Genomic DNA, 57,671 nt, shown 5'->3' with positions numbered 1-57,671 from the left:
GCTGGTGCTGATGACGGACTTCGGCACGGCCGACGGTGCCGTATCGGCCATGCATGGCGTGGCCTATGGCGTCGATCCCCAGCTCACCATTTCGGACCTGACGCACCAGATTCCCGACTACGACATCTGGCTGGGCGCCTATCGTTTGTACCAGACGGCCAATTACTGGCCGCAAGGCACGGTGTTCGTGTCTGTCATCGACCCGGGCGTGGGCACGGCGCGCAAGTCGGTGGTGCTGAAAACCAAGGGTGGACGCTATTTCGTGGGGCCGGACAATGGCCTGTTCACCCTGATCGCCGAGCGCGACGGCGTGGCGGAACTGCGTGAAATCGATGAAAAGGTCAATCGCCTGGCGGGTTCCGCCGAATCGTACACCTTCCATGGCCGCGACGTGTACGCGTATGTGGGCGCGCGCCTGGCCTCGGGCGCCATCACGTATGAACAGGTGGGTCCGCAATTGCCGAGCGAATCCGTGGTGAAGATCGCGTATCAAAAACCTGTACGCGACGGCAATACCATCCGCGGCATCGTGCCCATACTGGACGTCAAATATGGCAATGTGTGGACGAATATCCCGAAATCCCTGCTCGACGAGTTGCAGGTAAAGCTGCACGATCCGCTGCAAGTGCGCATCTTGCACAAGGGCAAGCAAGTGGCCAAGGTCACGGCGCCATTCGAACACACGTTTGGCGGCGTCGCCAAGGGCAAGCCCCTCGTCTACCTGAACAGCCTGCTCGACGTGGCTGTCGCCATCAGCCAGGGTGACTTTGCTGCCAAGCACCACGTCGAGTCGGGCGTGGATTGGGAAGTGGAAGTAAGCAAGGCCCCTGCCGCCAAATAAACGCTCCTTACGCGGCCGGGGCATCCCGTCCTGGCCCACCTCGTATCCCTTGCGGATTTGCGCTGCGTCAAATGCAGCGCGCTCCCCGCCCCCGCCAGCACCGCGCCTGTGCAAGTCCGGTGAACCTGTAGCGGCCCACCTACTCTAAACCTTGCAAGCGATGCCAGCCTTGTTCCAGATACGCAATCTGGCGAGGCATGCGTTTCCACGACAGTCTTACACTGAAAAGGAACAATCATGACGGCTCCACTCCTGACCACCAGCAAGCTCGTCCTCGGCAGCGCCATCGTCTGCGCGCTGCTGGGCGGTTGCAACAAACGCAATGACGCCAGCACCACCGCCACGCCCGCCGCCACCGAGCCGGCAACGCCGCCCGCCACCAGCGGCACGTCCGGCACCACGGGCACGACCAACCCGGACGCCACCACGCCAGGCATGACACCGGGCACCACCACCAACCCCGATGGCACGACCACGCCGCCATCCACCACACCGCCCCCCAACGGCACGACACCGGGAACAGGCACGGGCACAGGCACGGGCACAGGGACCACGCCGCCGCCACGCAACAGTTAGCACTCTGGCCAGACGAGCAGGCAAAAAAAAGAGCCTTCCGCGGAAGGCTCTTGAAATACCACGGCGCAGCGCAAGCTGCGCCTTGGCCCGGTATTACTTTTGCAGGCTGACCGACGTCGCCTTCGGCGTGCGGCGTCCCATCAGGAACAGCACGGCCTTTTTCAGCATGCGGTAGATGAAGCGCACCAGCAGCAAGGTCAGCACGCATTCGAGCAAGGTCAATATCATGGCCACGGCTACGGGCATGCGCGCGGCGCGGCGGTGGAACTTGGCCACGGCGCCATCGCGGGCGATCTCGATGCTGTCATAGAAGGTCGGCACGACCAGCAGGGTCAAAATCGTCGAGGTGATGGTGCCGCCGATGATGGCGATCGCCAATGGACGGTAGAACTCGCCACCCTCGCCCAGGCCCAGCGCCACGGGGAACATGCCCGCGATCAGCGCGAACGTCGTCATCAGGATGGGACGAAGACGCATGCGGCCCGCATACATCAGCGCATCTTCGCGGCCATGGCCCTCTTCCTCGCGCTTGCGCGCCGCGTCCAGCAGCAGGATGGCGTTCTTGGCGACCAGGCCCATCAGCATGATGATGCCGATAAAGCTCATCAGGTTGAGGGTGTTGTTCGTGATCACCAGCGCCACCACCACGCCGATCAAACTCAGCGGCAAGGACATCATCACGGCCACTGGCGCCGTAAATGAACCAAACTGCATCACCAGGATCAAATACATCAGGCCGATACCCATCACCAGCGCGATCAGCATTTCCGTGAACAGCTCTTGCTGGTCCTGGCCGGCGCCACCCAGCGCCAGGCCGTAGCCGGGCGGGAAGTCGATGGAGTTGGCCAGTTTCATGGCGTCGCTCGTCACTTCGCCGTTCGAGCGGCCTTGCGCATTGGCCGACACGGTGATCGTGCGCTTGCCATTCTTGTGCTCGATGCCGGACGGGCCCTTGCCCATGGTGATGGTGGCGATCTGGTCGAGCGGCACCATTTGCGACGTGCCCGTCACGCTGATCGGCAGGCGCTCGATGTTTTCCGATGCCACGCGGTCATCGGGATGCAGGCGCACGGCCACGTCGCGCGTCTCGCCCGTCGGATCGACCCAGTCGCCCACTTCCACGCCGGCGAAGGCCACGCGCAACGATTGCGCCGCGTCATTGACGGAAATGCCCATCGAGTTGGCCAGGCCGCGATTGAGCTCGATCTGCAGCTCGTTCTTCGGGTCCTGCTCGGACAGGCCCACGTCGACGGCGCCAGGAATGGCGCGCAGCTTGTCCATATAGGCGTTCGTGATCTCCATCAGTTTGCGCGAATCCGGGCCCGTGAATTCCACCTGGATCGGCTTTTGCGAACCATTGCTCAAGTCATCCTGCACCACGTATTCGGCGCCCACCAGGCGCGACATCTTCTCGCGCAGCTCGACGGCGATTTCCTTGGCCGAACGCTTGCGGGTGTTGCGCTTGCCGATGTCGACATATACCCGTCCGCCACCGGCATTGATGGAGCTGTTGGTATCCTTGGTTTCAGGCAAGGTACGCGCCAGCACGGCCGCCGCTTCCAGCTTCAAGCGCGAATACTCGATGCTGCTCGACGATGGCGTGCGCACATTGATCATCAGATTGCCCGAATCGGATGCCGGCAAGAAACTCGTGCCGCCATGCGTGGAGTGCAGGACGATGGCGCCCACCAGGCTGCCGAAGGCGATGACAGCCATCCAGCGGCGGTGATGCAGTGCCCAGGCGATCACGCGGCCATAGCGGTCGGCCTGATGATCGAACCAGTGGTTGAATTTTTCCAGCACGCGGCCAATGCCCTTTTTCGGCGCCGAGTGTTCCTCGACCGGATCGCCCCAGTAGGCCGACAGCATCGGGTCGAGCGTAAACGAGATACCCAGGCTGACGAGCACCGAGCACGTCACCGTCAAGGCAAACGGACGGAACCATTCGCCAGAGATACCGGGCATGAAGGCCACGGGAATGAAGACGGCGATGATGGAGAAGGTCGTGGCAGCCACGGCCATGCCGATCTCAGCCGTGCCTTCCAGCGCGGCCGTGCGGCGGTCCTTGCCCATCTGCATGTGGCGCACGATGTTTTCGCGCACGACGATGGCGTCATCGATCAGCACGCCAATGGCCAGCGACAGGCCCAGCAAGGTCATGAAGTTCAGGGTAAAGCCGCACAGCCACACGGCAATGAAGGCGGCAATCACGGACGTCGGCAGGCTCAGCGCCGTGATCAGGGTCGAACGCCACGAATTCAGGAAGGCGTAGACGACGAAAATCGTCAGCACGGCGCCCAGCACCAGCGATTCGATCACGTTGTTCAAGCTATGCTGGGCGTTTTCGCCGCCGTCCCGCGTCACTTGCAGGATCGTGCCTTTCGGCAAGGTCTTGTTGATTTCCGCCACCATGTCGCGGATCTTGTTGGCCACGCTGACGGTGGACGCGTCGCGCACGCGGGTGATCGAAATGCCCACGTTCGGCTTGCCGCTGCGCATGCTCAGGCTATTGACTTCGGCAAAGCCATCTTCGATGGTGGCCACTTGCGCCAGGCGCACGATTTCCTCGCCGCGGCGCTTGATCACCACTTTCTCGAAGTCGCTTGGCGATTCGATGCGGCCCACCAGACGGATGCTTTTCTCGTCCAGGATGCCGCGCACCTTGCCCACGGGCGCATTCGTATTCTGGTTGCGCAAGGCGGTGACGACGTCGCTGACGGACACATTGTATTCACGCAATTTTTCCGCCCGCAACAGCACGGACAGCTCGCGCTTGAGCGAACCGCCCACGTTGACCAGCGCCACGCCATCGACGGTGCGGAAGCGGTCCGACAGCACGTCTTCGGCCAGGCGCGAAATTTCCGCATGGCTTTGCGTATTCGACGACAGCGCCAGTTGCATGATCGGTTCGGCAGCCGGGTCAATGCGCTGCAAGATAGGCTCGCGCATTTCCGTCGGCAACTTGTAGCGCACGGCGGCAATCGCATTGCGGATATTGTCGGACGCTTCGATCAGGTTGGTATTGAAGGAAAACTTCAGGAAGATGCTGGCCGAACCTTCATTTGAATCGCTGTTGACTTCGGTCACGCCGGAAATACTTTGCAAGGACTTTTCCAGGCGGTTCACCACTTCGCGCTCGACCGTGTCGGGCGATGCGCCAGGGTAAGGGATGCTGACGACGATGAAGGGCACTTCGACGTCCGGGTTCTGGTTGACGCGCAATTTCTTGAGCGCCAGCAAGCCAACGCACATCATGGCCAGGATCAGGACGATGGTGGCGGTGGGCCGCTTGATACTGAAATCGGAAAGGAACATGGCTTAGTTTCCTTTACCGGCAACGGCGGTGCTGCTGCTGGCCACGGCGGCGGCTGGCACGGCCTTGGCGGCCGTCAATTCCACTTTCTGACCATCCTTGAAGGTCGAACCCGGCGTGCGCAGCACGGTGTCGCCGCTGGCCAGGCCGCTTTGCACTTCCCACTGGCCCGTGCGCACGTCGCGCGCGCCGATGCGCAAGTTGACTTTATGCAAAGCCTTGTCCTTGACCTTCCACGTGTAGGTCACGTCGCCCGCCTTCACCAGGGCCGAATCGGGGATCATCAGCGCGCTGACGGTTTCCGTCTCGATGCGCCCTTCCGCGTACAGGCCGGCCACGCGCGGTTGTTCCTTGTCATTGAAATCGACCAGCACGGCCACCTGGCGCGTAACGGCATTGGCGGCAGGATCGACGCGGCGCACCTTGCCCGCGAAATCCTGGCCCGGATACCCATTGATACGGAACAGCACGGGCTGGCCCACCTTGACGACGCCGATCTTGTCGGCCGACACCAGGCCTTCGAGGCGCATGCTGGTTGGATCGATGACCTTGATCAATTCCTTGCCGATTTGCGCCGTATCGCCATTCGAGACCTTGCGCTCGCTCACGATGCCGTCGAACGGCGCGCGCACGAGGGTGCGCTGCAACTGCTGGCGGGCTTGCACGGCGCGGCTTTTCGCGGCGGACAGGTCGCTTTGCGCATTGTTGCGGCGGATTTCCGCGTCTTCCAGCGCCTGCGTCGACGTCATGCCCGAGGCGCGCAGGGTTTTCATGCGCTGGAACATGCGTTCGGACTGCTCCAGCACCTGGCTGGCGGCGCGACTGGCTTCCTCGGCCGAATTGAGGCCGTCGCGGATGGACGTTTCGTCCAGGCGCACCAGCACGTCGCCCCGTTTGACGACTTCGCCATTTTCCTTCATGACCTGGATCACCACGGCTGACACTTCGGCGCGCAAGTCCGCATTGCGCTCAGGCTGCACGGAACCGGTGATGACAGGCCCCGATGCCAGCGCATTGCTCTGGATGGTCAGCAGGTCTTCCGGAGATACCAGCAGATTGACGGCAGCGCCCGCCTGTTCCTTGCCCCCCTTGCCAGCGCCTTTGCCAGGATCTTTGGACTCTTTGCCGCAGGCGGCCAGGGCGGAAGCGATTGCCAGAACAAACAGGGTTTTGCGCAACATGGGTAATTCTCCGGATAGATAGCACCACTACCGTTGCTGCGGCCCGGATAGGGCTGCAAGCGATAGCAAGCATAATATTTTTATTAAAACCACAAGCGCCAAAGTATCCATGAGCGCGTCCGGGCATGTCAATCAGCGGCTTCCTGTAATGCTTTAATGAATGGATGAAACGTAGTTTTTACGCCCTGAAACGCAAAACCCCGCCTTCAGGCGGGGTTTTGCGTTTCAGGGAAAGCGAACTTAGCGGGCAAAAACGGTGTTGATCAGGAAACCGATCGCCACGCCCGTGCACAGGCCGCCGGCGATTTCCACCAGGGTATGCCCCATGCGCTCGCGCAACCAGGTGTGCGCCGGGCTGGCCGCTTCCTTGGCCAGGCGGTTGATGGCCGCCGCCTGCTTGCCCACGTGCTGGCGCAGGCTGTTGGCGTCGATGATGACGATGAAGGCCAAGGTCACCGCCACGCCGAAGGCGGGATGGCCGATGCCCTCGCGCAAGGCGATCAGGGTGGCCATGCTGGAAACGACGGCGCTATGGTTGCTGGGAAAGCCGCCATTGCCGACCAGGCCGAACGCCCATTGCCGCGTGCGGACACTGTTGATCAGGAATTTGATCGGTCCGACCAGGATCCAGGTGATCAGGGGCGTGACGAGGTAAGCGATATCCACGGGTATTCCTTCTTATATATATGTCTGTCAAGTGTGCGAGGGGCTGTGGAGCCCGATGGGAGCGCCGCAATTATCGCAGATCATCCGCGCCAGCAGAACTGTCTATCGTCAGCCTATAAAACGCCGCCCCCGGCGGCAACTAATATAAAATCATGGCATATACAACAATTGACGTATATCAACACTGAGTGCGGCGCGCACAGCGGCGCGGATAATCAAACGTCTTTCACACTTGCAACGGGGTCCTCATGCGGCATTTCAGAATTTCCTTTTTAGTCACTTTTATCCTGATGGCAGTGTCAGGCTGGTGGGGGTACAGCCATGGCGGCATGTCAGGCATGATCCAGGCGCTGTGGATCACGGGCGTGCTGGGCATCATGGAAGTGTCGCTGTCGTTCGACAATGCCGTGGTGAATGCCTCGGTCTTGCGTCACTGGAATGAGTTCTGGCAAAAACTGTTCTTGACGGTCGGTATCCTCGTGGCCGTCTTCGGCATGCGGCTGCTGTTTCCGTTGGTCATCGTTTCCGTCGCCACGGGCCTGGGCCTGGTCGACGTGTGGACCATGGCCACCACGACGCCGGACGTGTATGCCAAGCACCTGACGGACAACCATGCGCAAGTGGCGGCCTTCGGCGGCGCCTTCCTGTTGCTGGTGTTCCTGAACTTCCTGTTCGACGATGAGAAGGAGTTGCACTGGCTGGGCTGGGCTGAGGAAAAAGTCAATGCGCTGGGCACCGAAAGCCTGGCCGTGCTGATCACCATGGGCGCCGTGGCCGCCTGCGTGGCGATGGGCCCTGTGGATGAAAAATACAGCGTGCTCGCCTCGGGCATCGTCGGTATCGCCGTCTACATCGGCGTGAACTGGATCAGCGGCTTGCTGGAAGAAGGCGAACCGGACTTGCAGGATGACGCAGAAGAAGGCGCCGCGCCAGCCAGGAATGGCAATGGCGACCTGGTAAAAAAGGTGGCGCGCGGCAGTATCGGCGGCTTCCTGTACCTGGAAGTGCTGGACGCCTCGTTCAGCTTTGATGGCGTGATCGGCGCGTTCGCCATCACCAACGATGTCGTTATCATCATGCTGGGCCTGGCCATCGGCGCCATGTTCGTGCGCTCGATGACGGTGTACCTGGTGCACAAGGGTACCCTGGACGAATTCGTCTACCTGGAGCACGGCGCCCATTATGCGATCGGCATCCTGGCCTTGATCATGCTGGCGTCCGTCAAGTACCATATTCCGGAGTGGTTCACGGGCCTGTCGGGCGTGGCCTTCATCCTGGTCTCGCTGTGGTCATCCTTGCGCTATCGCAAACGGCACGCGGCACAAGCTTGAAATCGGGGGTTCCGCCCCCAATTGAGGAAGTAATGGCACGAGCGCTTTGCGCTCATCCCATGCAGGTATGTTTAAGTAAATTACTGAAAAGGAGCACCACATGGCAATCAGTTTGCAAAAAGGCGGCAACGTCAACCTGAGCAAGGAAGCACCGAACCTGAAGAAGATCATCGTCGGCCTCGGCTGGGATCCTCGTTCGACGGACGGCGCCACCTTCGACCTTGACGGCAGCGCTTTCCTCCTGAAAAGCGACGGCAAAGTCCGTGGCGACTCTGACTTCATCTTCTACAACAACCTGAAGTCGACCGACGGTTCCGTCGTCCACACGGGCGACAACACCACGGGCGAAGGCGAAGGCGACGATGAGCGCATCGAAATCGACCTGTCGCGCGTGCCGGCCGACATCGACCGCATCAGCATCACCGTCACCATTCACGATGCCGACGCGCGCCGCCAGAACTTCGGCATGGTGTCGAAAGCCTTCATCCGCTGCCTGAACGCGGAAGGCGAAAAAGAAATCGCCCGCTACGACCTGTCCGAAGACAGCTCGACGGAAACGGCGATGATCTTTGGCGAAATCTACCGCTACAACGGCGAATGGAAGTTCAAGGCTATCGGCCAGGGCTTTAACGGCGGCCTGGGCCCACTGGCCCGCTCGTTCGGCGTCAATGCCTAAAATTCACACGCAGAAAGCCTGCCTGGCTTTCTGCGGTGAATTGGACTAGTGTCGTATCATCACTGCCGCCTGCACAGTTCAGGCGGCTTTTTTTTGGAGATTTATCATGCCAGTATTTAGTGTCACGGGCGACGTCGATCCTTTCCTCCACGTCAGCATGAAACAGGGCGAAACCATCTATTGCGAATCCGACGCGATGGTGATGATGGAAACGGCGCTGGACTTGAAAGGCAAGATGACGGGCGGCCTGGGCAGCGCCATCATGCGCCGCTTCGCGAATGGCGAATCGTTCTTCCAGCAGCATATCGAAGCGGTGCGCGGCAGCGGCGATTGCCTGCTCTCGCCCACCCTGCCGGGCGCCATCGAAGTGGTCGACGTGGGCGCGCGCCAGTACCTGCTCAACGACGGCGCCTTTGTCGCCGCCACCTCGGGCACGGAAATGAAGGTGCGCACGCAAAGCATCGGCAACGCCCTGTTCGCGCAGTCGGGCGGCTTCTTCGTCATGGAGACGGCCGGCACGGGGCAAGTGGTGGTATCGGGCTTCGGCTCCATGTTCCAGCTCGACGTCGAGCCGGGCAAGGATGTCGTGATCGACAATTCCCACGTCGTGTGCTGGGACAACAGCCTGAAATACGAGATTTCCGTGACCACGGGCGGCGGTGCCAGCGGCGGCGGCATCGGCGGCTTCCTCGGCAATATCGTCAATAGCGTCACCAGCGGCGAAGGCATCGTGCTGCGCTTTTCCGGCTCGGGCAAGGTGTTTATCTGCTCGCGCAACCGCGACGCCTTCCTCAAATGGACAGCCAGCGGCAAGGCTGGCTAGAGGCACCTGACCAAACCTGCTGCGCGTCGGCATAGGCGGCCTGCGATGCTCACCGTACTTGAGTACGGTTGCGCTTCTCGGCCACCTCTTCCTTCCGCTCGCTACGGTTTTGTCAGGCGCTGTTAGTTTGTTGCTCAACGTTGTAGTTCAAAAAAACTCTAAGGCCAGGTTAAGTCTGGCTGGCTACACTCCCCGCGCGCGCACCTGCGCGCGGCTTTCCCTTTCTTTACCCGGTCCCCGTACATGCAAAGAGTCTGGTTCAACAAAACATTTTCCTCGGTCGGCACGGCCATGCGCCTGATCCGCGAGGCCGATATGGCCGCGACTGGCGGTGCGCCCCGCTATCACATCGTGTGCAGCAATACGAACGCGCACGCGGCCGCCTTCCTGTCGGCCCACGAATACGCGGTCGAACCGTCGGGCCTGACGGGCCTCAATTATGTCGAGTGGTGCCTGGAATTCTGCCGCGACCGGAGCATCACGATTTTCTGGCCAGGCAAGGAAGCGGGCCTGATCGGCAGCGCCAGCGCGCGCTTCGCCGCCATCGGCACGCGCGTGCTCAGCGTGGCCAGCGAAGACACCCTGAATTTAATGCACGACAAGGCGCGCTTCTGCGACGGACTCGATCTGCCCATGGCGCGCCCGGCCGACTACCGCGCCGTCACCACGATCGCAGAATACGACGCCGCCTACGCCGAACTGCGCCCGCTGCATCGCAAGCTGTGCATCAAGCCGTCCGAATCCGTGTATGCCCTGGGCTTTGCCATTCTCGATGAAGAGCGCACCAGCGCCCAGCTGCTGCTGGCCGGCGCCGCCTACCAGATCAATGCGCAAGAGCTGCGCAGCGGCCTGGCGCAGATGGCATCGTTCAAGACCCTGCTGCTGATGGAATACCTCGACGGCCACGAATACAGCGCCGACTGCGTCGCCGACCAGGGCAAGCTCGTTTGCGCCGTGCCGCGCAAGAAGCTGCACGGGGGCGGCAGCGGCCAGCTGATCGAACTGCGCGACGACTTGCTGGCAGCCTGCGACAAACTGGCGCGCGACTACCGCCTGAATGGCGTCTTCAACATCCAGTTCCGCGAAGGCGCGAATGGCCTGGCGCTGCTGGAGATCAACCCGCGCATGTCGGGCGGCATCGGCATGGCGTGCGCTGCCGGCCCGAACCTGCCCTACCTGGCGCTGGCCGGTTTCGACCAGGGCTTTGACAAGCTCACCGTGCCCGCCATCCACGAAGGCATGCGCGTGGGCGAAGCCGCCTACGCCGTGGAGCTGCCATGAACATCGTCAAGCAGCAGATGCCCACGGGCGAGCTGACCTTGAAAGTGGACGAGGCGCGCTTTCCGCTGGACTGGCTGATCGGCTTTGCCGCGCGCGCCAACGCCAAGCGGGGCTTTTTGTTCCTGTCCAAGGTGCTGGGCAAGCACTGGCCCGTCACGCCGCGCGCCATGCAAGCCATCCACGACGACCTGGCCGCGCAGATCCCCCCCAGCCTGCCCGGCCCCGTGGTCTTCATCGCCATGGCGGAAACGGCCGTCGGCCTGGGCCAGGGCGTGTTCGAGGCATGGCTGCGCGCCAACCCGTATGGAAAAGCCCTGTTTTTGCACAGCTCGCGCTACCGCGTGGGCACGGTGCCCTTCTTCGAATTCGAGGAGTCGCACAGCCACGCGCCGCGCCAGTTCCTGCATTTATCGGACGCGGCCAGCGCGCTGTTTTCCACGGCCCGCAGCCTGGTGCTGATCGACGATGAAGCGTCGACCGGCAACACCTTCGCCAACCTGGTGCAAGTGTGCCGCGCGCGCTATCCGCAGCTGGAAAAGCTGCACCTGGGTGTGATCACCAATTTCATGGGCCAGGCCGCCAACGCGGGCTTGAGTGAGCGTTTCGGCCTGCCCACCAGCATCGGCGCGGCGCTCTCCGGCCAGTACGCCTTCCAGGCGGGCGCTGCGCCTGCTCCGGTAGCGGCCAGCGCGCAGCGCTTCGAGGCGAATGCGGAACGGGGCGCCAGCCCCGCGTTTGGCCGCATCGGCGTGGGACGCGCCCTGGCGCCGCCGCAAGGCCTGGCGGTGCAGCTGGCGCAGGAAATCGGCGCCGGCGACTCTGTACTGGTGCTGGGCACGGGCGAATTCATGCACCCGTCGTTCTTGCTGGCGCGCGAGCTGGAAGCGCTGGGCAAGAACGTGGTGGTGCAATCGACCACGCGCTCGCCCATCCTGTCATGGGGCTCCGTCGGCCACATCATCAACTGCGACGACAACTACGGCGAAGGCATCGCCAATTACCTGTACAACGTGGCGCCTGGCCAGTACCAGCACGTTTTCATCTGCCATGAAACCCCGGCCAGCCCGGCCCTCATGCAACTCGCCGGCCAGTTGAATGGCCGCCTGTTCCACTTTCAGTCAGAGACCAAAATTGAAGAAATTCCTGTTTGTTGATCTGGACGACACACTGTTCCAGACCCCGAAAAAATGCCCGGGCGAGACCGACCTGCAGCCGGCCGCCTATCTGAAAAATGGCGACGCCTGCTCGTTTACGACGGCGCGCCAGCGCGCCTTCTTTGAATTCGCGCACAGCGGCATGACCCTGATTCCCGCCACGGCGAGAAATGGCGACGCCTTCCGCCGGGTCGACCTGCCATTTACCAGCTACAGCGTGCTCGATTACGGCGGCATCGTGCTGCAGCCGGGCGGCGCGCTCGACGCGGGCTGGCTGGCCCTGATGCAGGACGACATGCAGACGGCCTTGCCCGGCCTGCGGGAAGCCATGCGCATCATTGACGATTTCCAGGCCAAGACGGGCATGCCTTCGCGCGCGCGCCTGATCGAGGACTACAACACGCCGTTCTACATCGTCGTCAAGGACCATGAAGCGCGCGGCGAACGCCTGGCCGATATCGAAGAGCAGGTGCTGCAGCAGTGGATCGCCACCGAAGGCAGCGACTACTTCATCCACCGCAACGGCAACAACCTGGCCGTGCTGCCGAAAACCCTGAACAAGGCACGCGCCGTCGCTTACCTGCGCGCGGAGCTGGAAGCCGAACACGGCCCCATCGTCAGCTTCGGCATGGGCGACAGCCGTTCGGACGCCCGCTTCATGGCCGCCTGCGACTACGCCATCATCCCCAACGGCACCCAGCTGGCGGCACTCACGGTGGCGGCGCTATGACCGACGGCACGCAGCATTTCAGCGGCAGCTACCGCCAGGAAGACGTGGAGTTTCTGCTCACGCCGATGGCGCTCGAGCCCATCCTCGACCTGGCCGAAAAAGAGCGCTTGATCCAGTCGGGCCAGCGCCACTACAGCGAAATGCTGTCGCCCGAATCCCTGCCCTCGCCCGCCTACCTGGCCCTGTTCCGGAGCGCGTTTGCGGCCAACCGCCTGCAGATGGCGCGCGACTGCCTGCGCCTGGCCGCCCTGATCGCGGCGCGGCGCACGGGCCGCATCACGCTGGTCTCGCTGGCGCGCGCCGGCACGCCCGTGGGCGTCATCCTGGGCCACTTGCTGCGCCAGGTGTTCCAGCGCGAATGCAGCCACTATTCCGTCTCCATCATCCGCGACCGCGGCATCGACACCAATGCCCTGCAGCACATCCTGGCGCAGGGCCATGCGGCCGAATCCCTCGTCTTCGTCGACGGCTGGACGGGCAAGGGCGTGATTTCGCGCGAACTGCGCCAGACCGTCAACGATTTCAACGCGGCGCATGGCACGGCCATCGACGGCGGCCTGTTCGTGCTGTCCGACCTGGCCGGCACGGCCGCCTGCGCCGCATCGGCCAGCGACTACCTGATCCCGTCAAGCATTCTGAATGCCACGGTCTCGGGCCTGGTCAGCCGCTCCGTGTTGAATGAAGCCATCGGCCCGGACGACTTCCATGGCTGCGTGTACTACGCGCAGTTCGAAGCGCACGACCAGTCGCGCGATTTCGCCGACGGCCTGGTGGCCGACGCCGTGGCGATTGCCGCCAGCAGCGGCATCCCGCTGGCCGAAGCGAGCGATGCGCCAGCGATGGCGGCCCGCTCGCAAGCCTACATGGCCGCGGCGCAGCAGCAATACGGCATCAGCGACATCAACCTGATCAAGCCAGGCATCGGCGAAGCGACGCGCGTGCTGCTGCGCCGCGTGCCCGAGCGCCTGATCGTGCGCGACACGAATGCGCCGGACGTGGCACATTTGCTGCTTCTGGCGCAGGAAAAAGCCATACCCGTCACAGTAGAACCGGCGCTGCCCTACCAGGCGGTTGCCCTTATCAGGAGCGCAGTCGATGGATAACAACTCCCTACACCCGCAAAGCGAGCATAAAGCGGCGCTGGGCGCCTCCATGTATGTACCGACCACGCACAAGGACTTGCTGGCGATCGCCAATGGCGACAAATTCAGCCATTTGCGTTCGGTCATCCTTTGCACCGAAGACGCCATCGCGGAACGCGACCTCAGTTACGCGATGTTCAACCTGTCGCTGGCGCTGCAAAATATGTGCGACGAATCGGATACCTTGCGCTTCGTGCGCGTGCGCAATCTCGACGTGCTGGCGCGCGTGCTGGCCATGCCCGGCGCCGACAAATTGAGCGGCTTCGTGCTGCCGAAATCCACGCGCCACAATTTCGCCGCGTATTTCGAGCTGGTGCGCCACACGCACCATCTGCTGATGCCGACCCTGGAAACGGCGGAAGTGTTCGACGACGAGGAAATGAAGCAGTTCCGCATCATCCTGTCGGCGCCGGAAGTGCGGCGCCGCATCCTGGCCCTGCGCATCGGCGGCAACGATCTGCTGGCATTACTCGGCTTGCGCCGCCCCACCAGCGGCACCATTTATTCAACGCCGCTGGGCCAGGTCATCGGCCGCCTGGTGACGATCTTCAAGCCGCACGGCTTCCAGCTGACGGCGCCCGTCTTCGAGCACCTGTCGCAGGGCAGCTGGCTCGATGCCGAAGTGGCGCAGGACATGGCACACGGCATGATCGCCAAGACGGCCATCCACCCGGACCAGGTGCCGCAGATCGAACGCCACTACCAGGTGGCGCAGTCGGACATCGAACTGGCGCTGCGCATCATCGACCCGGACAGCCCGGCCGTGTTCCGCATGCAGGAATCGATGTGCGAAGTGGCCACGCACAGCAGCTGGGCGCTGCGCATCATCGAGCAGGCGCGCCTGTTCGGCATCCGCCATGCGGCCGACGGCGCCGCGGCGCCCGCCCCCCATTTGCACCACTCCTTGAATACTCAACTCTCCAGCGACGAAGGGACTGCACGACCATGACCAATTTCACACGCGGACAAAAAGGCAAACTGGCTGACCTGGGCTTGAATGGCCCGTTTGCCGTCACGCTCGATATCGTTTCGGGCTCGATGGAAGTGGACGTCAGCTGCTTCGGCGTCGATGCGGCCGGCAAGCTGTCGGACGACCGCTACATGGTGTTCTTCAACCAGAAAAGCGCGCCGGACAACGCCATCACGGTGGACTTGAACGGCCCCCGCTCCACCTTCCAGGTCGACCTTTCCCGCCTGCCAGCCTCGATCGACAAGCTGGTATTCACGGCGGCGACGGAACAGGGCAGCATGCGCGCGCTGGGCAATTCCAGCATGGCGCTGGGCCAGGCGGCCACGTTTGCCTTCACGGGCAATGACTTCCAGGACGAGAAGGCCGTCATCATCGGCGAACTGTATCGCCGCGACGGCAGCTGGCGCTTCGGCGCCGTGGGCCAGGGTTTCGCGGGCGGCCTGGCGGCCCTGCTGAAGCACTTTGGCGGCAGCGAAGCGGGGGCATCCTCCCCGGCGCCAGCGCCGGCTTCCGTGCCCACGCCGGCAGCCCCGCCGCCGGCGAATAAAATCTCGCTGTCGAAAATCCGCCTGGAAAAACGCGGCGACAAGATCTCGCTCGACAAGCGCGACAGCGGCGGCTATGGCCGCATCCGGGTCAACCTGAACTGGAACCAGAACGCGTCGCAAGGCCAGGCGCCCGCTTCGAAGCTGGACACGGGCTTCCTCGGCAAGCTGTTCAACAAGCCGGCCGGCCGTTCGGGCGGCATCGACCTCGACATCGGCTGCCTGTTCGAAATGAGCAATGGCAGCAAAAGCGCCGTGCAGGCGCTGGGCAACAGCTGGGGCGCCTACGACCGTCCGCCGTACATCCACCTGGAAGGCGACGACCGCACGGGCAGCATCAGCAGCGGCGAAAACATCTTCATCAACGGCACCCATTTCGACCAGATCAAGCGCGTGCTCGTGTACGCCTTCATCTACGAAGGCGTGCCGAACTGGGCCGCCACCGATGGCGTCGTGACGATCGAGATTCCCGGCCAGCCGACGGTGGAAGTGCGCCTCGACAGCGACAGCCAGCACGCCATGTGCGCCATCGCCATGCTGGAAAACCACGGCGGCAACCTGCAGGTGACAAAGTTGGTGGAATACTTCGGCGGCCAAGGTAAAATCACGGCGCACCAGGCCATGGACGAGCGCTACAATTTCGGACTGAACTGGAAAGCCGGCCGCAAGGACTGATCCTTTTACCTAAACAACCCTACCATGACCCCTACGACCAAAAAAGTCACCTTCGCCTTCGCCATCTTCCTCGTGGCCGGCTTCCTGCTGCTGGCCGCCTACACGTGGATGGCCCTCAGCTTCTCCTACTCGGAAGGCGAACGGGCGGGCTACCTGCAAAAGTTCTCCAAGCGGGGCTGGATTTGCAAGACATGGGAAGGTGAACTGCTGTTGACGGCACTGCCCGGCACCATCCCGGAAAAATTCCAGTTCAGCGTGCGCGATGAAGACGTGGCGAAGCAATTGTCGGCCGCGGCCGGCAAGCGCATTCTCGTCACCTACAGCCAGCACAAGGGCGTGCCCACGCAATGCTTCGGCGAGACGGAATATTTTGCCGATAAAGTCGTATTGAGCCAGTAATACCGCCATTCAGCAGCATCGCGCCGGCCAGCCCCTTCAGGCCGGCGCCTCCCCGCCCGCCCGCCACCGATGCATTTTCAACAAGAAAATATTGGCACGCATCACGCATTCCCGCTTTCTTATACACTTGTGACAAGTCCTGGCTAAACAGTTTACAAATGTAGTCAGTGTGCAAGATTCTTGCGCAATCGCATGGCATTTCGCCAGCCTATCGTTAGCGTGTATTCACCCATCAATGGAAACGTCATGCGCATACCATTCACCGTCCTGGCCCTGCTGGCCGCCTCGCTCCCCCTGTCCATCCACGCACAGGACTTGGCCGGCATGGCCGGTTCGCTGAAAGTTAACTCGACCAACGAGCGCACCTTTGTCGGCGCCATCAGTTACACGCAGCCGGTGGGCAATTACAACGCGGTGAGCCTGTCGTATATCAACGAGGGGCATCCTGAAGACCATCACCGCGACGGCATGGCGGGCCAGGTGTGGCTGCGCACGAAAAATGTGGAGCAGGGCCTGATGCTGGGCGCCGGCATCGGCCGCTACTTCTTCTTCGACACGGCCAAGACGGACGATGCACCGCACAATTTCGACAATGACCATGGCTGGAGCTCCATCGCCAGCCTGCAGGCGCGCTGGCAATTCGACAACCGCTGGTATGCCTTGGCCCAGGTCAACCACATCAAGCCCGACGGCAAGGACAACACCACGCACCTGCTGATCGGCGCCGGCTACCGCTATGACGGCGTGCCGGGCGCCAAGCTGCACTTGCAGAACTGGGCGCACGACGACACCTTGACCTTATCGACAGGCCACACCATCGTCAACAGCTTCCGCTCCGAGTCCTCGCGCCCGTTCACCGTGGAATACCGGCGCGCGGCGGGAAAATACGTGGACTGGAGCGCCACGCTCATCGACGAAGGCAGCACGGCGCTGGCGCGCCGGCGCGGCGCGGCCGCCCAGTTGTGGCTGATCCGCTCGCTCAACGAAAAAGTGGAATTCGGCATGGGCGCCGGCCCGTACGTGGCGTGGGACGGCCGCGACACGCAAGGCCACAGCACGCGCCTGACAGGCTTGCTGTCAGCCGTAGGCCGCTACCACGTCAACCGCCGCTGGGTGGCGCAAGCGGCGTGGAACCGGGTGGTGACGGATTACCACCGCGATGCGGATGTGTTGCTGGTGGGGGTGGGGAGAAAATTCTGATGGAAAAACGTAAAAAATCTTCTCTTCCACTAAAGTAACGATATCGAACAAAACCGTAGCGAGCGGCAGTGATTTGTGGCTGAGAAGCGCAACCGTACTTTAAGTACGGTGAGCATCGCCAGCCGCAAAGCGCGCCGCGCAGTAGGTTTGGTTCGGTATCCTGCCTAGCGTGAGCGCCAGACAGCGCCTGCGGATTCATTCGGCTGCGTTAAGCGCTCGATCACTTCGCGCGTCAAACTGGCCGAGCTGACCTGTTCTGCTTTCGCGCGGGCGGCGGTCAGGGAACTGGAAAACGCGCTTTGCGGCTGCTCCAGGCTGGCGCGCAAGGCGGCCAGTTCGCGCTCTTGCTGCTGCGCGCGCGCCATTTCCAGGTCCAGCAATTGCTGCTTGGCGATGGCCATCGCGCGTGTCGTCTCGGCCGCCTTGCGCTGCAGGGCGGCATGGGCCTGGGCACTGGCCAGCAAGGCTTGCTGGGCTGCGAGTTTTTCGCTGGCGGCTTGCTGCGCGGCCAGTTCCAGCTGCTCGCGCTGGCGCATGGCATCGAGCGCCTGCTGCTCCATGGCGGCGCGCGCTTCAGCGGCCGCCGTCGCCTGCTTTTCCGCTTCCAGGCGGCCGGCAATGGCTTGCGAGGCGCGCTCTTCGGCGCTGCTGGTCTGGCGCTGCTGCACCAGCTTCTGCGCGATCAGGGCCAGCGACTCGCGTTCGGCCGCGACGAAATCGCGCTCGGACGCCAGCAGCGCATCGGCCGCTTGCGCCTTGGATTCTTCCACGCGGGCGCGCTCGGCATGCACTTGTCCCAGTTCCACGGCCAGGCGCGCCTGCGCCTGCACGGCTTGCGCGGCAGCGGCTTTCTGTTCGCCTTCGACCAGGGCCTGATCCATCAAAATACGGATGGCGTCCGCTTCTTTTTGCGCCGCTTCCGTCAAGGCCAGTTCGGCCGCCTGCTGGCCGCGCAGCAGTTCCGCTTGCGCGCCTTCGGCGGCGATGCGTTCCTGTGCCGCGTTGAACGCCAGCGCTTCCGCTTCCAGTTTCTCTTTCAAGGCGGCGATGGCGGCTTGTTCGGCGGCCAGGCGCTCCTGCTCCGCCTGCAGCAGCTGCTCTGCCTGCTGCGCTTTTTCCTGTGCCAGTTGCGACGCCTGTTCCTGCGCGGCCAATGTCGCCCGGCCGGCATCGACCTCGGCCTGCTCGGCTTCGTTCTGGCTGGCGGCCAGTTCCGCGGCCTGGCGCGCCAGTTCGGCCCGTTCGTGCGCCAGGCTGGCGGCGCGCTGCTGCTCTTCCAGTTCGCGGGCTGCCGCCACGGCGGCGGCCTGCTCGGCCGCTTCGCGTGCCTTGGTTTCTTCGAGGGCCGCCGTTTCCGCTTCCAGCTTGGCGTGGCCGGCGATTTCCGCATCCTGTTCGGCGGCGACGCGGGCCAGCGCCACGGCGCGCAGCTGGCGGTCTACCTCGATGCGCGCTTCGGTGGCGGCCAGGATGCGCACGTCCGCATCGCGGCGCGCCTGCGCGCTGGCCACGGCGACCATTTCCAGGCGCTCGCGGTGGATGGCCGCGTCGCGCAATTCCTTTTCCGTCTGCAGGCGCAAACGCAGCGATTGCGCCGCATGGCGTTCCGATTCCGCCTGCGCCAGGGCGATGGCTTCGCGTTCCTGTTCCAGGTGCGCCAGCGCGCGCGCTTCTTCAAGGGCGCGCACTTCGGCGGCGGCCCGGTTGAAGGCCGATTCCAGCGCGATCTGGTCGGCGCGCTCGCGCTGCACCGTCAAGTCCAGCGCTTCGCTTTCCGCTTCGGCCAGCATCTGCGCCGTCTGGCGCGCACCGTGCGCATGGCGCTCGCGCTCACGCGCCAGCACGGCAACTCTTGCATCGGCCGAGGCGATGCCCACCATTTCTTCCTTGGCTGCCTGCACGGCGGCGACGCGCTCGACGGCCTGCAGGCGCGCCTGCTCCGTCTGCACCTGCAATTCTTCGGCGGCGCGGGCGGCCTGTTCGGCCAGTTCCGACTGCACGGCCACCTGCTCGCTGGCGCGCAAGCGGCTTTCCTGTTCCGCGCGCGAACGCTGTTCAGCGGCCAGGCGGATTTCATTGTCCGACTCCACGCGGGCGCGCAGTTCCGCCGTCTCCTGCTTGACGGCTTCCAGGCGGGCCACGCTGGCTTGCGCGGCAGCGCGCATGGTGTCGAGACGTTCGCGGTTGGCGGCAATCGCTTCTTCGGCTGCCTGTGCATTTTGCTGTGCGGCGGCGGCGGCGGCGGCGTCGATGGCGGCGCGGTCCTCGGCCAGCGAGCGCACGCGCGCCTCGGCCAGCGCGCGGCTTTCGGCGGCGCAGGTGGCCTTCGCTTCCGCTTCCACGCGGGCAATCGCCTCGTGGATGGCTTTCAATTCCATTTTCTGGCGTTCGGCGGCCGGTGCCTTGCCATCAACTTCGGCTGCCGGCTCGGCTTGCGGCTCGGGCATCGCGGCGACAGGAGCGGCAGGAAGCGGCGCTGGCGCATCGGCCTTGCGCTCCAGGTCCTTGAAATCATGCAGCGAGACCATGCTGTCCTGGTCGAACTCGTCGTCGGCGGAATACGCGACGGTGAGGGAGGCGGCCTGGCGCTGATTTTGCTGTGCTTGCATGATTTCTCGCTTATTCGGGTGAATTCCGTTGCTTATGGGAATTTATTAGCACCATTATCGAACAGGCATGCGCAAATCAGCGCGGCAAGAAGAGGGGCGTTTACCGCCCTTTTCCCGCGTTTAGGTCAAACAGGCCACAATGGCGCCTCATCCATCAGGGCAACCTGCTCCCTGAGTTCCAGGATGCGGTCCTGCCAGTAGCGCTGCGTGTTAAACCACGGGAAGGCGACGGGGAAGGCGGGATCATCCCAGCGGCGCGCCAGCCAGGCCGAATAATGGATCAGGCGCAGGGTGCGCAGCGCTTCGACCAGGTACAGCTGGCGCGGGTCGAAATCGCAAAAATCTTCATAGCCGGCCAGGATGTCGCTCATCTGGCGCACCATGTCGCCCCGCTCGCCCGACAGCATCATCCACAGATCCTGGATGGCCGGGCCCATGCGGCTGTCGTCGAAATCGACGAAATGGGGGCCGGCATCCGTCCACAGCACGTTGCCGCCATGGCAGTCGCCATGCGTGCGCAGCATGGCCACGTCGCCCGCGCGGTCATAGCAGCGCTTGACGCCGTCGAGCGCCTGCTGCGCCACGCTGGAATACGCGGCCAGCAGTTCGGGCGGCAGGAAATTTCCCTCCAGCAAAAATTCGCGCGGCTCGACGCCGAACGTCTGGTGGTCGAGCGCCGGACGCTGCTTGTACGTGGACAGCGCGCCGACGGCGTGGATGCGGCCGATGAAGCGCCCTATCCACTCCAGCGTCGCCGGGTCGTCCAGCTCGGGCGCGCGGCCGCCGTGGCGGGGAAAGACGGCAAAGCGGAAGCCCTGGTACTGGTGCAGGGTGCTGCCATGGATTTCCAGCGCCGGCACCACCTGGATTTCGCGCTCGACCAGCTCGGACACGAACGCGTGCTCTTCCAGGATGGCCGTATCGCTCCAGCGCTCGGGACGGTAGAACTTGGCCACCAGGGGCGCGCTGTCTTCGATACCCACCTGGTAGACGCGGTTTTCATAGCTGTTCAGGGCCAGCAGACGGCCATCGCCGCGCAGCCCCACGCTGTCGAGGGCGTCGAGCACGCAATCGGGGCTCAGGGCGGAAAAGGGATGGACGGGCCGGTCGTCCTCGTGCGGCTGGTTTTCATTGTGCATAAGCGACATTGTAAGGCGCGCGCGGGCCGCCGGTGCAAACACTTAGGTGAGGAAGCGCCGCTAGGCGTATACTGTCTGCTTACATTCAATAAAGAGCAAGCCATGCAACTCGAACAGCCATTATCAGAAAAAGAATTCGACGAATTAGACCAATTCCTGTTGTCGGAGCGCTGCTCCGAAGACGCGATGACCATGGATATGCTGCACGGCTATCTGACGGCCGTCGCCATCGGCCCGGAACCAATCATGCCGGCCGAGTGGTTGCCGCGCGTGTGGGGCGAAGATGCCGAAGATGCGCCGAAATTCAAGAACAGCAAGGAAGAAGAGCGCATCGTCAACCTGATCATGCGCTTCATGAACGAAGTGCTGGTGACGTTTGAAGTGGCGCCGAAGGAATTCGAAGCCCTGTTCGTCGAGCACGACTACGAAGGCCAGACCCTGATCGACGCCGAAGCCTGGTGCTGGGGCTTCTGGGACGGCATGGAGCTGCGTCCTGGCTCGTGGAACGAAATCTGGGATTCGGAAGTGGCCGAGCTGATGCAGCCGATCTACCTGCTGGGCGCCGACGAAATCAAGGAAGAAGAGCTGAAACTGGTGGAAGACCCGGTCAAGGCGCACAAACTGGCGCAGGAACTGGAAGCGAACCTGCCGGCCATCCACCGTTTCTGGGTCCCGCGCCGCAAGGCTCCCGTGCAGACCATGAAGCGCGAAGAGCCGAAAGTGGGCCGCAACGACGACTGCCCTTGCGGCAGCGGCAAGAAGTTCAAGAAATGCTGCGGCGCCGAACCGGCAGCCGAGTAATCCCGCAGTAGCATCACTGTCTGCGCCGGCGTCCTGCCGGCGCAGCGCTGGCGCTGGCCCCCGGGCTATAATCGCCGCATGAAACTCCCTGACCTGAACCTGCTCGTCGCCCTCGATATCCTGCTCGAGGAAGGCAGCGCCGTGGCCGCCGCGCGGCGCATGAATTTGAGCGCGCCGGCCATGAGCCGCACCCTGGCGCGCATCCGCGACGCCATCGGCGACCCCGTCTTCGTGCGCTCCGGGCGCGGCCTGGCGCCCACCCCGCGCGCGCTGGAATTGCGCGAGCAGGTCCGCGGCGTGGTGGAACAGGCGCACGCCATCTTCACGTCGGGCCGCGAAGTGGACTTGCGCACGCTGGAACGCACGTTCAGCCTGTGCGCCAACGACGTGTTTGTCGGTTCCTACGGCGGCAAGCTGCGCGACCTGCTGGCCCGCCATGCGCCGCACACGGTGCTGCGCTTCGTGCCAGAGGGCGATGGCGCCACGGAAAACGACGCCCTGCACGCGGGCCGCATCGACCTGTACATCAGCGCGCGGCGCGCCTTCGCGCCCGACATCAAGCTGCAGCAGCTGTTTACCACCGGCTTTGTCGGCATCGCCCGCAGCGACCACCCGATCTTCGACGGCCCCATCAACCTCGACAGCTTTACCGAATACGAACATATCAGCGTCTCGCGGCGCGGCCTGGCGCGCGGTCCCTTCGACACCATCCTGGCCGAGCGGGGCTACACGCGCCGGGTCTCGCTGATCAGCCCCAACTTCCAGTCCGCCATCTTCGCCGTGGCCGATTCGCGCCTGCTGCTGCCGCTGATGCCCACGCCCCTGCTGGCCATCGTCGAGCGCCTGGGCTTGAAGCTGCGCACCTTCCAGCTACCCATCCCCGTCGACAGCGTGGAAGTCTTCCAGGCCTGGCACCCGCGCCTCGACCACGACCATGCGCACCGCTGGCTGCGCCGCATGATCAAGGAGCTGTGCGACGGCACGCCACCCGACGCTTAGGGTCTGGGCCCACAATCATTGCGCCAGACGCAATTCAGAATTCATTAATTATCAATTTTCACAAGATTAACGGCTACCTATACTGCGTGGACTGATCCTCATCCACGGAGTTCCCTGTGTCTGCTGTACCCCTTCCTGGCGCCGCCCCCGCGGCCGCGCCGCCCGCGCCTCCCATCTTCGGACTGCGCCTGGCCACGGGCCTGGCTGGCGTGCTGCTGGCCGTGCTGGTATCCGGCCTGAATGAAAACATCACCAAGGTCGCGCTGGCCGACATCCGCGGCGCCATGGGCATCGCGCGCGACGACGCCAGCTGGCTCGTCGCCCTGTATGCGGCCGCCTCGGTCTCGGCCATGGCGTTCGCGCCGTGGTGCTCCGTCACCTTTTCGCTGCGCCGGCTGACGGCCACCGCCATCATCGTCTGCATGGCCGCCGGCGTGCTGTGCCCGTTCGCGCCGAACCTGTCCGTGCTGATGGTCCTGCGCGTGGTGCAGGGCGCGGCCGGCGGCGCCCTGCCGCCCATGCTGATGACGGTGGCGCTGCGCTTCCTGCCGCCGAACATCAAGCTATATGGCTTGGGCGGCTATGCGCTGAGCGCCACCTTCGGTCCCAGCCTGGGCACGCCGCTGGCCGCCTTCTGGACCGAGTACCTGGGCTGGCAATGGGCCTTCTGGCAAGTCGTCCCGGGCAGCATCGTCGCCCTGCTGATGGTGTCCTGGGGCTTGCCGCAAGACCCGCTGCGCCTGGAGCGCTTGCGCCAGTTCGACTGGCGCGGCCTGCTGCTTGGCCTGCCCGCCATCAGCATGCTGGTGGTGGGATTGCTGCAGGGTGAACGCCTGGCGTGGTTCGCCTCGCCGCTGATCTGCGTGCTGCTGGGCGGCGGTCTGTTGCTGCTGGTGCTGTTCTTCATCAACGAGTGGTCGCACCCGCTGCCGTTCTTCAAGCTGCAGCTGCTGTCGCGGCGCAACCTCAGCCATGCCCTGCTGACCCTGGGCGGCGTGCTGTTCGTGCTGCTGGCCGTGATCCTGATTCCCTCGTCCTACCTGGCGCAGGTGCACGCTTACCGCCCGCTGCAAACGGCGCCCGTGATGCTGATGGTGGCGCTGCCGCAGTTGATCGCCTTGCCGCTGGTGGCCGCCCTGTGCAACATCCGCGCCGTCGACTGCCGCTGGGTGCTGGCCATCGGCCTGGCCCTGCTGGCCCTGTCCTGCGTGCTGGGCGCGCGCATGTCGCCAGACTGGATACGCACGCATTTCTACCTGCTGCAAGCGGTGCAGATCTTCGCGCAACCGATGGCCGTGATTCCCTTGCTGCTGCTGGCCACCACGGGCCTGGCGCCGCAGGATGGCCCGTTCGCCTCGGCCTGGTTCAACACCATCAAGGGCATGTCGGCCGTCGTAGCCACCGGCGTGCTCGATGCGCTGATCACGCGCCGCAACCATTTTCATTCGACGGTGCTCAGCGAGCGCCTGGGCAACCTGCCAGCCGGCGTGGACATGGCGGGAATTGCGCAGCGCATGCATGCGCAAGTCGTCACCCTCACCTCGTCCGACCTGTACCTCACCGTGGCCGCCATCGCGCTGGCCATGATTGTGATCATTCCTATCCTGCCGACACGCGTATTCCCTCCGCGCGCCGCCTGATTTCCATTTTTACGAAAGAGCTTCACCATGCAAACACCCATACTGCGCTCGCGCGCATTTCTTCTCGGCCTGGCCCTGCTGGCCTGCGCCCTCGCCTTTTGCGCCTGGCAACTGCTGTTCGCCCGTGGCGACGAACAAGCAACCGACGACGCCTTTGTCAGCGCCGACTACACCGTGCTTTCCCCCAAGGTGGGCGGCATCGTGCGGGAAGTGCTGGTGGAAGACAACCAGACTGTCAAGGCGGGTCAGCTGCTGGCCCGCATCGACGACCGCGACTACCAGGCCGCCGCCGCCTCGGCCCGTGCCGAGGTAGCCGGCGCCGAAGCGCAACTGGCGAATGCCCGCGCCACCTTGCAGCGCCAGCAATCGGTGATCGAACAAGCCAGCACCCTGGTCGACGCCAACCAGGCGGAAGACAAACTGGCGCAGCAGGAACTGGCCCGCTCGCAGCACCTGGCTGGCCAGGGCGCGGGCAGCGTGCAGAACGCGCAGCAGGCGCAATCGCGCTTCGACGTGAGCCGCGCGCGCCTGGCGCAAAACCGCGCCGCCCTCGTCGCCACCCGCAAGCAGACGGAAATTTTGCAAGCGCAGCAAGGCGCGGCCGAAGCGGCCTTGCTGCGCGCCAGCGCCAGCCTGCAACGGGCCGAACTGGATCTGTCGCATACGCAGCTGCGCGCCCCCATCGACGGCATCGTCGGACGCCGCATCGTGCGCGTCGGCGCCCTGGTGGCTCCCGGCGCCAGCCTGATGGCCGTGGTGCCCCTGAACCGCAGCTTTGTCGTCGCCAACCTGCAGGAAACCCAGCTGACCCACGTGCGCCAGGGCCAGCGCGCCAGCATCGCCGTCGACGCCTATCCGGGCGTGCTCCTGCACGGCACGGTACACAGTATCGCGCCGGCCACGGGCGTGACCTTCGCCGCCATCGCGCCGGAAAACGCCACCGGCAACTTCACCAAGGTGGTGCAGCGCATCCCCGTCAGGATCGCGCTCGATCCGGGCCAGGATGGCGACGCCCGCCTGCGCGTGGGCATGTCGGCCGAAGTGCGCATCGATACGGCCATGCGCCGTCAACATCTGCAACAGGTGAGCGCGCGATGAAAGCATGGATACTCTTCACGGCCCTGGGCCTGGCCGGCTGCGGCAGCGTCGGCAGCGATTTCCAGCGCCCGCACCATGATCTGGGACAGCAATGGCGTCAGGCGCAGGATGCCCGTTTCGCCGCACAGCAGGATGGCGCCATCGAGCAGCGCTGGTGGGACAGCTTTGGCGATACCACCCTGTCGTCACTGCTGCAGCGTGCCGCCGGCGCCAACCTCGACGTGCTGGCGGCCGCCAGCCGGCTGGAGCAAAGCCGCGCCGCGCGCGGAGTCATCGGCGCCGCGCAAGGCCCGTCGCTGGGTGCGAATGGCGGCTACAGCCGCGCGCGCAACAGCGAACAGGGCTTGAGCGACCCGTCGCGCAACAATGGCCAGTCCGCCTACAACCTGTGGCAAAGCAACCTTGACGCAGCCTGGGAACTGGACCTGTGGGGCCGCGTGCGGCGCGAAGTGGAAGCGGCCGATGCGCGCGTCGACGTGGCAGTGGAAACGCAGCGCGGCGTGCTGCTGGCCGTGCTGGCAGAAACGGCGCGCGACTACATCGAGCTGCGCGGCGCGCAGCAGACGCTGGCCATCACGCAGCAGCTGCTCGATATCGCCCGCCATACCTTGAACCTGACCAGCATCCGCCTGCGCGAAGGTGTGGCGACGCAGCTCGACGAGGCCGAGGCGGCGGCCCATGTCGCCACCATCGAAGCGCGCCTGCCGCCGCTGCAGCAGCGCGAAGCGCGCCTGGGCAATGCTCTCGCCCTCCTGCTGGCGCTGCCGCCGCAAGGCTTGCGGGCGGAACTGGCGGCGGGCAAGGACATTCCCGCCATGACCATGCAGGTGCAGCTGGGCGTGCCGAGCAGCCTGGCCGAACGGCGACCCGACATCCGCCGCGCCGAAGCGCAGCTGCACGCGGCCACGGCCGCCATCGGCGTGGCGCAGGGCGATTTTTATCCACGCATTACGCTCTCGGGCAGCGTCGGCCTGCAAGCGATGCAGCTGTCCGACATCGGCTGGGACGCCAGGCGCTTCGCCTTCGGCCCCGGCTTCAGCGTGCCCCTGTTCGATGGCGGCCGCCTGCGCGGCAACCTGCAACTGCGCGAGGCGCAGCAACAGGAAGCGGCCATCGCCTACCGCCAGACGGTGCTGGCCGCCTGGCACGAGGTGGAGGATGCGCTATCTGGCTACCAGGCCAACGCCCGCCGCCAGGCCAGCCTCGATGAAGCCGTCAAGCAGGGACGGCGGGCGCTGGGCAGCGCGGAACTGCAGTACCGCCAGGGCGGCACGGACCTGATCAACGTGCTGCATGTGCAAAACACCTTATTGAACAACGAAGCGGCGCTGGTCGACAGCCGTGCCACCGCGTCGCTGTCGCTGGTCCAGGTCTACAAGGCGCTGGGCGGCGGCTGGCAAGCATTTTCAACCACCTCGCAAGGAAGCACGCCATGAAACCGAATCCCGCACATTTCTCCATCCACGACGTCAGCGACTTTCCCGTCGTGCGCTTTCGCCCTGAAACGGCCGTTACCGGCTATGCCCCGCTGTGGGAAAACGACATGGACGCCCTGCTGCGCCATGGCGAACCGTTCGTCATGCTGTTCGAAGAGGAACGCAGCGATGAAGCGCACATCGACCGCAAGCGGCGCGGCCTTTGGCTCAAGCACAACAAGGTAGCGCTGGCCGCCATTTGCCGGGGCCTCGTATCGGTCGAGGCGGACGCGGAACAGCGCGCGCGCCTGCAGGCGATGGCGGCCGGCGCCATGAAAGCCTTCGGTATCCTGCAAGAGGTGGCGGCCACGCGCGAACAGGCCGAGGCCCTGATGGTATGGCTGCTGGGCAGCGGCCAGATGGCGCGGCCGCGCGCGGCGGACGTGTGGTGAGTGAATGGGTCAGGCGGCCCTGCGGACGGCGCTTCTGGCAGGGATGACGCACACGTCGCCATCGCTGCTGGTCGCCGTCGTCAGGGCGATGCCGTACAGCGCGGCCAGGGCCGGCACGGCGCCGGCATCGCTGGCGATATCGGCCACCAGCTGGCCCGAACGCACCAGCAGCAATCGCTCGAAGCCCAGCAAGGCGTGATTGATGTCGTGCAGGATGGCGATGACGGCGTGGCCGCGCGCGGCGCAAAACTGCTGCAGGCTATCGAGCAAATCGAACTGCAGGCCGGGATCGAGCGCCGCCAGCGGTTCGTCGACGAGTATCAAGCCATCCTGTACGTCCCACATCTGCGCGAAGATGCGCGCCAGCTGCACCCTGGCCTGCTCGCCGCCGGACAGGGTATCCAGGCGGCGGCCCAGCAAATGCCCGGCGTGCGCCAGGGTAGCCGCGTCCTGCACGATCCGCCCCAGCTGCGGGTCGACCAGGCGCGCCACCCGTCCCAGGCCGATCACCAGCTCGCACTGCAGTCCGAAGGCCACGTTCGAGCCCTGTGGCAAGACGGCGCGGCGCCGCGCCAGGTCAGCCAGCGGCCACTGCGCCAGCGGCCTGCCCGCGAACGCCACATGGCCCGCCTGCGGGTGCAGTTCGCGCGCCATCAATTTGAGCAGGGTCGACTTGCCCGCGCCGCTGGGGCCCAGGATGGCGACGCGCTCGCCGGCCGCGATCCGCAGATTGAACGGGCCGAAATACTGCTGGCCCAGTTGTGTGGTGGCGAAGGAGAGTTCCAGCAGGGGCGTCATGTTCACCTCTAGGCTGTGCCGTGGCGGAAGCGCCGCAACAGCATCAGGAAAAATGGCCCGCCCAGCAAGGCCGTGAAAATGCCGACGGGGACTTCCGCCGGGATGGCCACCGTGCGCGCCAGGGTGTCGGCCAACAGCAGCAGCAAGCCGCCGGCCAGCATCGCCAGGGGCAGTACCTTGCGCTGGTCGGCGCCCAGCCAGGTGCGCACCAGGTGCGGCGCGATCAGGCCGATGAAGCCGATGCCGCCGCACCAGGCGACGGCAAAGCCCGTCAGCACGGCCACCAGCACGATGACCTGCGTGCGCAGCCGGCCCACATCGATACCCACGTGCAGCGCCTGCGCCTCGCCCAGCGCCAGCGCATTCAATGAGCGCATCAGGAAGCGCGTGGCCCACAGCGCGCCGGCCAGCATCAGCAGCAAAGCCGCCACCTGGCGCCAGCTGCCGGCCGACAGCGAACCGAGGGTCCAGAAAGTCAGGGTGCGCAACTGGTCGTCGCTGGCCAGGTAGATGCACAAGCCCATGACGGCCACCGTGATGGCGTTCAGCGCCACGCCCGTCAGCAGCAAGCCGACGATGGAGCCGGGGGTGGCCCAGCGCGCGACCCTGTCAAGCAGCACGCAGATCAGCATGGCGCCGGCGAACGCGGCGGCCGGCAGCAGCCACACGCGCAGCTCCGGCGCCACGTGCAGGCTGGCCGCGAAGACGATGGTGGCCGCGCCCGCGCAGGCGGCGCCGCTGCTCACGCCCAGCAGTCCCGGATCGGCCAGCGGATTGCGGAACAGGCCTTGCGTCAGGCCGCCGGCCAGCGCCAGCGCGGCGCCGATCAGGATGGCAAACAGGGCGCGCGGCAAACGGATATGCCACAGCACATACGCGCCGCCGGACAGCTTCTCCTCGCCAGATTGAAACGGCGCCAGCCAATCGGCCAGGGTCACCGGCACGGCGCCCGCCTGCACGGCGATGATCAAGCCGACAAACAGCGCCACGGCCAGCAGCCCGCCAGCGCCCCAGCGTGGCCAGCGCCACGGGGCGACAGACGCCAGGGAAGCCACGTTCATGCTGTCATGGCTTTGGCGAAGGCGGCGTCGAGTTCGCCCAGCGCCTGCGGCATGCGCGGGCCAAAGCCCAGCAGCAGCATGGCTTCCAGCGACACGATGCGGTGCTTGCGCCCGGCCGGCGTCTGCGCCAGGCCTGGCAGTTTCAAGATGCCGTCCACGCCGCCCGATGCCTTCAGCCCCTGGTCCGTGACGAGCACGATGTCGGGCCGAGCGGCGATCACGGCTTCGGGCGTGAGCGGCTTGTAGCCGGCAAAACCGGCCGGTCCCCCCATCACGTTGACGGCGCCCGCATACGCGAGCATGGCGTCGGCGCCCGTCTCGCGCCCGCCCACCATCACCTGGTTGGGCGCATGGGCGAGGATGAACAGCACGCGCACAGGCGCGTGGCTGCGCAGGCGCACCTTGCCCAGGGCGCCGTCCCACTGCTGCTGCAAGGCTTGCGCCAGGCGCGCGGCGGGGTCGGCGCGTCCCGTGATCTGGCCCACCTGTTTCACCCGTTCGAGCAAGCCTTCGAATTTGTTATTCGCGTTCAGCACCGCCACCGGCACGCCCGCGTCGCGCACCTGGCGCAGCACCGTTTGCGGCCCCGCTTCCTCGGTGGCGATCAGCTGCGTGGGCGCCAGCGACAGCACGCCCTCGGCCGACAAGGTGCGCGCATAACCCACCTGCGGCAGCTGTTGCGCCACCGGTGGATACAGCGAGGTGGTATCGACGCCCACCAGTTCCCCCTGCGCTTCGAGCGCATAGACGATTTCCGTCAACGCGCCGCCCACGCTGACGATGCGCCGCGCCTTGACCATCGGCTTGGCCGCGTCGCTGACGGCGGCCAGCACCTGCATCGGCGCGGCCAGCGCCAGCGCTCCCGCCCCCATTTTTTTCAGCGCGATGCGGCGCGCCACGCTGGCGGCGATCATGCGGCGCATAGTTCGCCCTCCTGCAGCACCCGCTCGACGACGTTGCGCCATTCGCACAATTCGTGCACGCCCGGCTTGCGTTCGCCGAAGAACATGACGATGGTGTCGCCCTTGGCGTCGAACAGTTCCACCGATGTCACCAGGCCATCGACGGTCGGCTTTTTCACCACCCAGGCGCTGGCGATATGGTCTTCGCGCAAATGCAGGTTGAAGCGCGTGTCGAGGACATTGATCCACGGCCCCATCACGGCGATCTTGTGCACGGGTCCCGAATGGATCTGGATCATGCCGGCATTGCCGACGAAGGCCATGATGGCCACCTTTTCGAGGGCGGCATTATTGAGCAGGTCGAGCACGCAGGATTTGTCGAGCTGCTGCACGAAACGCGCCTCGGCCAGGCGCAGGCCTTGCAGGCGCGAGACCGAATATTTTTTCAGCACGGTGAAAAATTCATGCGTATCGCGCAAGTCGGCCCAGGCGGCGCGAAAGCCGGCCACGTCGATCTGCGCGTCGGGCAGTTCCGCCGGCGGCGGCGCCGGCGCCGTCACGGCAATGCCGGCCGCCTGATCCGCATCGGCGAAGCGCGCCACCAGCGCGTCATAGGCGGCCAGGTCGCTTTGCGGCTTGAGGAAAATCTTGTGCACGGCATGGCCGGCCGCATCGAAAAATTGCAGGCTGCGCTGCACTTCCTTTTCGCCCATCTCGCGAACGGCAAAACCATGCGCCCACTGGCGGTAAAACACGCGCAGGTCGATATCGCCACCGAGCACCAGGCCCACGTGATTGTTGTGGCTGGCTTTTCGATACACACCCGTCTTTTCATGCACGCACGAGGCGTTGCGCGTCAGCGCCATGACTTCGCCCAGCGGTTCCAGGGCGGCGATGATGGCGGGCCAGTCGGCCTGCAGGCGCTCGGCGCCCAGCAAGGCGCCATCGGCCAGCGACAGGCCGGCGTGCGCGGCGATCAGCTCGCCTTCGGAAATGGCCAGTTCCTCGGCGATATCGCGGTGGCGGGCTTTCTTTTCGCGACGCAGGCGGGCAAATTCGCCGGCGACCAGCTCGGTATTGCAAATAGGGGGCATGCTCGTCACGGTGTCTCCTTTCAAGGCGAACACTGGCTGGCATGGGCTGGCTGGTGGTGGGGGAATCTTGAAATCAATTATAAATGAGAATCATTCGCAATCAAGTGTTATTTGTGCGCGGCCAAAAAAAAGCGCCGCGGCAGGAAACCCGTCGCGGCGCAAAGGAGACCGATCGGTATTGCCGATCAGTTCAGGAAAAAAGTTCAGGCGCTGGCTTGCACGCCAGGCATGGAGACCGGCTTGGCACTGGGCCGCTGTGCCAGCAAGACCACGGCGGCCAGCACCATGGCACCGCCCAGCAATTGCGTGCCGCTGACGGATTCCTTCAGCAAGGTCACGCCGAACGCCATCGTGATGACGGGTTCAAACGTGGAAATGATGGATGCCTTGGCCGCGCCGATCTGCGCCACGCCGGCAAAGAAGGCGGCAATCGCGATGGCCGTCGAGAACAGCGCGATGGCGCCGACGGCCAGCCAACCCGTCGCCGTGCCCGGCAAGGACACGCCTTGCCACAAAGCAATCGCACTATTCGACAGGCCGGCTGTGCCCAGGATCACCACACAGGCGGCCAATGGGTGAATATTCTCGCGGCTTTTCGACAGGCTGTTGCCAAACAGGATGTACACGGCATACACGCCGGCGGCCATCAATGCCAGCGCGATGCCGATGGGCTGGCCCTGCAGCTTGCCGCCCAGGGTGATGGCCATGCCGGCAATGGCCAGCGCCATCAGCACCAGCATGCGCCGGTCCAGCTTTTCCCAGCCCAGCGCCAGCGCGAGGATGGTGACCAGCACGGGATACACGTACAGCAGCATGCCGCACAGGCCGCTGCTGGCATACATGAGGGCATTGAAATAGCCTTGCGACTGGGCCGTGTACATCAGGCCCATCAGCATGTAGCCGGCCAGCAGGCGGCCGCGCGGCAAGCGCCAGCCACCGAGCCACACGAGCGGCAGCAACAGCATGGCGGCGATGACGAAACGCAAGGCCAGCATGGTCGACGGGTTGACCCCGGACGCATATGCCGCCTTGGCAAACACTGCGGAACTGCCGAATCCGGCGGCCGACAGCAACACCAGCGCAACAGCGCGGCGATCAGACATGACTAACCTCTTTGAGTACACCCGGGCAAACCTGCTGCGCATCGCGACGGTTTTCCCAGGCGTTGTAAATATAAATGCCAAGCAAGGCTGGTAGATGATTCATGCGTGAATCATATTGCGGGTCACTTCACGCATAGCCGGCATCATATTCGCTTGCGCAAAATGAAACAAACCAATATTCTTCACGGATAGGCCAAATAATACTGAGGCTCAATTCTCTTGAGAATACCATGTCACGTCCCCTGCCCCCACTTGCCGCCCTGCACGCCTTCGAGGCGGCCGCCCGCCACGAAGGCTTCCAGCGCGCGGGCGAAGAATTGCACGTCTCGGCCGGCGCCATCGGCCATCATGTGAAACAGCTGGAAGCGTGGCTCGGCATCGTGCTGTTCCAGCGCCTGCCGCGCGGCGTGGTGCTCACCAGCGCCGGCCAGCGCTATGCGGCCTCGCTGGGGCCGATACTCAACCAGCTGGCCGATGTATCCGAGCAGGCGCGGCGCCAGGGCGATGACAAGGTGGTGACGGTGACGGCCACCAGCTCGCTCGTCTCGCGCTGGCTGATGCCGCGCCTGGGACGCTTGCGCGACCGCTATCCGCAGATCGAACTGCGCGTGCTGGCCTCGATGCACCCGGTCGACCTGGCGCGCGATGGCGTGGACGTGGCCATCCGCCTGGGACCGGGCCGCTATCCGGGCCTGAAGGTGGATTTATTGATGGAAGAATGGTTTTCCGCCGTCTGCAGCCCCGATTTCCGCGCCAACGCGGCCAGCCTGCGCCAGCCCGCCGACCTGCTGCGCTACCCGCTGCTGCACGACGAGCCGGAAGTGCACCTGCCCGGCGAAATCGACTGGACGCGCTGGTTGCACAGCTGCGGTGTGCATTACAGCGGCAATAGCGGCAACAGCGGCGCGCGCTTTTCGCACACGTATCTGTGCCTGGACGCGGCCGCCAGCGGCCAGGGCGTGGCCATCGCCGCCAGCCCCCTGATCGGCGACGACCTGCGCTCGGGCCGCCTGGTGCGCGTGTTCGAACATGCCGTGCGCGGCCCCCACTGCTATTATCTGCTGCGTTCGCCCCAGGCGGAAACGCGCCCCCTTGTGCACGCCTTCTGCGAATGGCTGATCGCCGAGGCGCGCGCCGACCAGGAAACCGTCTGGCCCACCGTGGAGACAGCATGACGAGCAGGGAACTGGCGCGCAGCGCCCAATATATTGTCCAGCATGAATATGAACACGCCAAGGTGACGGCGGCCGATGGCCGGCAAGCCAGCCTGGGCGAGTTCTATGGCGACCCGGCCGTGGGCTTGATCGATGTCCACGAGCAATGGTGCGCCGTGGCGGGCGAGGGATTGGTGCTGTGCCGGCTGGAGCAACCGTTCGGGCAGTGCGTGGCGTATTTTCGCGAACCTGGCGAGACAGTGTGGATCACGGGCTTGCGGCAAACGGGACCGTTTGCGCTGGAGTGGCAGGATGAAGAAGGCGTTTGGCACACCCTCGATTTTGACTTTGATACGATGTAACAGAACCTTCGCGACGCCTCACAAAACCGTAGCGAGCGGAAGGGAGAGGTGGCTAAGAAGCGCAACCGTACTCAGTACGGGGGCGCCGAGCCGGTGAGCATCGCAGGCCGCCTATACCGACGCGCAGTAGGTTTTGTGAGGCGTTTTCAACTTACAATTTGATGAAGTGCTCGCGGTAGTACTTCAGCTCTTCGATCGACTCGAGGATATCGGCCAGCGCAGTGTGCTTCTGGTGCTTCTTGAAACCGGTGGCGATTTCCGGCTTCCAGCGCTTGCACAGCTCTTTCAGTGTCGACACGTCAACATTGCGGTAGTGGAAGAATGCTTCCAGCTTCGGCATGCCGCGCACCATGAAGCGGCGGTCCTGGCCGATGGTGTTGCCGCACATGGGCGACTTGCCTGCCGGTACGTATTTCTTCAGGAAGGCGATCAGCTCCGCTTCCGCCTGGGCTTCCGTCACGGTCGACGCCTTGACCTTGTCGATCAGGCCCGAGCGGCCGTGCGTGCCCTTGTTCCAGGCATCCATCTTGTTCAGGGTTTCATCCGACTGGTGAATCACGAACACGGGGCCTTCGGCCAGCAGGTTCAAGTGCATGTCCGTCACCACTACCGCCACCTCGATGATGCGGTCGGTATCGGGCTCCAGACCCGTCATTTCCATGTCGACCCAGACCAGGTTCATCTCATTTGGACGTGCGGGCACCGCGGGTGCGGGGGTGGATGCAGTTAAGTCGGTCGCTTGTGACATAATTCTCTCTTGGCCTAATCAAACTAAATAATCAGCCATTTTCTCACAGGCACAGAATGTATTCACTCGCGTTTTCGATTTTGTTTGTATCCGTCCTCGTTTTGACCCTCGCCGTGCGCTTCTGGCTCGCTTCGCGGCAGATTCGCCACGTGCTGGCGCACCGCGCCGTTGTCCCGCCCGAATTCGCGGAAAAAATCCCGCTGGCCGCGCACCAGAAGGCGGCCGACTACACAGTGGCCAAGACCAAGTTCGGCTTGCTGACCTTGCTGATCAACTATGCCGTGCTGATCGGTTTTACCTTGCTGGGCGGCCTGCAATGGCTGGCGCTGCACCTGAATGAATGGATGGGTCCCGGCTCGCCCATGTTGTACCAGATCGGCCTGATCGCCGCCTTTGCCGCCATTTCCGGCCTGATCGACCTGCCCTTCGACTATTACCGCCAGTTCGTGCTGGAGCAGCGCTTCGGCTTCAACACCATGGCGCGCAAGCTGTTTTTCACGGACATGCTCAAGGGCGTGGGCCTGGGCGCCGTCATCGGCTTGCCGCTGATCTGGGTCGTGCTGACCCTGATGGCCAAGTCGGGCGACCTGTGGTGGCTGTACGCCTGGTTCGTCTGGAGCGGCTTCCAGCTGCTGATGATGGTGCTGTTTCCAACCGTCATTGCCCCCCTGTTCAACAAATTCACGCCGCTGGCCGACGAAGCGCTGAAAAGCCGCATCGAAGGCTTGATGCAGCGCGTCGGCTTCGCTTCGAAAGGCTTGTTCGTCATGGATGGCTCGAAGCGCAGCGCCCACGGCAATGCGTATTTCTCGGGCTTTGGCGCCAACAAGCGCATCGTCTTCTTCGACACCCTGCTGTCGCGCCTGGCGCCGCAGGAAATCGAAGCCGTGCTGGCGCATGAACTGGGCCACTTCAAGCTCAAGCACATCGTCAAGCGCATCGCCATGATGTTCGTCATCTCGCTGGGTTTCCTCGCGCTGCTGGGCTTCCTGAAGACGCAGCCGTGGTTTTACGCGGGCCTGGGCGTCGACCCGGTCGCGCTGGCGCTGACGGGCCAGCCGACGGACGCGCTGGCGCTGCTGCTGTTCATGCTGGCCTTGCCCGTCTTCACTTTCCTGCTGGGGCCGTTGACGTCGCTCAGCTCGCGCAAGCACGAATTCGAAGCCGACGCCTTTGCCGCCACGCACACGCAGGCGGACGACCTGGTGTCGGCGCTCGTCAAAATGTATGAAGACAATGCGTCGACCCTGACGCCCGACCCGCTGCACTCGGCCTTCTATGACTCGCATCCGCCGGCCAGCGTGCGCATCCGCCACCTGAAAGGGGCTTCCGCATGAATACGCCATCCACTTCGCACGACCTGGCCCAACTGAGCTGCACGCCGCGCCAGCAGGCGCTGGGCGACACCGATATCGCCACCCTGCACGCCCTGCTGCCCCAGTGGACGGTGCAAAACGGCAAGCTGTGCCGCGACTTCGGCTTCAAGAATTACTACCAGACCCTGGCGTTCGTGAACGCCCTGGCTTATATGACCCATACGCAAGACCACCATCCGGAGCTCATCATTACTTACAAAACCTGCGCCGTGCGCTACGACACGCACTCGGTCAACCAGGGTGCCGGCGGCCTGTCCGAAAACGACTTCATCTGCGCCGCCAAGGCCGACCTTATCTACCAGAGCAGCCAGGTGGCCCCATGAGCGAAGGCAAGTTGACGGGCGTCATCATCGCCGCCCACGGCCGCCATTACCTGGCCGACGTGGACGGCGCCAAGTTGCAATGCGTAACGCGCGGCAAGAAAACCAATGTGGCCGTGGGCGACATCGTGCACCTGACGCGCACTTCCAACGACCAGGCCGTCATCGACCGCATCGAGGAACGCAAGACCTTGCTGTACCGCTCGGACCAGTACAAGTCGAAATTGCTGGCCGCCAACCTGACGCAGCTGTTCATCGTCGTGGCGACGGAACCGGGCTTTGCCGACGACCTGATCTCGCGCTCGCTGGTGGCGGCCGACGCGGCCGGCATCGAAGCGCGCATCATTCTCAACAAGACGGATGTGACCGCTTCGCTGGAGCGCGCCCGGGAACGCCTGCTGCCGTATTCATCGATGGGCTATCCCGTCGATGAGGTGTCGGCGCGCGCCGAACCCGAACACGCCGTGGCCACCCTGGCGCCCCTGCTGGCGGGCCAGTCGTCGATCCTCATCGGCCAGTCGGGCATGGGCAAGTCGTCCCTGATCAACCTGCTGGTGCCGGACGCGGACATCGCCGTGCGCGAAATCTCGGCCGCGCTCGACACGGGCAAGCACACGACCACCTTTACGCGCCTGTACAAGCTCGACGAACTGGGCGCGAACAGTTCCATCATCGATTCGCCCGGCTTCCAGGAGTTCGGCCTGTACCACTTGTCCGAGGGCATGCTGGAACGGGCCTTCCGCGAATTCCAGCCCTACCTGGGCGGCTGCAAGTTCTATAACTGCCGCCACCTGATCGAGCCGCAGTGCGCCATCCTGCAAGCCTTGTCCGAAGGAAAAATCGCCAAGATGCGCCATACCCTGTACGGCCAGCTGCTGCACGAATCGGCGCAAACGCTGTATTAACGCGCCTGGCGCCCGCCATCGGAGCGGGCGCCAAACCGACAAAAACATTATCAACACGAATTAAACAGAATTAAATTCTGCCGCTCAGCCCGCTTTCCTGCATTCATTCCAAAACCATCCATCGTCCGATTTCGCGTTTCAGCGCCGAATTCCTGCGTTTCATCGCTTTGCGCTGGCATCGCGCAGGTCCGATTGCTACCTTGGCATTGTCCCCGCCAGCGAACCTGCTGGAGACAACATTGGTCTAACTCCAACCAGCATTTTGATCACAAGGTGAAATCATGAAAGCATCGTTCTCGCGTACCCTCGCCCTCGGTAGCGCCGCCCTCGTCCTCGGCCTTTCTTGCCTCAGCGCCAGCGCGCTGGAAATCGGCGACCAGGACAAGGTCCAGATCTCCGGCAAGGTCTATAAACTGGCCCCGCAGGAATTCAGCCAGTACGGCAATCGCTACCAGCTCGACACGGGCGATACCTTGCTGCTGCGCCAGCAAGTCAACCGCTACTTCACGCAAATCAAGGGACAGCCCGAAATAGAGCTGTTCGGCCGCGCGCCCGGCGTCTTTGAAACGGCCAGCGGCACCCGCATGGAATTTCGCAACGATGGCGACGTCATCGCCATTACCGGACTGAACAATATTCCGGGCGCCATCGCCAAGGCTGGCGAAACAGCCAGCACCGTGCACTTCGCCGGCCGCTAGCACAAGCAGTACGGCACAGGCGGCACGGCCATCGCCAGGCTGTCCACGGGGCGTGCATCAGCCGGCAGGGGCTGATGCACGCCCCGCCTGCTTTGCGCCGCCTGAAATGGCGCGCGCAAAAAAATACTGTCGAGTCGGCCAAACAACTGCATCCGAATGCAGCTTACAATGCGATCCAATAAGGTGTCACTGGCCGCGGGCCAACACCATCGCCTTGCGGGAGATTTCGGATGGAAATGTTCGCCCTCGAACATGACATTGCACAGTGGGAAGACACACTGCGACCATTGCGCGCCCTGGAGCGCTTGCCCTTGCTGATGTTGCTGGCATGGCATTTGCGCCAGCGTAACTGCGCACAGGCGCTGCACCATGCAGCCGAAGCGGCAACCTTGTTGCCCCAAGCCCAGCTGCCGGCCCACGCCCTGGCCATCGCGCAGGCGCGCCTGCAACTGGTGCAGGCGGAAGTGGCCTGGCTGCAAGGTGCCCTCGATGCGGCCGAAAGCCTGGCCATGGCGGCGCACGCCATCCTGTGCGCGCATGGCGACGGCGCCGCTTGCGCCGACGCGCACTGGCTGCTGTCCTCGATTGCCGTCGACCGGGGCGACCATGCCCGCTGCGATGCCGAACTGCTGGCCGCTGCCGAACAGGCGCGCAGCGCCGGCGATGCGATGCGCGCCAGCCTGGCCGACGCGGCCACGGCGCGCTGGGCCGTGCTGCGCGATGCGCCGGCCGCCCAAGCGCGCTGGGGCAGCCACTTCCAGGCCGACGGCGCCAGCGGCAAGCTGCCCGCGCCGCTGGCTGCCTGGGTGCATGATTTCCGCGGCTTGCTGGCGCACACTTCGCGCGACCTGGGCACGGCCGCCGGCCACTACATGCAAAGCTACGAAGCGGCGCTGGAAAGCGGCCAGCTGCGCGGCGCCATCACGGCCGCCATCAATATCGGCGACTGCTTCGCCAGTCTCAACGACAACGAATCGGCCCTCGAATGGATGCAGTGCGCGCTGGACCTGGCGCGCCCCACCGGCTGGCCCCGCAGCATCGGTGCCTGCCAGACGCATACGGCCGAAACCATGCGCAAGCTGGGACGCCTGGCCGCGGCCGAAGACTTGCTGCGCCAGGCGCTGCACATCCTGGCCCCCGTGGCGGGCGCGCGCACCTATGCCAACGCCCTATTCCACCTGGGTGAACTGAGCCTGGACAAGGGCGACTACGACACGGCGCTCGACGCCTTCAGCCGGCTGGCGCAGCGCGCCGAAGCGCTGGGCCAGGCCGATTTCCGCAGCATGGCGCAGCGCGGCAGCGCCCACGCGCTGTCCTACCTGGACCGCCCCGATGAAGCGCTGCAGGCGGCCGAACGGGCTTGCCAGCTGGCCACCGCGCAAGGCGACGCCATGCACCAGGTGGCGGCGCTGCGCGTCTTGTCCATGCTGCATGCCCGCCACGAGCTGCCGCCGCCCGCAGGCATGCTGGAACGCAATCCCGCCCTGCATTTCCTGCACCAGGCGCTGCAGGTGGCCGCCTCCATCGAAGGCTATTCCCCGCCCGGCGAACTGCTCGATGCGCTGGCGCGCGAATACGCGCATGCGGGCGACTATGCGCGCGCCTACGATATCGCCCTCGATGCGGGCATGGCGCGTGAAAAAAGCCACACCCAGCAGGCGAGCAACCGCGCCACGGCCATGCAGGTCTACCACCAGACGGAACATGCGCGTTCGGAAGGCTATCACCACCGCGAACTGGCCGCCTCCGAAGCGCGCCGCGCCGAAGTGCTGCAACAGACCAGCGACACCCTGGAACGGCTGTCGGCCATCGGCCAGGAAATCACCACCCACCTCGATGCCAGCGCCGTATTCCAGGTGCTGGACCGCCATGTGCACGCCTTGCTGCCAGTCAACACCTTCGCCGTCTACATGCTCGATCCGGCTGGCACGGCGCTGCGCCGCGCGCACGGCATGGAAGCGGGCCGTCCCCTGCCCGACAACGCCATTCCACTGAGCAATCCACGCGCCTACTCCGTGCGCTGCCTGCTGGGCCGGCGCGAAGTGTATATCGACCAGGTACCGCCGCGCCGCCATGCCTACACGGTGCCCGGCACCCTGCATAACCAGAGCGTGCTGTACGTGCCGCTGATGGTGGGCGAACGCGTGCTGGGCGTGATGACGGTGCAAGCTTGCCATGCCAACGCGTATGGCGAACGCGAGCGGCTGATCTTCCGTACCCTGTGCGCGTATGGCGCCATCGCGCTCGACAACGCCAGCGCCTACCGGCAGTTGCAAGATGCCCAGGCGCAACTGGTATCGCAGGAAAAACTGGCTGCCCTCGGTTCGCTGATGGCCGGCGTGGCGCATGAACTGAATACCCCGATCGGCAACAGTTTATTAATCGCCAGTACCATGCAGCAAAAGACGGAAGACGTGGAACGCCTGATGAACGGCCCCGGCCTGCGCCGCTCGGACCTGGCCGCCTTCATCGACGATGCGAACAAGGCGTCGGCGCTGGTGATGCGCGGCCTGCGCAGCGCGGCCGACCTGGTCAACAGTTTCAAGCAGGTGGCCGTCGACCGCACCACCGAGCAACGACGCCGATTTGACTTGCAACAAGTAAGCAATGAAATCATCGCCACCGTCATGAACCGCATCCGCAGTTCGGGCCACCGCATCGAAGTGGAGATAGCCTTCGGCATCACCATGGACAGCTATCCTGGCCCGTTCGGCCAGGTGATCACCAACCTGATCAACAATGCCCTGCTGCACGCCTTCCCCCCCGCGCCCAACGATGGCGGCGCCGGCACGGGCCGCATGCGTTTGTCCGCCACGATGGAGGCGGCGCGCGTGCAGATCGTCTTCGAGGACAATGGCGGGGGCATCGCCGAACAGCATTTGTCGCGCATCTTCGACCCCTTCTTTACCACCAAGCTGGGCCAGGGTGGCAGCGGCCTGGGTTTGTCGATCAGCTACAACATCGTCACGGCCCTGCTGGGCGGCACCATCCAGGTGACCAGCAGCCCTGCCGGCACCCGCTTCACCCTGGACTTGCCCCTGGTGGCGCCGCAGCTGGACGGCGCTGCGCCCGCCAGCATCTATTAATCCACCGCCCCGTTGCCCGGGCGCAGGCTTGCCTATACAAGTACGCGCCCGGCCAGTCTTTCCAATCTAAAAGCAAAACCCTTATAATTGAACGGCTGAAGTACTTGCCATTGCATTATTTTCAACTTGGCAAACCGCATCGTACCGCGCGACAGGCGTCGCGCTGGCACCGATCAACACAGCAGCGCGCCGGGCGAGGCAGTCATCAGACGAGATGTTTTACGCTGATGCAACCCGGCGGGAAAGGCACGCCGCCGGCGGCCTGCGCATCTTCAAGTGGTCATTATGTCGACAAAAAAACCGATCAAGCACTACCTCCAGTTCTCCGATTTCACGTTGGAAGAGTACGAATATGTGATCGAACGCGCCCATCTGATCAAGCGCAAGTTCAAGAACTACGAAATCTACCATCCCCTGATCGACCGCACCCTGGTGATGGTCTTTGAAAAGAACTCGACCCGCACGCGATTGTCATTCGAAGCCGGCATGCACCAGCTGGGCGGCGCCGCCATCTACCTGAACACGCGCGACTCCCAATTGGGCCGCGGCGAGCCGGTGGAAGACGCGGGCCAGGTCATGTCGCGCATGTGCGACATCATCATGGTGCGCACCTTCGGCCAGGAAATCATCGAGCGTTTCGCCGCCAATTCGCGCGTGCCGGTGATCAATGGCCTGACCAATGAACACCACCCGTGCCAGGTCTTTGCCGACATCTTCACCTACATCGAACACCGCGGCTCGATCGCCGGCAAGGTCGTCGCCTGGATCGGCGACGCCAACAACATGCTGTACTCGTGGCTGCAGGCAGCCGAGGTGTTCGGCTTCCACGTCAACGTGTCAACGCCGAAGGGCTACGACATCGACCTGTCGCAAGTCAAGACCGAGCGCTACACCTTCTTTGCCAACCCGTCCGACGCCTGCGAAGGCGCGCACCTGGTCAACACGGACGTGTGGACCAGCATGGGCTACGAAGCGGAAAACGCGGCTCGCATCGCCGCCTTCGACGGCTGGATCGTCGATGGCGCGAAGATGGCCCGCGCGGCGCCCGACGCGCTGTTCATGCACTGCCTGCCCGCCCACCGCGGCGAGGAAGTAGCCGCCGAAGTGATCGACGGCCCGCAATCGGTGGTGTGGGACGAAGCGGAAAACCGTTTGCACGTGCAAAAAGCGCTGATCGAATACCTGTTACTGGGTAAAATCAACTAATTGGCCTGGAACTGCAGAACTCCCGGCAGCATCGCAACACATATATCGACAACGACAACTGGAAGCAATATGAGCGACATTAAAAAAGTAGTCCTGGCCTATTCCGGCGGACTCGACACCTCCGTCATCCTGAAATGGCTGCAAGATAACTACCAGTGCGAAATCGTCACCTTCACGGCCGACCTGGGCCAGGGCGAAGAACTGGAACCGGCGCGCGCCAAGGCCATCAAGTTTGGCATCAAGCCGGAAAACATCCATATCGAAGATGTACGCGAAGAATTCGTGCGCGATTTCGTCTTCCCGATGTTCCGCGCCAATACCGTCTACGAAGGCGAATACCTGCTGGGCACCTCGATCGCCCGTCCTTTGATCGCCAAGCGCCTGATCGAAATCGCCAACGCCACGGGCGCCGATGCCATCTCGCACGGCGCGACCGGCAAGGGCAACGACCAGGTGCGTTTCGAGCTGGGCGCCTACGCGCTGAAGCCAGGCGTTAAAATCATCGCTCCATGGCGCGAGTGGGATCTGCTGTCGCGCGAAAAACTGCTGAAGTACGCGGAAGACGCCGGCATCGAAATCGACATGAAGCACAAGAACGGCGGCGCGCCGTACTCGATGGACGCCAACTTGCTGCACATCAGCTTTGAAGGCCGCCACCTGGAAAACCCGAGCGCCGAAGCGGAAGAAACGATGTGGCGCTGGACCGTCAGCCCTGAAAAGGCTCCGGACGAAGCGGAATACCTGGACATCGAATACGAAAAAGGCGACATCGTCGCCATCAACGGCGTGCGCATGTCGCCTGCCACCGTGCTGGCCGAACTGAACAAGGTTGGCGGCAAGCATGGCGTGGGTCGCCTGGACCTGGTGGAAAACCGCTACGTCGGCATGAAATCGCGCGGCTGCTATGAAACCCCGGGCGGTACTATCATGCTGAAAGCCCACCGCGCCATCGAATCGATCACCCTGGACCGCGAAGTGGCCCACCTGAAAGATGACCTGATGCCACGCTACGCATCGATGATCTACAACGGCTACTGGTGGGCGCCTGAGCGCGTTGCCCTGCAAACCCTGATCGACCACACGCAGGAAACCGTGAACGGCTGGGTACGCATCAAGCTGTACAAAGGCAATGTCATCGTCGTCTCGCGCGATTCGAAGACGGATTCGCTGTTCGACATGAACATCGCCACCTTCGACGAAGACGGCGGCGCCTACAACCAGGCCGACGCAGGCGGCTTCATCAAGCTGAATGCCTTGCGCATGCGCATCGCCGCCATCGCCCGCGAAAAGCGCGGCCAGAAGTAATTAGTTGCCGGGAGGCACTGCCTCCCGCAGCTGCCTGAGCCGCCCACGGGCGGCTTTTTTGCGTCTGGAGCGCACTCTGCCGCAAATTACGCCCCGCCACGTCCCGAGATCGCCCCCATTTTGCTGTCCGCATGGCAAAATGCTACAGTGCAATTGTGCTGACCTTCCCGCTTCCGGAGCCCTCCCATGTTCAAAGACCTGAGTATCAAGAATAAACTGTACCTGGGCTTCGGCTCCATCGTGGCCATCATCCTGATCCTGCTGGGCGTGGCCTACAACAGCTTTTCGCGCCTGTCGGAAGCCAATGCATGGGACCGCCACACGATGGAAGTGCTGGTCGAGATCGACAGGATTCACAATTCCATCCTGCAAATCCAGGTGGAAGCACGCGGTTTCATCCTCACAGGCAACGAAGCCTCGCTGAACCCTGGAACGGACGAGATGGCGGTGCTGAGCCAGCACACGCAAAAAGCCATCGCCATGACGGTCGACAACAAGGTACAGTCGGAACGCTTCCGCAAGATCGACCAGCTGACCACCACCTGGGTCAAGGAGTGGATCAATCCCCTGATCGAGAAGCGCCGCGCGCTGGGCAACGCGCCGGGCGCCACGGAAGCGGTGGCGCGCACCATGCCGCCGACCGGCTACCCGGCCGTCGCGCAAGCGAACAAGCTGCTTGACGAAGTCGCTGCCGAAGAATCCCGCTTGCTGGTCGAACGCACGGCCACCACGACAAAATTGCAGGAAACCATGATGCTGACGCTGGCGCTGGGCGGCCTGCTGTGCGTGGTGCTGGCGCTGGGCATTTCCTACCTGCTGGGCCGTTCCATCCTCGGCCCCCTGAACAGCCTGACGGACGCCGTCGGGCGCATCGCCGGCGGCGAGCAGGGCGCGCGCGCCGCCATCATCTCGCGCGACGAGCTGGGCAAGGTGACGGAAGAATTCAACCGCATGGCGCAAACCATCCAGGACAACCAGGCCAACGAACTGGCCGCCACCAACACCTTGCGGGCCAAGGTCGATTCCCTGCTGGAAGTGGTGTCGAAGGCGGCCTCGGGCGACCTGACGGGCAAGGTCGGCATCACCGGCAATGACGCCATCGGCCAGCTGGGCAACGGCCTGGCGAAGATGTTCGAAAACCTGCGCAGCCTGCTCAACAATGTGCAAAAGGCCGGCATCCAGGTGACTACCTCGGCCACGGAAATCGCCGCCTCGGCACGCCAGCAGGAAGCCACGGGCATCGAACAGGCGCAAACCAGCGTGGAAATTCTCAGCACCACCAAGGAAATCTCGGCCAACACGAGCCAGTTGCTGAAAACCATGGAAGACGCCACCGCCGTGGCCGACTACACGACGAATGCCACGGCCGAAGCACAAAACAACCTCAAGCGCATGGACTCGACCATGCAGCACATGGTCTCGGCCACCGATTCCATCAACGCCAAGCTGGCCGCCCTGTCGGAAAAAGCCAGCAATATCAATAGCGTGCTGATCACCATCACCAAGGTGGCCGACCAGACCAACATCCTGTCGCTGAACGCCGCCATCGAGGCGGAAAAAGCGGGCGAAGCGGGCCGCGGCTTTTCCGTGGTGGCGACGGAAATCCGCCGCCTGGCCGACCAGACGTCCGTCTCCACGTGGGATATCGAGCAAATGCTCAAGGAAATGCAGTCGGCCGTTTCGGCCAGCGTGATGGGCATGGATAAATTCTCGGAAGAAATTCGCCGCAGCGTGGGCGAAGTGCGGCAAGTGGCCGAGCAGCTGTCATCCGTGATGGACCAGGTGCAGAAACTCACGCCGCAATTCGATGCCGTTCTGCAAGGCATGCAATCGCAGGCGATCGGCGCTTCGCAGATTTCCGACACCATGATGCAGCTCAACGATGCCACGCAACAGACGGTGGAATCGCTGAAAGCCACCAGCGAAGCGGTGCACCAGCTGCAATATGCGGCGGGCGACCTGCAGTCGAGCGTATCGACCTTCGCCGTCACCATCTGATCCCATGAAAGTACTGCTCTTTCACATCGGACGCGACCGCTATGGCCTGCCCCTGGCCGGCATCGTGCGCGTTCTGCCGCTGCTGGAGCTGAAACAGTTGCCGCTCACGCCAGACTACGTGGCCGGCCTGATGGACTTGCACGGCACGCCCGTGCCCGTGATCGACCTGTCGCGCCTGGCCGGGCTGCCTGCCGCCGCCGCGCAGTTCGACACGCGCATCGTCATCGTCGACTACCGCGCGCCTGGCGGCGCCACGCATGCGCTGGGCTTGCTGGCCTCGCAGGTGCGCGGCATCGCCGACATCGATGCGGAAAAGCTCGACGACAGCGGCGTGACGACGGCGCCCTTCCTGGGCCAGGTGGCCAGCGACGCCGACGGCATCGTGCAACTGGTGGAACTGGAGCACCTGCTGCCGCCCGACGTGCGCGCGCTGCTGTTTCAAGACGCGGGCGCGGCATGACGGCACAAGCCCTGCTGCGCCGCGCGACCGGCCTGTCCGTCTCCAAAGCCGTGGCCGAACGGGCCGTCGGCCAGCGCATGGAGCAAACGGGCTTCAGCGATAGCGAGGCCTACCTGCAGGCGCTCACGCCGGCCGAAATGACGCAATTGATCGAGCTGGTGGTGGTGCCGGAATCGTGGCTGTTCCGCGACCCGCAGGCGTTCTACGCCACCGTCGAACTGGTGCAGGAACGCTGGGCACGGGGGCGCGCCACGCGCATCCTGTCGATCCCGTGCGCGGGCGGCGAGGAACCGTATTCGATGGCCATGGCGCTGCGCGACGGCGGCGTGCCGAAACAGGCGTTCAGCATCGACGCGTATGACCTGAGTCCCGGCTGCATCGAGCGGGCGCAGGCCGGCGTATATGGCCGCAACGCGTTCCGCGCGCAGGACGTGGCCTTCCGCGACCGCTATTTCACGCACGTGGCCGACGACGCCTACCGCATCATCGACTCCCTGCGCGAACAGGTGACCTTCAAACAGGGCAATCTGCTGCAGTTCGATACCGCCACCTACAGCCGCCATTACGACGTCATCTTCTGCCGCAACCTCTTGATTTACTTCGACAAGCCGACCACCCGCGCGGCCATCCACAACCTGTCCGCCCTGCTGGCCGACGACGGCATGCTGCTGGCCGGCTATGCGGAAGTGCCGTCGTTCTGCCAGAACGGCTTTGCGCCGCTGCAGTTCCGCCAGGCCTTCGCCCTGAAGAAGGAGACGGCGACGCCGGCCAGCCCCGTGCAAGTGGCGCCGCTGCCGGCCACGCGCCCCCTGCGCAGCGTGCCGCCCGCGCCAAGGCGCGCCGCCGCAGCCGTCCCTGCCGCCGCGACAACACCGCGCACGCGCCCCGTGTCCGTGCCATCGCCGGCGCCGGCCGCGCAAACCGCGCAGGCCGATTTGCTGGCCGAGGCGCGTCTGCTGGCCGACCGTGGCCAGCTGCGCGAGGCCGGCGAAAAATGCCATGCCCACCTGGCCAGAGTGCCCGAGGCGGCGGAAGCGTATTTCATGCTGGGCATCATCAATGAACTGGCCGGCAAGATGGATCTGGCCGACGATTACTGGCGCCGCTGCATCTACCTGCAGCCGGACCACTACGAAGCGCTGTGCCACCTGTCCCTGCTGGCCGAACGCAATGGCAACCACACGGCCGCCGCCACCCTGAAGGCGCGCGCGGCGCGCATCTACCAGCGCCGCCAGGCGTCCAACTAAGGGGCAAGCATGACCAACCTCATCGCCACCGAGTCCCCCGCCGCCATCGACGACTGCTGGAACCATATCGGCGTGGTCGGCGACCAGAGCTGCCCCAAGCTGCCGGCCAACGTGCATTGCCGCAACTGCGACGTGTATGCGGGCGCCGCCCAGCGCAACCTGCAGCGGCCCGTGGATGAACACTACCAGCGCGACTGGGCCAGCCACTTCCGCCAGATCGATGCGGGCGGCGAGGTTCGCGACAGCTCGGTGCTGGTGTTTCGCATCGGCCGCGAATGGCTGGCGCTGCCCACGCGCGTGTTCGACTCCGTGGCGCCGCAGGCCAAGCCGCACGTGCTGCCGCACCGCGGCGGGCGCGGCCTGGCGGGCATCGTCAATATCGGCGGCAAGCTGTATCCATGCATGTCGCTGGCCAGTTTGCTGGGCATCGACGAACAGGGCGCGCCGCCGGCCAAGGGCCGCCACACGTTCGCGCGCCTGCTGCTGATGCGCTGGGAAGAGCAGGCCTACGCCCTGCCCGTGGCCGACCTGCACGGCATCGTGCGCTATGCATCAAGCACCGTGCAGGCGCCGGCGGCCACCATCAACAAGGGCCTGTCGCGCTATCTGTCCGGTGTCATCACCGAGGGCGACATGCGCATCGGCTGCCTCGACACGGCGCTGATCGGCTTTCAACTTGCGAGACTATTACGATGAGCCAGGACCAGCACGGCGACCTGAGTGCCTTTTCCATGCTGGACCTGTTCCGCATGGAGGCGGACAGCCAGACCCAGATCCTCACCGACGGCTTGCTGGCGATGGAGCGCCATGCGGGCGACGCGGCCGCCGTCGAAGCGATGATGCGCGCGGCGCACTCGATCAAGGGCGCGGCCGCCATCGTCGGCCTGCAGGTGGTGGTGCAGCTGGCGCACGGGATGGAGGACAGCTTTGTCGCCGCCCAGCATGGCCGACTGAAACTCACGCCGGAGCGGGTCGACGTGCTGCTGTCGGGCGTCGACCTGATCGTGCAGCTGTCGCGCCTGGACGACGCGGGCGCCGAAGCATGGCTGGCCGCGAATGCGGCGCAGATCGACCAGACCCTGAACGCCATCGCCGGCATCGCCGAGCTGCCCGAATTGCCGGCCCTGCCCTCGGCGCCTGCGCCCATGCCGGCGCCGGCAGCGGCCACACCACAGGCTCCCGTGGCCAGCGGCCTGGCGGTAGAGGAGCCGGAAGCGGCCGCGCCTGCGCCGCGCACGGGGGCCGCACCAGCCAAGGCCCCGGCGCAAAACTTCGACAAATTGCTGTCGCTGGCCAGCGAGTCGCGCATCAACGCGCACCAGATGCACCCGTTCATCGGCGCGCTGCAGCGCTTCAAACGCAACCAGAGCAGCCTGTTTTCCGCCATCGAGCACCTGCACGAAGCCATTGCCCGCGCGGGCGACGCGGGCCTGATGGAAAAGTCGCTGCTGGCGCTGCAAAAGACGCAGCCCCTGAAGCAGTTCATGCTCGAACACATCGCCGACATCGAAACCTATGAGCGGCGCTTGCTGGCCGTCTCGCAAGGCATGGTCGACGAAGTGCTGGCGCTGCGCATGCGCCCTTTCCGCGACGGCATCCATGCATTTCCCCGCATGGTGCGCGACCTGGCGCGCAGCCTGGGCAAGGAAGTGCAGCTGGAGATCGAGGGCGAAGACACCCTGGTCGACCGCGACATCCTGGCGAAGATCGAAAGCCCGCTGAACCACATGCTGAGGAATGCCATCGACCATGGCATGGAAGGCCCGTACGAGCGCATCGACGCGGGCAAGGAAGCGCTAGGCACGATACGCATGGAGGCGCGCCACCGCGCCGGCATGCTGAGCATCGAAATCAGCGACGACGGCCGTGGCGTCGACCTGGAAAAAATCCGCCAGTCCGTCATCGAGCGCAAGATGGCCAGCCCCGTCATGGCCGCAGCGCTGTCGCCGGGCGAGCTGCTGGAATTCTTGTTCCTGCCCGCCTTCAGCCTGAAGGAAAAGGCGAATCAATTGTCCGGCCGCGGCGTGGGCCTCGATATCGTGCACGAGACGATACGCCAGCAAAACGGCACGGTGCGCCTGGAATCGGAACCGGGTCGGGGTTTCCGCGCCCTGATCACCCTGCCGCTGACGCAATCGATCGTGCGCGCGCTGGTGATCGACATCCAGGGCGAAGCGTACGCCATCCCCATCGTCAAGGTGGAAAGCGTGGTGCGCGTGCCGCAGGCGGCCATCCATACCTTGGAAAACAAGCAGTTCTTTGAACTCAAGGGCGAGCATCTGGGCCTGGTCTCGGCGGCGCAGGTGCTGGAACTGGGCGAAGCGGCCAACCAGGCAGAGGACTTGCCGGTGGTGGTGATCGGGCGCGGCAAGCAAAGCTATGCCCTGGTGGTCGACGCCATCCGCGGCGAGCAAAGCCTGGCGGTGCAAGCCATCGATCCGATTTTCGGCAAGATGCGCGATATTTCCGCCGCCGCCCTGCTGGACGACGGCGAGCCGGTGCTGATCCTCGACGTGCCCGATTTGCTGCTGTCGATCGACAAGCTGCTGCACGAGGGCGGCCTGCACCAGCTGGCGCAGGCGGGCCACGCGCAGCAGCGCCGCGCCAAGCGCATCCTCGTCGTCGACGATTCGCTGACGGTGCGCGAGATGGAGCGCAAGCTGCTGCTGGCGCGCGGCTTCGAGGTCGACGTGGCCATCGACGGCATCGACGGCTGGAACGTGGTGCGCAGCGGCGAGTACGACCTGGTGATCACCGACGTCGACATGCCGCGCATGGATGGCATCGAACTGGTTTCGCTGATCAAGAAGGACTTGCACCTGCACAAGCTGCCGGTGATGATCGTCTCGTACAAGGACCGCCCGGAAGACCGCGCGCGCGGCCTGTCCGCCGGCGCCGACTATTATCTGACCAAAGGCAGCTTCCACGACGAGACCTTGCTCGACGCGGTGGCCGACCTGATAGGAGATGCCCGCTTATGAGTTGTACTTCATGAAAATTGCCATTGCCAACGATGTCGCCATGGCCGCCGAGGCCCTGCGCCGCGTGGTGGCCAGCACGCAGGAGCACCAGGTGCTGTGGATCGCCCGCACGGGACTCGAAGCCGTGCGCATGTGCGAAGGCAACCGCCCCGACCTGATCCTGATGGACCTGAACATGCCGGAGATGGATGGCGTCGAGGCGACGCGCCTGATCATGGAGCAAAGCCCGTGCGCCATCCTGGTGGTCACGGGCCGCCCGCAAGACAATGTTAACCAGGTCTTCCGCGCGCTGGGCGCGGGCGCGCTCGACGTCACCGCCACCCCCGTGCTCCAGGGGCAAGTGGGCGGCGACAGCGAACTGCTGGCCAAGATCAAGACCATCGGCAAGCTGATACGCCACAGCGCAGAACCTCCGCCGCCGCGCCAGGCGAACGGCAATGGCGGCGAACGGGGCGATGGCCAGGTATCGACCCTGGTGGCCATCGGCGCCTCGACGGGTGGCCCTTCGGCCGTGGCCAGGGTGCTGTCCGGCTGGACGGCGCCGCCCGGCTGTGCCATCGTGGTGGTGCAGCACATCGACGAAACCTTTGCCTCGCACTTCGCCAAATGGCTCGATGACCAGCTCAGCATGCCTGTGCGCGTGATTGCCGAAGGCGACGAACTGGTGTCCGGCACGGTACTGATCGCCAAGACCAATGATCACCTGCTGCTAGATCAAAATTATCGTTTGGGTTACGATGCAGCACCACGCGAGTATGTTTACCGTCCTTCCGTCGATGTATTCTTCAACTGCGTGGCGGAGCACTGGCGCGGCGACGCCATCGGTGTATTGCTCACAGGCATGGGGCGCGACGGCGGTGATGGCTTGCTGGCCATGCGTCGCGCCGGCAAGACGACCATCGCGCAAGACCAGGCCAGCAGCGCTGTGTACGGCATGCCGCGCGCGGCGGCCGAACTCGATGCGGCGCAGCACATCCTGCCATTGGATAGAATTGGCGCCAGCCTGCGCAGCCGCCTGGGCGCCAAACTCAACAATGGGTGGGAGCCCTCCCCTAACATCTGAAAAGAATGCAATGCCAGAATTTTCCTCCAGCTTCATCCAGCAAGAACCCGCATTGACCGAATTCAAGGTCAGCGTCCTGCTGGTGGACGACCAGTTGATTATTGCTGAGGCAATCCGGCGCATGCTGAGCGATCAGCAGGATATCGAGTTTCACTATATGACCGACGCCACCCAGGCGCTGGACACGGCGCTGCGTTTGCAACCGACCGTCATCCTGCAGGATCTGGTGATGCCGGGCATCGACGGCTTCGCCTTGATCAAGCTGTACCGCGAAAACGAGGCGCTGGCGCATGTGCCGGTGATCGTGATGTCGGCCAAGGATGACCCGAAACTGAAGGCGCACAGCTTTGCCGTCGGCGCCAACGATTACGTGGTGAAACTGCCAGACCGACTGGAGTTGCTGGCGCGCATACGCTATCACTCGGCGGCCCACATCAGCCGCTTGCAGCGCGACCAGGCTTTTCGTTTCCTGCGAGAAAGTCAAAAAAACCTGGCCGACGCGAATATCGAGCTGCAGAAACTGGCCGCCCTCGATGGCTTGACGGGTATCGCCAACCGCCGCCGCTTCGATGAAACCCTGCAATTCGAATGGCAGCGTGGCCAGCGCGACAAAACACCGCTGAGCTTGCTGTTCTGCGATATCGACCATTTTAAAAGTTATAACGATCACTTTGGCCACCTGGCGGGCGACCTGGGCCTGAAAAAAGTCGCCGCCGTGCTGACGGAACATTTGAAACGCCCGGCCGACCTGGCCGCCCGTTACGGCGGCGAAGAATTCGCCTTGATCCTGCCGGAAACGAATCCGGCCGGCGCGCTGCTGATCGCCGAAGCGTGCCGGCGCCATCTGGAAGGCTTGCAGATCGAGAATCCGGCGGCAAGCACGGGCATCGTCACCATCTCGATCGGCGTGGCCACCATCGTGCCGTCACCGGACTCGACGGTGGAGCAACTGATCAACCGCGCCGACCAGGCCCTGTACGCGGCCAAGCGTGGCGGACGCAACAGCGTGCTGAGCGCCGATGACGTCCAGGACTGATTTTTAACAGCAAGGAAAGTGAAGCATGAGCACACAACTGGACAATGTCAGCGTCGTCAAGAAGTCGAATATTTACTTTGACGGCAAATGCATCTCGCATAACGTCATCCTGGCCGATGGCACGAAGAAAAGCGTGGGCGTGATTTTCGCGTCATCGTTGCGCTTCAATACGGGCGCGCCGGAAATCATGGAAATCGTCAGCGGCCTGTGCAAGGTGCGCCTGGCCGACGCGACAGAATGGAACAGCTATGCCGCGGGCACGCAATTCAAGGTGCCGGGTAATAGCTATTTTGATATTGAAACGGTCGAAACCGTCGACTACGTCTGCCACTTCGGCTAATCCACGCAGAAAAAACGTCCATGGCTGCGTTGCACTGTCTTGCCCTGAACATTTTTTCAAGCGCGGATTGACTATTTAGACAAACACAGGCTCGGGCGACAGGCGCACGCCATATTTCGCCTCTACATCATCCTGTATTGCTGCCGCCAGCCGGGTAATGTCCGCGCCACGAGCGCCGCCATTATTCACCAGAACCAGTGCCTGCTTGGGATACACTCCCGCGGGCCCCAGGTTTTTCCCCTTCCAGCCGCACTGATCGATCAGCCAGCCGGCCGCCAGCTTTTCCGTGCCATCGGGCTGCGCATGGTGCACGAGGGTCGGGAAACGTTCCAGCAAGGCAAGACATTGCTCGCGCGACACCACGGGATTCTTGAAGAAGCTGCCCGCATTGCCAATCACGGCCGGATCGGGCAATTTTCTCCGGCGGATCGCCATCACCGTCTCGGCTACCTGTTGTGCTGTCGGCTCGGCAAGATTGCGCTCGGCCACCGCCTGCGCCAGTTCCGCATAGCGCAAATTCGGCTGCCACTCGGCCGGCAAGGCAAACGTGACTTCCAGCACGATCAGCTCGCGTCCGTCCGCCTGCTTGAAGATACTGTCGCGGTAAGCGAAGCGGCAAGCATCGCGGTCCATGTCGAAGACGATGCCGCTGGCGCTGTGCATGACGCTCACGCTATGCAGATAATCCTTGATTTCAACGCCATACGCGCCAATATTCTGGATAGGCGCCGCGCCTACCGTGCCGGGAATCAGGGACAGGTTTTCCAGCCCGCCCACGCCTTGTGCCAGGGTCCACTGCACGAAATCGTGCCAGTTTTCGCCGGCCGCGGCAGTGACGAGTACCGTCTCGAAATCCGCCTGCGCCAGGCGCATGCCGCGCGTGGCCATGTGCAGCACGGCGCCGGGAAAGTCGCCCGTCAGCACGATGTTGCTGCCGCCGCCCAGTATCAGGCGCGGCATGGCGGACAGGGCGGGATCTTGCAGCGCGGCGTGCAATTCGGCCTGCGAGGTGATGCGTACGTAGGCGGCCGCGTTGGCCGTGATGCCGAAGGTATTCAGGCGCTGGAGGGGGTAATTGTGTTCGATGGTGAGCTCTGCAGACATGGGATAGGGAAATTTTGCTCGATTATAGAGCGAAAGCGACAAAAAACCACCTCAGGACAAGGGCGACTTGCCCGTTGTCCGTTAAAATGTCGCATCTTTAACAGGGCCGTCCAATGGCGCAGAATCAGCCGCCAAGGCCCAGCGCGCCGAGCGTGCGCTCGCTTTAACAAGAAAAGGAACAGACCATGCCGTCATTTGATGTAGTCTCCGAAGCCGATATGATCGAAGTCAAGAATGCAGTCGAGCAATCCAACAAGGAAATCACGACCCGCTTCGACTTCAAGGGCAGCGACGCCCGCGTCGAGCACAAGGAAAACGAATTGACCGCGTTTGCGGACTCGGAATTCCAGCTCAGCCAGGTGCGCGACGTGCTGACCAACAAATTGACCAAACGCAAGGTCGATGTGCGCTTCCTCGACGAAGGTGACATCAAGAAGATCGGCGGCGACAAGGTCAAGCAGATCATCAAGATCAAGAATGGCATCGAATCGGATGATGCGAAGAAAATCGTGCGTGTCATCAAGGACAGCAAGATGAAGGTGCAAGCGAGCATCCAGGGCGAAGCCGTGCGCGTCACGGGCGCCAAGCGCGACGACCTGCAGGCGGCCATGGCCATGCTGCGCAAGGACGTGCCCGACATGCCGCTGGAATTTAACAATTTCCGCGATTAATTTCGATGATGCGCACGCTCCGGCCTGCGCTTGCACCGGCATGGCGGCAAGCTGCCTCGGAGCGCCTGCCCGCTTGGGGTAGAATTGAAGCTGCGCGCAGCTACATGCGCCCGCGCGCCTGACCGGCGGCGGGCTTGACCGTACATCTGGCTCAGTGATAACCACGGTAGTCTAAGGATAGCAATGAAACGTGTTGATGATTTCCGCCTGCGATTTGGCAAAAAAGAATATGTGCCCATCATGATAGGCGGAATGGGTGTGGATATTTCCACGTCGGAGCTGGCCCTGGAAGCGGCCCGGCTGAACGGTATCGGGCATATCTCCGATGCCATGGTGGAAGACGTGTCGGATCGCCGTTTCGACACCACCTTCGTCAAAGACAAGACGAAACTGTACAAGTTCAACATCAATAACAGCGACAAGGCCGTGGTGCAATTCGACCTGGGCCGTCTGGCGGAAGCGCAGCGGCTGCATATCGGCCGCACCATGGAAGCAAAAAAAGGCGATGGTTTGATCTTCGTCAATTGCATGGAAAAGCTGACCATGAATGGCCCGCGCGAAACCTTGCGCGTGCGCCTGAATGCGGCGCTGGACGCGGGCATCGACGGCATCACCCTGTCCGCCGGCTTGCACTTCGGTTCGTTCGCCCTGATGGCCGACCATCCGCGTTTCCGTGATGCCAAGCTGGGCATCATCGTCTCGTCCGTACGCGCCTTGCAGATTTTCCTGCGCAAGAACGCCAAGCTCGACCGTTTGCCCGACTTCATCATCGTCGAGGGGCCATTGGCCGGCGGCCACCTTGGTTTCGGCATGGACTGGGCCAATTACGACCTGCACACGATCACGGCGGAACTGCTGGCCTACCTGAAGGCCGAACAGCTGGACATCCCGCTGATCGCCGCTGGCGGCATCTTCACGGGCAGCGACGCCGTTTCCTTCCTGGAAGCGGGCGCGGCTGGCGTGCAAGTGGCGACGCGCTTTACCGTCACCAAGGAATGCGGCTTGCCAAACAAGGTCAAGCAGGAATACTACAAGGCCTCGGAAGAAGACATCATCGTCAATGGCGTCTCGCCGACGGGCTACCCGATGCGCATGCTGAAGAACACGCCCGCCATCGGCGCCGGCATCCGGCCAGGCTGCGAATCGTATGGCTACCTGCTCGACGCAACGGGCAACTGCGCGTACATCAACTCGTACAACCGCGAAGTGGCGGCCCATCCGGAACAAAAAACCGTCGTCGTGATGGACAAGACGTGCCTGTGCACCCACATGCGCAACTTCAACTGCTGGACCTGCGGCCATTACACGTATCGCCTGAAGGACACCACGCATAAGCTCGACAACGGCGAATACCAGATCCTGACGGCCGAACACGTCTTCAAGGATTACCAGTTCAGCGTCGACAACCAGATCGCCCTGCCAGAAAAAGAAATCCTGGTGGCAAGCTGAATCTTGCCAACCTGAAATGAAAATGGCGCAGCCTGCGAAGGCTGCGCCATTTTTTTATGCGGGGAGCATGTCCCGCAATGCCAGTTCGATCGCATCGAACCTTGGCCGCCGCAATATTTCTTCCTGCAAGCAAGTTTCTTGCAAGGCATGCAAGGCGGACAAAGGCGTCGCACAATGCGCGATCAGCTCGCCCAGCAGCACGCCAAAGGCACGCGCCTCTATGCCCTGCAGCAAGTCCCCGCGCGGCGAGCCCGGCGCAAACATGGACGCCGCGCCAAAGTCGCCCAGCAGGCAGGTGCCGGCGTCCGCATGCAGGATATTGTGTGCATACAAGTCGCCATGCACGATGCCGCGCGCGTGCAGCTGGCACACGGCCGAGGCGATGCCATGGGCAATCGTCAGCGCTTGCGGAATATCAAAGCTCACACCATCGGCATACACGTCGCGCGTGCAAGATTCCAGGCTCGGCGGCCCGGCCAGGTTGCGAAAGGCCGCGTCGATGAGCGGCATGACGAGTCCGAGCGCTCCTTGCGGATGTGCATCGAGCGTCCCGAGGATGGGAATCAGGCCCGGGTGCGCACCGGCGCCGACACAGGCGGCCATTTCACTGCGCGGCAAGCCGTCGCTGGTCATGGCCCCCTTGAACACTTTGACGGCGACATCATCCACGCCATCCAGACAGGCACGGTAAATCACCCCCGATGCGCCCTCGCCCAACTGCTGCGCCAGTTCCAGGCGCGGCCATGCCACGCCTGCCGCAGCTGTCCCAGCCAGGGCCGCCAGTTCCCGCGCTTCCGTGCAGGGATTGCCCGCATACGCGAGCCAGCTCAGGCGTGGCAGGGACAGCAGGCAGTCGGGCAGCGCCGTGAAACGGTTGGCGGCGATACGCACCAGTTCCAGACGGCGGCAGTTCGTCAACGAAGCGGGCAAGCTGTCCAGGCAATTTCCCGCCAACATGAGTTTCTGCAGCTCACTACACTTGCCCAGTTCGTCCGGCAAGGCTTCGATGGCATTGTCGGTCAGGGTCAGCCAGCGCAGCCTGGCTGGCAAGGCGGCAGCAGGCACGTGGCGGATCCGGTTCGCCTTGAAACCGATCATTTCCAGCGCAGGACAGGAACCAAGCACGGCCGGCAAGCTGGTGAACAGGTTGTCCGAGCAAAAAATGATGCGCAGCTTGTGCAGGCGTGGCAGGTCGTCGGGCAGCGTGGACAGCACATTGCCGGACAGGTCGAGGATTTCCAGGCTGTCGGCCAGGTCCAAGATTTCGCGGGGGAAGTCCGTCAAGCCGCAGGATAGCTTCAGGCGGCGCAGGCCGGCCAGTTGGCCAGCCCGTAATTGCTCCAGTGTATGCACAGCAGACAAGACATCCCTTTCAAAAACCCGGCAATCGCTGGTGCAGTTAAAACCAGCGGACGTAAAAAAACCCCAACCGGATTACCGGAAGGGGTTTTTTCGAATAACAAGCCTGACGATAACCTACTTTCACACTGGTTGCAGCACTATCATCGGCGCAAAGTTGTTTCACGGTCCTGTTCGGGATGGGAAGGG

Annotated in this window: 52 protein-coding genes (1 of these 52 running past the window's edge); 39 read left to right on the top strand and 13 right to left on the bottom strand. The window is 63.8% G+C overall.

Translation table 11 applies throughout. The annotated features are described in order from the left end of the window. Positions 1 to 841, top strand: the 3' portion of a protein-coding gene (locus BLT98_RS23905) for an SAM hydrolase/SAM-dependent halogenase family protein (protein WP_092612179.1). The gene continues 83 nt to the left of window position 1, outside the view; the window shows 841 of its 924 coding nt (coding positions 84–924); its start codon lies off the left edge, out of view; the stop codon is at positions 839 to 841. Positions 842 to 1,078: 237 nt separating this feature from the next. Further along, positions 1,079 to 1,417, top strand: a complete 339-nt coding sequence (locus BLT98_RS23900; protein ID WP_092612176.1) for a hypothetical protein — start codon at positions 1,079 to 1,081, stop codon at positions 1,415 to 1,417. A 93-nt stretch (positions 1,418 to 1,510) separates the two neighbouring features. On the opposite strand, the gene BLT98_RS23895 is transcribed toward BLT98_RS23900, so the two are convergent. The 3 genes from BLT98_RS23895 to BLT98_RS23885 all read right to left on the bottom strand — a co-directional run bounded on the left by BLT98_RS23895 (position 1,511) and on the right by BLT98_RS23885 (position 6,577). Next, complete coding sequence (locus BLT98_RS23895; protein WP_092612173.1) at positions 1,511 to 4,732, bottom strand: efflux RND transporter permease subunit; 3,222 nt, start codon at positions 4,730 to 4,732, stop codon at positions 1,511 to 1,513. 3 nt (positions 4,733 to 4,735) lie between these two features. Beyond that, positions 4,736 to 5,911, bottom strand: coding sequence for an efflux RND transporter periplasmic adaptor subunit (locus BLT98_RS23890; RefSeq protein WP_034785107.1), 1,176 nt, complete (start codon positions 5,909 to 5,911; stop codon positions 4,736 to 4,738). Positions 5,912 to 6,151: 240 nt separating this feature from the next. Beyond that, positions 6,152 to 6,577, bottom strand: coding sequence for a divergent PAP2 family protein (locus BLT98_RS23885; RefSeq protein WP_092612170.1), 426 nt, complete (start codon positions 6,575 to 6,577; stop codon positions 6,152 to 6,154). Between the two features lie 248 nt (positions 6,578 to 6,825). Between BLT98_RS23885 and BLT98_RS23880 the strand changes: the two genes are divergently transcribed. From BLT98_RS23880 to BLT98_RS23830, 11 genes are all read left to right on the top strand, one after another. Further along, entirely contained in the window at positions 6,826 to 7,908 is a 1,083-nt protein-coding gene (locus BLT98_RS23880; protein ID WP_092612167.1) for a DUF475 domain-containing protein, read from the top strand. Between the two features lie 100 nt (positions 7,909 to 8,008). Continuing rightward, complete coding sequence (locus BLT98_RS23875; protein ID WP_034785104.1) at positions 8,009 to 8,584, top strand: TerD family protein; 576 nt, start codon at positions 8,009 to 8,011, stop codon at positions 8,582 to 8,584. Positions 8,585 to 8,690: 106 nt separating this feature from the next. After that, positions 8,691 to 9,407 carry a TIGR00266 family protein gene (locus BLT98_RS23870; protein ID WP_035826041.1) on the top strand — a complete coding sequence of 239 codons (717 nt, stop codon included), beginning with the start codon at positions 8,691 to 8,693 and terminating at the stop codon, positions 9,405 to 9,407. A 243-nt stretch (positions 9,408 to 9,650) separates the two neighbouring features. Continuing rightward, positions 9,651 to 10,688, top strand: a complete 1,038-nt coding sequence (locus BLT98_RS23865; protein WP_092612164.1) for an ATP-grasp domain-containing protein — start codon at positions 9,651 to 9,653, stop codon at positions 10,686 to 10,688. After that, positions 10,685 to 11,842, top strand: a complete 1,158-nt coding sequence (locus BLT98_RS23860; RefSeq protein WP_092612161.1) for a phosphoribosyltransferase domain-containing protein — start codon at positions 10,685 to 10,687, stop codon at positions 11,840 to 11,842. Before BLT98_RS23865 ends, BLT98_RS23860 begins: the two co-directional genes overlap by 4 nt. Next, a complete protein-coding gene (locus BLT98_RS23855) occupies positions 11,820 to 12,572 on the top strand; it encodes an HAD family hydrolase (RefSeq protein ID WP_070259729.1) in 753 nt (250 codons plus the stop codon). Before BLT98_RS23860 ends, BLT98_RS23855 begins: the two co-directional genes overlap by 23 nt. Beyond that, a complete protein-coding gene (locus tag BLT98_RS23850; RefSeq protein ID WP_092612158.1) occupies positions 12,569 to 13,675 on the top strand; it encodes a cysteine protease StiP family protein in 1,107 nt (368 codons plus the stop codon). Before BLT98_RS23855 ends, BLT98_RS23850 begins: the two co-directional genes overlap by 4 nt. Further along, positions 13,668 to 14,663, top strand: a complete 996-nt coding sequence (locus tag BLT98_RS23845; protein ID WP_034785095.1) for an HpcH/HpaI aldolase/citrate lyase family protein — start codon at positions 13,668 to 13,670, stop codon at positions 14,661 to 14,663. The genes BLT98_RS23850 and BLT98_RS23845 overlap by 8 nt, the downstream gene beginning before the upstream one ends. After that, complete coding sequence (locus tag BLT98_RS23840) at positions 14,660 to 15,904, top strand: TerD family protein (protein ID WP_092612155.1); 1,245 nt, start codon at positions 14,660 to 14,662, stop codon at positions 15,902 to 15,904. The genes BLT98_RS23845 and BLT98_RS23840 overlap by 4 nt, the downstream gene beginning before the upstream one ends. A gap of 24 nt (positions 15,905 to 15,928) precedes the next feature. After that, positions 15,929 to 16,303: a hypothetical protein gene (locus tag BLT98_RS23835; protein ID WP_034785089.1), complete on the top strand. Its 375-nt coding sequence runs from the start codon at positions 15,929 to 15,931 to the stop codon at positions 16,301 to 16,303. A 246-nt stretch (positions 16,304 to 16,549) separates the two neighbouring features. After that, positions 16,550 to 17,503 (top strand): hypothetical protein, encoded by a 954-nt coding sequence (locus BLT98_RS23830; RefSeq protein ID WP_092612152.1) that lies wholly within the window; start codon positions 16,550 to 16,552, stop codon positions 17,501 to 17,503. 164 nt (positions 17,504 to 17,667) lie between these two features. Here the strand turns inward: BLT98_RS23830 and BLT98_RS23825 are convergent, their stop codons facing one another. Further along, entirely contained in the window at positions 17,668 to 20,112 is a 2,445-nt protein-coding gene (locus BLT98_RS23825) for a hypothetical protein (RefSeq protein ID WP_092612149.1), read from the bottom strand. 125 nt (positions 20,113 to 20,237) lie between these two features. Beyond that, positions 20,238 to 21,251 carry a serine/threonine protein kinase gene (locus tag BLT98_RS23820; RefSeq protein WP_092612146.1) on the bottom strand — a complete coding sequence of 338 codons (1,014 nt, stop codon included), beginning with the start codon at positions 21,249 to 21,251 and terminating at the stop codon, positions 20,238 to 20,240. Positions 21,252 to 21,353: 102 nt separating this feature from the next. Between BLT98_RS23820 and BLT98_RS23815 the strand changes: the two genes are divergently transcribed. From BLT98_RS23815 to BLT98_RS23790, 6 genes are all read left to right on the top strand, one after another. After that, a complete protein-coding gene (locus BLT98_RS23815; RefSeq protein WP_034785080.1) occupies positions 21,354 to 22,052 on the top strand; it encodes a UPF0149 family protein in 699 nt (232 codons plus the stop codon). Positions 22,053 to 22,130: 78 nt separating this feature from the next. Beyond that, positions 22,131 to 23,051 carry a LysR family transcriptional regulator gene (locus BLT98_RS23810; RefSeq protein WP_034785078.1) on the top strand — a complete coding sequence of 307 codons (921 nt, stop codon included), beginning with the start codon at positions 22,131 to 22,133 and terminating at the stop codon, positions 23,049 to 23,051. A 116-nt stretch (positions 23,052 to 23,167) separates the two neighbouring features. Further along, the gene (locus tag BLT98_RS23805) at positions 23,168 to 24,691 is read left to right on the top strand and encodes an MFS transporter (protein ID WP_034785076.1); all 1,524 of its coding nucleotides are present in this window, start codon (positions 23,168 to 23,170) and stop codon (positions 24,689 to 24,691) included. A 27-nt stretch (positions 24,692 to 24,718) separates the two neighbouring features. Continuing rightward, a complete protein-coding gene (locus BLT98_RS23800; RefSeq protein ID WP_034785075.1) occupies positions 24,719 to 25,789 on the top strand; it encodes an HlyD family secretion protein in 1,071 nt (356 codons plus the stop codon). After that, complete coding sequence (locus tag BLT98_RS23795; protein WP_092612143.1) at positions 25,786 to 27,225, top strand: efflux transporter outer membrane subunit; 1,440 nt, start codon at positions 25,786 to 25,788, stop codon at positions 27,223 to 27,225. The genes BLT98_RS23800 and BLT98_RS23795 overlap by 4 nt, the downstream gene beginning before the upstream one ends. Beyond that, positions 27,222 to 27,656, top strand: a complete 435-nt coding sequence (locus BLT98_RS23790; RefSeq protein ID WP_191909609.1) for a hypothetical protein — start codon at positions 27,222 to 27,224, stop codon at positions 27,654 to 27,656. Before BLT98_RS23795 ends, BLT98_RS23790 begins: the two co-directional genes overlap by 4 nt. A 9-nt stretch (positions 27,657 to 27,665) precedes the next feature. On the opposite strand, the gene BLT98_RS23785 is transcribed toward BLT98_RS23790, so the two are convergent. The 5 genes from BLT98_RS23785 to BLT98_RS23765 form a co-directional block, all read right to left on the bottom strand. Beyond that, positions 27,666 to 28,454 carry an ATP-binding cassette domain-containing protein gene (locus BLT98_RS23785; RefSeq protein ID WP_092612619.1) on the bottom strand — a complete coding sequence of 263 codons (789 nt, stop codon included), beginning with the start codon at positions 28,452 to 28,454 and terminating at the stop codon, positions 27,666 to 27,668. An 8-nt stretch (positions 28,455 to 28,462) separates the two neighbouring features. Continuing rightward, on the bottom strand, positions 28,463 to 29,515 hold the full coding sequence (locus BLT98_RS23780; protein ID WP_092612140.1) for a FecCD family ABC transporter permease: 1,053 nt from the start codon (positions 29,513 to 29,515) through the stop codon (positions 28,463 to 28,465). Beyond that, positions 29,512 to 30,438, bottom strand: coding sequence for a heme/hemin ABC transporter substrate-binding protein (locus BLT98_RS23775; protein ID WP_092612137.1), 927 nt, complete (start codon positions 30,436 to 30,438; stop codon positions 29,512 to 29,514). The genes BLT98_RS23780 and BLT98_RS23775 overlap by 4 nt, the downstream gene beginning before the upstream one ends. Beyond that, positions 30,426 to 31,511, bottom strand: coding sequence for a hemin-degrading factor (locus BLT98_RS23770; RefSeq protein ID WP_070277965.1), 1,086 nt, complete (start codon positions 31,509 to 31,511; stop codon positions 30,426 to 30,428). The genes BLT98_RS23775 and BLT98_RS23770 overlap by 13 nt, the downstream gene beginning before the upstream one ends. A gap of 203 nt (positions 31,512 to 31,714) precedes the next feature. Further along, positions 31,715 to 32,614 carry a DMT family transporter gene (locus BLT98_RS23765; RefSeq protein WP_092612132.1) on the bottom strand — a complete coding sequence of 300 codons (900 nt, stop codon included), beginning with the start codon at positions 32,612 to 32,614 and terminating at the stop codon, positions 31,715 to 31,717. A 230-nt stretch (positions 32,615 to 32,844) separates the two neighbouring features. Between BLT98_RS23765 and gcvA the strand changes: the two genes are divergently transcribed. After that, positions 32,845 to 33,789: a transcriptional regulator GcvA gene (gene gcvA, locus BLT98_RS23760; protein ID WP_034759349.1), complete on the top strand. Its 945-nt coding sequence runs from the start codon at positions 32,845 to 32,847 to the stop codon at positions 33,787 to 33,789. After that, positions 33,786 to 34,130 (top strand): hypothetical protein, encoded by a 345-nt coding sequence (locus BLT98_RS23755; protein WP_092612129.1) that lies wholly within the window; start codon positions 33,786 to 33,788, stop codon positions 34,128 to 34,130. Before gcvA ends, BLT98_RS23755 begins: the two co-directional genes overlap by 4 nt. 151 nt (positions 34,131 to 34,281) lie before the next feature. Here BLT98_RS23755 and orn read toward each other — a convergent pair whose 3' ends face one another. Further along, on the bottom strand, positions 34,282 to 34,878 hold the full coding sequence (gene orn / locus BLT98_RS23750; protein ID WP_170846480.1) for an oligoribonuclease: 597 nt from the start codon (positions 34,876 to 34,878) through the stop codon (positions 34,282 to 34,284). A gap of 56 nt (positions 34,879 to 34,934) precedes the next feature. Between orn and BLT98_RS23745 the strand changes: the two genes are divergently transcribed. The 15 genes from BLT98_RS23745 to BLT98_RS23675 all read left to right on the top strand — a co-directional run bounded on the left by BLT98_RS23745 (position 34,935) and on the right by BLT98_RS23675 (position 52,899). Further along, the gene (locus BLT98_RS23745; RefSeq protein WP_034785061.1) at positions 34,935 to 36,215 is read left to right on the top strand and encodes a M48 family metallopeptidase; all 1,281 of its coding nucleotides are present in this window, start codon (positions 34,935 to 34,937) and stop codon (positions 36,213 to 36,215) included. Beyond that, positions 36,212 to 36,577, top strand: a complete 366-nt coding sequence (locus BLT98_RS23740) for a 4a-hydroxytetrahydrobiopterin dehydratase (RefSeq protein WP_092612126.1) — start codon at positions 36,212 to 36,214, stop codon at positions 36,575 to 36,577. Before BLT98_RS23745 ends, BLT98_RS23740 begins: the two co-directional genes overlap by 4 nt. Beyond that, positions 36,574 to 37,479: a ribosome small subunit-dependent GTPase A gene (gene rsgA / locus BLT98_RS23735; protein ID WP_034785059.1), complete on the top strand. Its 906-nt coding sequence runs from the start codon at positions 36,574 to 36,576 to the stop codon at positions 37,477 to 37,479. The genes BLT98_RS23740 and rsgA overlap by 4 nt, the downstream gene beginning before the upstream one ends. 281 nt (positions 37,480 to 37,760) lie before the next feature. Then, a complete protein-coding gene (locus BLT98_RS23730) occupies positions 37,761 to 38,177 on the top strand; it encodes a hypothetical protein (protein ID WP_070259691.1) in 417 nt (138 codons plus the stop codon). Positions 38,178 to 38,413: 236 nt separating this feature from the next. Next, a complete protein-coding gene (locus BLT98_RS23725; RefSeq protein WP_244517668.1) occupies positions 38,414 to 41,263 on the top strand; it encodes an ATP-binding protein in 2,850 nt (949 codons plus the stop codon). A 285-nt stretch (positions 41,264 to 41,548) separates the two neighbouring features. Beyond that, entirely contained in the window at positions 41,549 to 42,469 is a 921-nt protein-coding gene (argF, locus tag BLT98_RS23720) for an ornithine carbamoyltransferase (protein ID WP_034785055.1), read from the top strand. 69 nt (positions 42,470 to 42,538) lie between these two features. Then, entirely contained in the window at positions 42,539 to 43,774 is a 1,236-nt protein-coding gene (locus BLT98_RS23715; RefSeq protein WP_034759383.1) for an argininosuccinate synthase, read from the top strand. A gap of 186 nt (positions 43,775 to 43,960) precedes the next feature. Beyond that, positions 43,961 to 45,772 (top strand): methyl-accepting chemotaxis protein, encoded by a 1,812-nt coding sequence (locus BLT98_RS23710; RefSeq protein WP_092612120.1) that lies wholly within the window; start codon positions 43,961 to 43,963, stop codon positions 45,770 to 45,772. A gap of 4 nt (positions 45,773 to 45,776) precedes the next feature. Continuing rightward, a complete protein-coding gene (locus BLT98_RS23705) occupies positions 45,777 to 46,232 on the top strand; it encodes a chemotaxis protein CheW (protein WP_070259684.1) in 456 nt (151 codons plus the stop codon). After that, the gene (locus BLT98_RS23700) at positions 46,229 to 47,479 is read left to right on the top strand and encodes a CheR family methyltransferase (RefSeq protein WP_092612117.1); all 1,251 of its coding nucleotides are present in this window, start codon (positions 46,229 to 46,231) and stop codon (positions 47,477 to 47,479) included. The genes BLT98_RS23705 and BLT98_RS23700 overlap by 4 nt, the downstream gene beginning before the upstream one ends. A gap of 9 nt (positions 47,480 to 47,488) precedes the next feature. Next, positions 47,489 to 48,175: a chemotaxis protein CheW gene (locus tag BLT98_RS23695; RefSeq protein WP_070277945.1), complete on the top strand. Its 687-nt coding sequence runs from the start codon at positions 47,489 to 47,491 to the stop codon at positions 48,173 to 48,175. Next, positions 48,172 to 50,460: a hybrid sensor histidine kinase/response regulator gene (locus tag BLT98_RS23690; protein ID WP_070259677.1), complete on the top strand. Its 2,289-nt coding sequence runs from the start codon at positions 48,172 to 48,174 to the stop codon at positions 50,458 to 50,460. The genes BLT98_RS23695 and BLT98_RS23690 overlap by 4 nt, the downstream gene beginning before the upstream one ends. A 10-nt stretch (positions 50,461 to 50,470) precedes the next feature. Beyond that, entirely contained in the window at positions 50,471 to 51,523 is a 1,053-nt protein-coding gene (cheB, locus tag BLT98_RS23685; protein ID WP_070259761.1) for a chemotaxis-specific protein-glutamate methyltransferase CheB, read from the top strand. Between the two features lie 10 nt (positions 51,524 to 51,533). Beyond that, entirely contained in the window at positions 51,534 to 52,559 is a 1,026-nt protein-coding gene (locus BLT98_RS23680) for a diguanylate cyclase (protein ID WP_070277941.1), read from the top strand. A gap of 25 nt (positions 52,560 to 52,584) precedes the next feature. Next, entirely contained in the window at positions 52,585 to 52,899 is a 315-nt protein-coding gene (locus BLT98_RS23675; RefSeq protein ID WP_034785044.1) for a pyrimidine/purine nucleoside phosphorylase, read from the top strand. Positions 52,900 to 52,974: 75 nt separating this feature from the next. Here BLT98_RS23675 and murB read toward each other — a convergent pair whose 3' ends face one another. Beyond that, positions 52,975 to 54,003 carry a UDP-N-acetylmuramate dehydrogenase gene (gene murB / locus BLT98_RS23670; RefSeq protein WP_092612114.1) on the bottom strand — a complete coding sequence of 343 codons (1,029 nt, stop codon included), beginning with the start codon at positions 54,001 to 54,003 and terminating at the stop codon, positions 52,975 to 52,977. Between the two features lie 185 nt (positions 54,004 to 54,188). Here murB and BLT98_RS23665 point away from each other — a divergent pair, with 185 nt between their 5' ends. Both BLT98_RS23665 and BLT98_RS23660 read left to right on the top strand, forming a co-directional pair. Next, complete coding sequence (locus BLT98_RS23665; protein WP_034759416.1) at positions 54,189 to 54,674, top strand: YajQ family cyclic di-GMP-binding protein; 486 nt, start codon at positions 54,189 to 54,191, stop codon at positions 54,672 to 54,674. 183 nt (positions 54,675 to 54,857) lie between these two features. Next, the gene (locus BLT98_RS23660) at positions 54,858 to 56,123 is read left to right on the top strand and encodes a nitronate monooxygenase (protein ID WP_070277935.1); all 1,266 of its coding nucleotides are present in this window, start codon (positions 54,858 to 54,860) and stop codon (positions 56,121 to 56,123) included. A gap of 54 nt (positions 56,124 to 56,177) precedes the next feature. Here the strand turns inward: BLT98_RS23660 and BLT98_RS23655 are convergent, their stop codons facing one another. Further along, entirely contained in the window at positions 56,178 to 57,476 is a 1,299-nt protein-coding gene (locus BLT98_RS23655; protein ID WP_092612111.1) for a leucine-rich repeat-containing protein kinase family protein, read from the bottom strand. Here BLT98_RS23655 and BLT98_RS29370 point away from each other — a divergent pair. Further along, on the top strand, positions 57,471 to 57,671 hold a 201-nt coding region (locus BLT98_RS29370; RefSeq protein WP_211615098.1), incomplete at its 3' end, for a hypothetical protein. The genes BLT98_RS23655 and BLT98_RS29370 overlap by 6 nt on opposite strands.

Origin of the sequence: Janthinobacterium sp. YR213 (assembly GCF_900099875.1) — a bacterium.
Classification (GTDB): Bacteria; Pseudomonadota; Gammaproteobacteria; order Burkholderiales; family Burkholderiaceae_D; genus Janthinobacterium; species Janthinobacterium lividum.
This window is presented reverse-complemented; position numbering and strand designations above follow the sequence as displayed.

Coding starts and splice junctions, on each gene's coding strand:
- BLT98_RS23900 (WP_092612176.1), top strand. CDS start 1,079: ATGACGGCTCCACTCCTGACCACCAGCAAGCTCGTCCTCGGCAGCGCC.
- BLT98_RS23895 (WP_092612173.1), bottom strand. CDS start 4,732: ATGTTCCTTTCCGATTTCAGTATCAAGCGGCCCACCGCCACCATCGTC.
- BLT98_RS23890 (WP_034785107.1), bottom strand. CDS start 5,911: ATGTTGCGCAAAACCCTGTTTGTTCTGGCAATCGCTTCCGCCCTGGCC.
- BLT98_RS23880 (WP_092612167.1), top strand. CDS start 6,826: ATGCGGCATTTCAGAATTTCCTTTTTAGTCACTTTTATCCTGATGGCA.
- BLT98_RS23875 (WP_034785104.1), top strand. CDS start 8,009: ATGGCAATCAGTTTGCAAAAAGGCGGCAACGTCAACCTGAGCAAGGAA.
- BLT98_RS23870 (WP_035826041.1), top strand. CDS start 8,691: ATGCCAGTATTTAGTGTCACGGGCGACGTCGATCCTTTCCTCCACGTC.
- BLT98_RS23865 (WP_092612164.1), top strand. CDS start 9,651: ATGCAAAGAGTCTGGTTCAACAAAACATTTTCCTCGGTCGGCACGGCC.
- BLT98_RS23860 (WP_092612161.1), top strand. CDS start 10,685: ATGAACATCGTCAAGCAGCAGATGCCCACGGGCGAGCTGACCTTGAAA.
- BLT98_RS23850 (WP_092612158.1), top strand. CDS start 12,569: ATGACCGACGGCACGCAGCATTTCAGCGGCAGCTACCGCCAGGAAGAC.
- BLT98_RS23845 (WP_034785095.1), top strand. CDS start 13,668: ATGGATAACAACTCCCTACACCCGCAAAGCGAGCATAAAGCGGCGCTG.
- BLT98_RS23840 (WP_092612155.1), top strand. CDS start 14,660: ATGACCAATTTCACACGCGGACAAAAAGGCAAACTGGCTGACCTGGGC.
- BLT98_RS23835 (WP_034785089.1), top strand. CDS start 15,929: ATGACCCCTACGACCAAAAAAGTCACCTTCGCCTTCGCCATCTTCCTC.
- BLT98_RS23830 (WP_092612152.1), top strand. CDS start 16,550: ATGCGCATACCATTCACCGTCCTGGCCCTGCTGGCCGCCTCGCTCCCC.
- BLT98_RS23825 (WP_092612149.1), bottom strand. CDS start 20,112: ATGCAAGCACAGCAAAATCAGCGCCAGGCCGCCTCCCTCACCGTCGCG.
- BLT98_RS23820 (WP_092612146.1), bottom strand. CDS start 21,251: ATGCACAATGAAAACCAGCCGCACGAGGACGACCGGCCCGTCCATCCC.
- BLT98_RS23815 (WP_034785080.1), top strand. CDS start 21,354: ATGCAACTCGAACAGCCATTATCAGAAAAAGAATTCGACGAATTAGAC.
- BLT98_RS23810 (WP_034785078.1), top strand. CDS start 22,131: ATGAAACTCCCTGACCTGAACCTGCTCGTCGCCCTCGATATCCTGCTC.
- BLT98_RS23800 (WP_034785075.1), top strand. CDS start 24,719: ATGCAAACACCCATACTGCGCTCGCGCGCATTTCTTCTCGGCCTGGCC.
- BLT98_RS23795 (WP_092612143.1), top strand. CDS start 25,786: ATGAAAGCATGGATACTCTTCACGGCCCTGGGCCTGGCCGGCTGCGGC.
- BLT98_RS23790 (WP_191909609.1), top strand. CDS start 27,222: ATGAAACCGAATCCCGCACATTTCTCCATCCACGACGTCAGCGACTTT.
- BLT98_RS23785 (WP_092612619.1), bottom strand. CDS start 28,454: ATGACGCCCCTGCTGGAACTCTCCTTCGCCACCACACAACTGGGCCAG.
- BLT98_RS23780 (WP_092612140.1), bottom strand. CDS start 29,515: ATGAACGTGGCTTCCCTGGCGTCTGTCGCCCCGTGGCGCTGGCCACGC.
- BLT98_RS23775 (WP_092612137.1), bottom strand. CDS start 30,438: ATGCGCCGCATGATCGCCGCCAGCGTGGCGCGCCGCATCGCGCTGAAA.
- BLT98_RS23770 (WP_070277965.1), bottom strand. CDS start 31,511: ATGCCCCCTATTTGCAATACCGAGCTGGTCGCCGGCGAATTTGCCCGC.
- BLT98_RS23765 (WP_092612132.1), bottom strand. CDS start 32,614: ATGTCTGATCGCCGCGCTGTTGCGCTGGTGTTGCTGTCGGCCGCCGGA.
- gcvA (WP_034759349.1), top strand. CDS start 32,845: ATGTCACGTCCCCTGCCCCCACTTGCCGCCCTGCACGCCTTCGAGGCG.
- BLT98_RS23755 (WP_092612129.1), top strand. CDS start 33,786: ATGACGAGCAGGGAACTGGCGCGCAGCGCCCAATATATTGTCCAGCAT.
- orn (WP_170846480.1), bottom strand. CDS start 34,878: ATGTCACAAGCGACCGACTTAACTGCATCCACCCCCGCACCCGCGGTG.
- BLT98_RS23745 (WP_034785061.1), top strand. CDS start 34,935: ATGTATTCACTCGCGTTTTCGATTTTGTTTGTATCCGTCCTCGTTTTG.
- BLT98_RS23740 (WP_092612126.1), top strand. CDS start 36,212: ATGAATACGCCATCCACTTCGCACGACCTGGCCCAACTGAGCTGCACG.
- rsgA (WP_034785059.1), top strand. CDS start 36,574: ATGAGCGAAGGCAAGTTGACGGGCGTCATCATCGCCGCCCACGGCCGC.
- BLT98_RS23730 (WP_070259691.1), top strand. CDS start 37,761: ATGAAAGCATCGTTCTCGCGTACCCTCGCCCTCGGTAGCGCCGCCCTC.
- BLT98_RS23725 (WP_244517668.1), top strand. CDS start 38,414: ATGTTCGCCCTCGAACATGACATTGCACAGTGGGAAGACACACTGCGA.
- argF (WP_034785055.1), top strand. CDS start 41,549: ATGTCGACAAAAAAACCGATCAAGCACTACCTCCAGTTCTCCGATTTC.
- BLT98_RS23715 (WP_034759383.1), top strand. CDS start 42,539: ATGAGCGACATTAAAAAAGTAGTCCTGGCCTATTCCGGCGGACTCGAC.
- BLT98_RS23710 (WP_092612120.1), top strand. CDS start 43,961: ATGTTCAAAGACCTGAGTATCAAGAATAAACTGTACCTGGGCTTCGGC.
- BLT98_RS23705 (WP_070259684.1), top strand. CDS start 45,777: ATGAAAGTACTGCTCTTTCACATCGGACGCGACCGCTATGGCCTGCCC.
- BLT98_RS23700 (WP_092612117.1), top strand. CDS start 46,229: ATGACGGCACAAGCCCTGCTGCGCCGCGCGACCGGCCTGTCCGTCTCC.
- BLT98_RS23695 (WP_070277945.1), top strand. CDS start 47,489: ATGACCAACCTCATCGCCACCGAGTCCCCCGCCGCCATCGACGACTGC.
- BLT98_RS23690 (WP_070259677.1), top strand. CDS start 48,172: ATGAGCCAGGACCAGCACGGCGACCTGAGTGCCTTTTCCATGCTGGAC.
- cheB (WP_070259761.1), top strand. CDS start 50,471: ATGAAAATTGCCATTGCCAACGATGTCGCCATGGCCGCCGAGGCCCTG.
- BLT98_RS23680 (WP_070277941.1), top strand. CDS start 51,534: ATGCCAGAATTTTCCTCCAGCTTCATCCAGCAAGAACCCGCATTGACC.
- BLT98_RS23675 (WP_034785044.1), top strand. CDS start 52,585: ATGAGCACACAACTGGACAATGTCAGCGTCGTCAAGAAGTCGAATATT.
- murB (WP_092612114.1), bottom strand. CDS start 54,003: ATGTCTGCAGAGCTCACCATCGAACACAATTACCCCCTCCAGCGCCTG.
- BLT98_RS23665 (WP_034759416.1), top strand. CDS start 54,189: ATGCCGTCATTTGATGTAGTCTCCGAAGCCGATATGATCGAAGTCAAG.
- BLT98_RS23660 (WP_070277935.1), top strand. CDS start 54,858: ATGAAACGTGTTGATGATTTCCGCCTGCGATTTGGCAAAAAAGAATAT.